General features: G+C 46.4%; 58 protein-coding genes, 1 tRNA gene and 1 other RNA gene (1 of these 60 running past the window's edge). 11 read left to right on the forward strand and 49 right to left on the reverse strand.

The genetic code is table 11. The features are described from left to right. Window positions 1–150: 150 nt before the first annotated feature. The 30 genes from HYR79_05080 to HYR79_05225 all read right to left on the reverse strand — a co-directional run bounded on the left by HYR79_05080 (window position 151) and on the right by HYR79_05225 (window position 30,948). On the reverse strand, window positions 151–1,059 hold the full coding sequence (locus HYR79_05080) for an LD-carboxypeptidase (protein MBI1821066.1): 909 nt from the start codon (window positions 1,057–1,059) through the stop codon (window positions 151–153). Then, window positions 1,056–2,168: a beta-lactamase family protein gene (locus HYR79_05085; GenBank protein ID MBI1821067.1), complete on the reverse strand. Its 1,113-nt coding sequence runs from the start codon at window positions 2,166–2,168 to the stop codon at window positions 1,056–1,058. Before HYR79_05085 ends, HYR79_05080 begins: the two co-directional genes overlap by 4 nt. A gap of 7 nt (window positions 2,169–2,175) precedes the next feature. Beyond that, a complete protein-coding gene (gene mpl / locus HYR79_05090) occupies window positions 2,176–3,603 on the reverse strand; it encodes a UDP-N-acetylmuramate:L-alanyl-gamma-D-glutamyl-meso-diaminopimelate ligase (GenBank protein MBI1821068.1) in 1,428 nt (475 codons plus the stop codon). After that, window positions 3,600–4,085: a hypothetical protein gene (locus tag HYR79_05095; GenBank protein MBI1821069.1), complete on the reverse strand. Its 486-nt coding sequence runs from the start codon at window positions 4,083–4,085 to the stop codon at window positions 3,600–3,602. The genes mpl and HYR79_05095 overlap by 4 nt, the downstream gene beginning before the upstream one ends. Then, window positions 4,046–4,717 carry a hypothetical protein gene (locus tag HYR79_05100; protein ID MBI1821070.1) on the reverse strand — a complete coding sequence of 224 codons (672 nt, stop codon included), beginning with the start codon at window positions 4,715–4,717 and terminating at the stop codon, window positions 4,046–4,048. Before HYR79_05100 ends, HYR79_05095 begins: the two co-directional genes overlap by 40 nt. Before the next feature lie 88 nt (window positions 4,718–4,805). Next, complete coding sequence (locus HYR79_05105) at window positions 4,806–5,279, reverse strand: DivIVA domain-containing protein (protein ID MBI1821071.1); 474 nt, start codon at window positions 5,277–5,279, stop codon at window positions 4,806–4,808. A 13-nt stretch (window positions 5,280–5,292) separates the two neighbouring features. After that, window positions 5,293–5,592: a YggT family protein gene (locus tag HYR79_05110; GenBank protein MBI1821072.1), complete on the reverse strand. Its 300-nt coding sequence runs from the start codon at window positions 5,590–5,592 to the stop codon at window positions 5,293–5,295. Between the two features lie 299 nt (window positions 5,593–5,891). Next, window positions 5,892–6,701, reverse strand: coding sequence for a pyrroline-5-carboxylate reductase (gene proC / locus HYR79_05115; GenBank protein ID MBI1821073.1), 810 nt, complete (start codon window positions 6,699–6,701; stop codon window positions 5,892–5,894). After that, a complete protein-coding gene (locus HYR79_05120) occupies window positions 6,698–7,390 on the reverse strand; it encodes a YggS family pyridoxal phosphate-dependent enzyme (protein ID MBI1821074.1) in 693 nt (230 codons plus the stop codon). Before HYR79_05120 ends, proC begins: the two co-directional genes overlap by 4 nt. Before the next feature lies 1 nt (window position 7,391). Continuing rightward, on the reverse strand, window positions 7,392–8,165 hold the full coding sequence (pgeF, locus tag HYR79_05125) for a peptidoglycan editing factor PgeF (protein MBI1821075.1): 774 nt from the start codon (window positions 8,163–8,165) through the stop codon (window positions 7,392–7,394). Next, entirely contained in the window at window positions 8,122–9,276 is a 1,155-nt protein-coding gene (ftsZ, locus tag HYR79_05130) for a cell division protein FtsZ (protein MBI1821076.1), read from the reverse strand. Before ftsZ ends, pgeF begins: the two co-directional genes overlap by 44 nt. 96 nt (window positions 9,277–9,372) lie before the next feature. After that, a complete protein-coding gene (ftsA, locus tag HYR79_05135) occupies window positions 9,373–10,593 on the reverse strand; it encodes a cell division protein FtsA (protein MBI1821077.1) in 1,221 nt (406 codons plus the stop codon). A gap of 212 nt (window positions 10,594–10,805) precedes the next feature. After that, window positions 10,806–11,636, reverse strand: coding sequence for an FtsQ-type POTRA domain-containing protein (locus HYR79_05140; protein ID MBI1821078.1), 831 nt, complete (start codon window positions 11,634–11,636; stop codon window positions 10,806–10,808). Then, window positions 11,617–12,540, reverse strand: a complete 924-nt coding sequence (locus HYR79_05145) for a D-alanine--D-alanine ligase (GenBank protein MBI1821079.1) — start codon at window positions 12,538–12,540, stop codon at window positions 11,617–11,619. The genes HYR79_05140 and HYR79_05145 overlap by 20 nt, the downstream gene beginning before the upstream one ends. Next, window positions 12,524–13,435: a UDP-N-acetylmuramate dehydrogenase gene (murB, locus tag HYR79_05150; protein ID MBI1821080.1), complete on the reverse strand. Its 912-nt coding sequence runs from the start codon at window positions 13,433–13,435 to the stop codon at window positions 12,524–12,526. Before murB ends, HYR79_05145 begins: the two co-directional genes overlap by 17 nt. Window positions 13,436–13,448: 13 nt before the next feature. Beyond that, window positions 13,449–14,816, reverse strand: coding sequence for a UDP-N-acetylmuramate--L-alanine ligase (locus HYR79_05155; GenBank protein ID MBI1821081.1), 1,368 nt, complete (start codon window positions 14,814–14,816; stop codon window positions 13,449–13,451). Beyond that, window positions 14,809–15,891 (reverse strand): undecaprenyldiphospho-muramoylpentapeptide beta-N-acetylglucosaminyltransferase, encoded by a 1,083-nt coding sequence (murG, locus tag HYR79_05160; GenBank protein ID MBI1821082.1) that lies wholly within the window; start codon window positions 15,889–15,891, stop codon window positions 14,809–14,811. The genes HYR79_05155 and murG overlap by 8 nt, the downstream gene beginning before the upstream one ends. 138 nt (window positions 15,892–16,029) lie before the next feature. Then, window positions 16,030–17,202, reverse strand: coding sequence for a putative lipid II flippase FtsW (ftsW, locus tag HYR79_05165; GenBank protein ID MBI1821083.1), 1,173 nt, complete (start codon window positions 17,200–17,202; stop codon window positions 16,030–16,032). Continuing rightward, on the reverse strand, window positions 17,203–18,558 hold the full coding sequence (gene murD, locus HYR79_05170) for a UDP-N-acetylmuramoyl-L-alanine--D-glutamate ligase (GenBank protein MBI1821084.1): 1,356 nt from the start codon (window positions 18,556–18,558) through the stop codon (window positions 17,203–17,205). It abuts the gene before it with no gap. Beyond that, complete coding sequence (locus HYR79_05175) at window positions 18,555–19,631, reverse strand: phospho-N-acetylmuramoyl-pentapeptide-transferase (protein MBI1821085.1); 1,077 nt, start codon at window positions 19,629–19,631, stop codon at window positions 18,555–18,557. The genes murD and HYR79_05175 overlap by 4 nt, the downstream gene beginning before the upstream one ends. A 1-nt stretch (window position 19,632) precedes the next feature. Further along, complete coding sequence (locus HYR79_05180) at window positions 19,633–21,009, reverse strand: UDP-N-acetylmuramoyl-tripeptide--D-alanyl-D-alanine ligase (GenBank protein ID MBI1821086.1); 1,377 nt, start codon at window positions 21,007–21,009, stop codon at window positions 19,633–19,635. A 3-nt stretch (window positions 21,010–21,012) separates the two neighbouring features. Then, window positions 21,013–22,518 carry a UDP-N-acetylmuramoyl-L-alanyl-D-glutamate--2,6-diaminopimelate ligase gene (locus HYR79_05185; GenBank protein ID MBI1821087.1) on the reverse strand — a complete coding sequence of 502 codons (1,506 nt, stop codon included), beginning with the start codon at window positions 22,516–22,518 and terminating at the stop codon, window positions 21,013–21,015. Window positions 22,519–22,563: 45 nt separating this feature from the next. Beyond that, window positions 22,564–24,243 (reverse strand): penicillin-binding protein 2, encoded by a 1,680-nt coding sequence (locus HYR79_05190; protein ID MBI1821088.1) that lies wholly within the window; start codon window positions 24,241–24,243, stop codon window positions 22,564–22,566. Window positions 24,244–24,305: 62 nt separating this feature from the next. After that, window positions 24,306–24,653, reverse strand: coding sequence for a cell division protein FtsL (locus HYR79_05195; protein ID MBI1821089.1), 348 nt, complete (start codon window positions 24,651–24,653; stop codon window positions 24,306–24,308). Next, window positions 24,650–25,552, reverse strand: a complete 903-nt coding sequence (gene rsmH, locus HYR79_05200; GenBank protein MBI1821090.1) for a 16S rRNA (cytosine(1402)-N(4))-methyltransferase RsmH — start codon at window positions 25,550–25,552, stop codon at window positions 24,650–24,652. The genes HYR79_05195 and rsmH overlap by 4 nt, the downstream gene beginning before the upstream one ends. Then, window positions 25,552–26,004, reverse strand: a complete 453-nt coding sequence (mraZ, locus tag HYR79_05205) for a division/cell wall cluster transcriptional repressor MraZ (protein ID MBI1821091.1) — start codon at window positions 26,002–26,004, stop codon at window positions 25,552–25,554. Before mraZ ends, rsmH begins: the two co-directional genes overlap by 1 nt. A gap of 169 nt (window positions 26,005–26,173) precedes the next feature. Further along, on the reverse strand, window positions 26,174–28,621 hold the full coding sequence (locus HYR79_05210; protein MBI1821092.1) for an adenosylcobalamin-dependent ribonucleoside-diphosphate reductase: 2,448 nt from the start codon (window positions 28,619–28,621) through the stop codon (window positions 26,174–26,176). A gap of 128 nt (window positions 28,622–28,749) precedes the next feature. Then, window positions 28,750–29,964: an ATP-binding protein gene (locus HYR79_05215; GenBank protein MBI1821093.1), complete on the reverse strand. Its 1,215-nt coding sequence runs from the start codon at window positions 29,962–29,964 to the stop codon at window positions 28,750–28,752. Window positions 29,965–30,072: 108 nt separating this feature from the next. After that, window positions 30,073–30,342 carry a methyltransferase domain-containing protein gene (locus tag HYR79_05220; protein ID MBI1821094.1) on the reverse strand — a complete coding sequence of 90 codons (270 nt, stop codon included), beginning with the start codon at window positions 30,340–30,342 and terminating at the stop codon, window positions 30,073–30,075. Between the two features lie 84 nt (window positions 30,343–30,426). Next, a complete protein-coding gene (locus HYR79_05225; GenBank protein ID MBI1821095.1) occupies window positions 30,427–30,948 on the reverse strand; it encodes a hypothetical protein in 522 nt (173 codons plus the stop codon). Window positions 30,949–31,183: 235 nt separating this feature from the next. Here HYR79_05225 and HYR79_05230 point away from each other — a divergent pair, with 235 nt between their 5' ends. The 10 genes from HYR79_05230 (at window position 31,184) to rnhC (ending at window position 40,673) form a co-directional block, all read left to right on the forward strand. Beyond that, window positions 31,184–32,884, forward strand: coding sequence for a ribonuclease J (locus HYR79_05230; protein MBI1821096.1), 1,701 nt, complete (start codon window positions 31,184–31,186; stop codon window positions 32,882–32,884). Between the two features lie 60 nt (window positions 32,885–32,944). Continuing rightward, window positions 32,945–35,143, forward strand: coding sequence for a DNA translocase FtsK (locus tag HYR79_05235; protein ID MBI1821097.1), 2,199 nt, complete (start codon window positions 32,945–32,947; stop codon window positions 35,141–35,143). Window positions 35,144–35,161: 18 nt separating this feature from the next. Then, a complete protein-coding gene (locus tag HYR79_05240; protein ID MBI1821098.1) occupies window positions 35,162–35,821 on the forward strand; it encodes an outer membrane lipoprotein carrier protein LolA in 660 nt (219 codons plus the stop codon). Window positions 35,822–35,833: 12 nt separating this feature from the next. Continuing rightward, a complete protein-coding gene (locus HYR79_05245) occupies window positions 35,834–36,826 on the forward strand; it encodes an ATP-binding cassette domain-containing protein (protein ID MBI1821099.1) in 993 nt (330 codons plus the stop codon). Beyond that, window positions 36,823–37,593: an ABC transporter permease gene (locus HYR79_05250; GenBank protein ID MBI1821100.1), complete on the forward strand. Its 771-nt coding sequence runs from the start codon at window positions 36,823–36,825 to the stop codon at window positions 37,591–37,593. The genes HYR79_05245 and HYR79_05250 overlap by 4 nt, the downstream gene beginning before the upstream one ends. Before the next feature lie 55 nt (window positions 37,594–37,648). Then, window positions 37,649–38,140, forward strand: a complete 492-nt coding sequence (locus HYR79_05255) for a YajQ family cyclic di-GMP-binding protein (GenBank protein ID MBI1821101.1) — start codon at window positions 37,649–37,651, stop codon at window positions 38,138–38,140. Window positions 38,141–38,190: 50 nt separating this feature from the next. Continuing rightward, a complete protein-coding gene (locus HYR79_05260) occupies window positions 38,191–38,889 on the forward strand; it encodes a response regulator transcription factor (protein MBI1821102.1) in 699 nt (232 codons plus the stop codon). A gap of 61 nt (window positions 38,890–38,950) precedes the next feature. Further along, on the forward strand, window positions 38,951–39,484 hold the full coding sequence (gene lepB, locus HYR79_05265; GenBank protein ID MBI1821103.1) for a signal peptidase I: 534 nt from the start codon (window positions 38,951–38,953) through the stop codon (window positions 39,482–39,484). Between the two features lie 137 nt (window positions 39,485–39,621). Then, an RNA gene (gene rnpB, locus HYR79_05270) (RNase P RNA component class A) lies at window positions 39,622–39,988 on the forward strand. A gap of 40 nt (window positions 39,989–40,028) precedes the next feature. Continuing rightward, entirely contained in the window at window positions 40,029–40,673 is a 645-nt protein-coding gene (gene rnhC, locus HYR79_05275; GenBank protein ID MBI1821104.1) for a ribonuclease HIII, read from the forward strand. Here rnhC and HYR79_05280 read toward each other — a convergent pair. The 19 genes from HYR79_05280 to rho all read right to left on the reverse strand — a co-directional run bounded on the left by HYR79_05280 (window position 40,652) and on the right by rho (window position 57,086). Continuing rightward, the gene (locus HYR79_05280) at window positions 40,652–41,377 is read right to left on the reverse strand and encodes a hypothetical protein (GenBank protein MBI1821105.1); all 726 of its coding nucleotides are present in this window, start codon (window positions 41,375–41,377) and stop codon (window positions 40,652–40,654) included. The genes rnhC and HYR79_05280 overlap by 22 nt on opposite strands. A 35-nt stretch (window positions 41,378–41,412) precedes the next feature. Beyond that, window positions 41,413–41,486 (reverse strand) — tRNA-Ile (locus HYR79_05285). A gap of 8 nt (window positions 41,487–41,494) precedes the next feature. Further along, complete coding sequence (gene rpoD, locus HYR79_05290; GenBank protein ID MBI1821106.1) at window positions 41,495–43,315, reverse strand: RNA polymerase sigma factor RpoD; 1,821 nt, start codon at window positions 43,313–43,315, stop codon at window positions 41,495–41,497. A gap of 8 nt (window positions 43,316–43,323) precedes the next feature. Then, on the reverse strand, window positions 43,324–45,093 hold the full coding sequence (locus HYR79_05295) for a DNA primase (protein MBI1821107.1): 1,770 nt from the start codon (window positions 45,091–45,093) through the stop codon (window positions 43,324–43,326). 38 nt (window positions 45,094–45,131) lie between these two features. Next, window positions 45,132–45,587: a GatB/YqeY domain-containing protein gene (locus HYR79_05300; GenBank protein ID MBI1821108.1), complete on the reverse strand. Its 456-nt coding sequence runs from the start codon at window positions 45,585–45,587 to the stop codon at window positions 45,132–45,134. A 9-nt stretch (window positions 45,588–45,596) separates the two neighbouring features. Beyond that, window positions 45,597–45,794, reverse strand: a complete 198-nt coding sequence (locus tag HYR79_05305) for a 30S ribosomal protein S21 (protein MBI1821109.1) — start codon at window positions 45,792–45,794, stop codon at window positions 45,597–45,599. 316 nt (window positions 45,795–46,110) lie between these two features. Further along, complete coding sequence (locus HYR79_05310) at window positions 46,111–46,458, reverse strand: histidine triad nucleotide-binding protein (protein MBI1821110.1); 348 nt, start codon at window positions 46,456–46,458, stop codon at window positions 46,111–46,113. A gap of 101 nt (window positions 46,459–46,559) precedes the next feature. Further along, on the reverse strand, window positions 46,560–47,234 hold the full coding sequence (locus HYR79_05315; protein ID MBI1821111.1) for a bifunctional phosphoribosyl-AMP cyclohydrolase/phosphoribosyl-ATP diphosphatase HisIE: 675 nt from the start codon (window positions 47,232–47,234) through the stop codon (window positions 46,560–46,562). Continuing rightward, window positions 47,231–47,995 carry an imidazole glycerol phosphate synthase subunit HisF gene (hisF, locus tag HYR79_05320; protein MBI1821112.1) on the reverse strand — a complete coding sequence of 255 codons (765 nt, stop codon included), beginning with the start codon at window positions 47,993–47,995 and terminating at the stop codon, window positions 47,231–47,233. Before hisF ends, HYR79_05315 begins: the two co-directional genes overlap by 4 nt. After that, window positions 47,989–48,717 carry a 1-(5-phosphoribosyl)-5-[(5-phosphoribosylamino)methylideneamino]imidazole-4-carboxamide isomerase gene (hisA, locus tag HYR79_05325; protein MBI1821113.1) on the reverse strand — a complete coding sequence of 243 codons (729 nt, stop codon included), beginning with the start codon at window positions 48,715–48,717 and terminating at the stop codon, window positions 47,989–47,991. The genes hisF and hisA overlap by 7 nt, the downstream gene beginning before the upstream one ends. Further along, on the reverse strand, window positions 48,714–49,322 hold the full coding sequence (hisH, locus tag HYR79_05330; GenBank protein MBI1821114.1) for an imidazole glycerol phosphate synthase subunit HisH: 609 nt from the start codon (window positions 49,320–49,322) through the stop codon (window positions 48,714–48,716). Before hisH ends, hisA begins: the two co-directional genes overlap by 4 nt. After that, the gene (gene hisB, locus HYR79_05335) at window positions 49,319–49,918 is read right to left on the reverse strand and encodes an imidazoleglycerol-phosphate dehydratase HisB (GenBank protein ID MBI1821115.1); all 600 of its coding nucleotides are present in this window, start codon (window positions 49,916–49,918) and stop codon (window positions 49,319–49,321) included. Before hisB ends, hisH begins: the two co-directional genes overlap by 4 nt. Next, a complete protein-coding gene (gene hisD / locus HYR79_05340; protein MBI1821116.1) occupies window positions 49,915–51,198 on the reverse strand; it encodes a histidinol dehydrogenase in 1,284 nt (427 codons plus the stop codon). Before hisD ends, hisB begins: the two co-directional genes overlap by 4 nt. A 250-nt stretch (window positions 51,199–51,448) precedes the next feature. Further along, window positions 51,449–52,087: an ATP phosphoribosyltransferase gene (locus HYR79_05345; GenBank protein ID MBI1821117.1), complete on the reverse strand. Its 639-nt coding sequence runs from the start codon at window positions 52,085–52,087 to the stop codon at window positions 51,449–51,451. Then, the gene (gene murA / locus HYR79_05350) at window positions 52,084–53,343 is read right to left on the reverse strand and encodes a UDP-N-acetylglucosamine 1-carboxyvinyltransferase (protein ID MBI1821118.1); all 1,260 of its coding nucleotides are present in this window, start codon (window positions 53,341–53,343) and stop codon (window positions 52,084–52,086) included. The genes HYR79_05345 and murA overlap by 4 nt, the downstream gene beginning before the upstream one ends. A gap of 37 nt (window positions 53,344–53,380) precedes the next feature. Then, window positions 53,381–54,322: a peptide chain release factor N(5)-glutamine methyltransferase gene (gene prmC / locus HYR79_05355; GenBank protein MBI1821119.1), complete on the reverse strand. Its 942-nt coding sequence runs from the start codon at window positions 54,320–54,322 to the stop codon at window positions 53,381–53,383. Continuing rightward, entirely contained in the window at window positions 54,289–55,356 is a 1,068-nt protein-coding gene (prfA, locus tag HYR79_05360) for a peptide chain release factor 1 (GenBank protein ID MBI1821120.1), read from the reverse strand. Before prfA ends, prmC begins: the two co-directional genes overlap by 34 nt. A 111-nt stretch (window positions 55,357–55,467) precedes the next feature. Beyond that, the gene (rpmE, locus tag HYR79_05365; GenBank protein ID MBI1821121.1) at window positions 55,468–55,668 is read right to left on the reverse strand and encodes a 50S ribosomal protein L31; all 201 of its coding nucleotides are present in this window, start codon (window positions 55,666–55,668) and stop codon (window positions 55,468–55,470) included. A 170-nt stretch (window positions 55,669–55,838) separates the two neighbouring features. Further along, a complete protein-coding gene (gene rho, locus HYR79_05370; GenBank protein ID MBI1821122.1) occupies window positions 55,839–57,086 on the reverse strand; it encodes a transcription termination factor Rho in 1,248 nt (415 codons plus the stop codon). A gap of 525 nt (window positions 57,087–57,611) precedes the next feature. Here rho and HYR79_05375 point away from each other — a divergent pair. Further along, a protein-coding gene (locus HYR79_05375; GenBank protein MBI1821123.1) for a hypothetical protein crosses the window boundary here: on the forward strand, window positions 57,612–57,671 show its 5' end (the start). Its footprint extends 480 nt past the window's final position; 60 of the gene's 540 nt are visible here — the first part of the coding sequence; the start codon lies at window positions 57,612–57,614; the stop codon falls past the right edge of the window.

Raw genomic sequence — 57,671 nt, forward strand, 5'->3', positions numbered from 1 at the left:
AGTCGGGAATGAGATGGACCGTCAAAGGCGCCAATGCGATTATCGCCCTGCGCTGCTGCCAAATCAGCGGCCGGTGGGAGGAGTTTTGGGGAAATCGGGCAACCGGGTGAGAAGTTTACCCATAAATTTGTCTCACACCCGAAAAATCCCCTAACCGACGGGGGATTCTAAAAAGGTTATCGTCCGTTCATTTCCATTTAAATGAACTTTTAAACCGAGCGGGAGGGTGATGTTTTCATTGCCGTGCCCAAAAGGAACCCCCCAAAGCGCCGGACACGCAACGTCTTCCAGACAGCTCAAAACCACCTCTTTTAAGGTGTAACCCGAATCGGGAGGCGGGTCGCAATTCAAAAGCGTCCCAAATAAAATTCCTTTTACCTTTTGAAATTTCCCGGCCATTTTAAGGTGTGTCAGCATCCGGTCAATCCGGTAAGGGGGTTCGTTGACCTCCTCGATAAAGAGAATTTTTCCTTCCGTATCGATCTCGTAAGGCGTTCCTATCGAACTACAAAGGAGCGACAGACACCCTCCGGTTAAGGCTCCTTCCCCTGTTCCCTCTTTTAAACTTTTCATCGTGGGATGAAAAAATTTTCCGATGGGGTCTCTGGAAGTCAGCATTCTTAAAAAAAAATGGTCAGAAAGGGGATTTTGGGTCCGGCTGAAATGGGAAACCATCGGACCATGAAAAACAGGAATTTCGAAGTTGGAGAGATGGAGAAGAAGGGTCGTGAGGTCGCTACACCCGATAAAAATTTTATCCGATCCTTTTAATTGTTTCATCTCTAAATGGGGAATTAATCTCACCGATCCATATCCCCCGCGGGCACAAAGGATTGCCCTGACATCCTGGGCAAACATCCATTGAAGGTCTTCAGCTCTTTGCCGGTCAGTTGCGGAAAAATAACGGAACGAATCGGCAAGATGTTTGCCCATGACGACCTCAAAACCGAGTTTTCGAATCCTCTCCAGCCCCTTTTCAAGAGCAGATGGATCCATTTTCCCCGCAGGAGCAACGATCCCGATGGCGTCCCCTTTTTTCAGGGCTTTCGGCTTTTTCATGGAAGACCTTTATGAATGACCGTCTGGTAGATCTGATCATGGAGGAGGGGTCTGAATTCCTTCAAGGCATTATTTTCTCGCGTGGGATGAACCCTGTTCGAAAGGAAAATAACCCCCAGATCGACAGCAGGATCAAACCAGAGGGAGGTTCCGGTAAAACCCAGATGACCAAAGGAGCGCCTTGAAAAATAGCGCCCGGCGCTTGAAGGGGCAGAAGGGAACATCCACCCCAGCCCCCAATCTCCGGTAAACCGCTCTCGTTCAACAAAAGCCTTCACCGTTGAAGCCTCCAGAATTCTTCCTTTACCCGCATAGCCGCGTCTCCATTCCCCAAAACAGCCATAGATCCCCCGGGCAGTCCCAAACAAACCCGCGTGTCCCGCTACCCCGCCCATCACAAAAGCGTTATCGTCATGAACTTCCCCCTGGATGACCTTTTTCCGATCCGCCGAATTTTCCGTGGCCACAAACGCTCTCCCCCCTTTTAACGGACCGGGCCGGTCGCGCGGAATAAAGCCGATATCCTGCAAGTTTAACGGGTCTGCTATCTTCTCCTGAAATAACTCGTCGAGATTTTTTCCGGTTTTTCTCTCAAGAATTTCTCCCAATAAAATAAATCCAGGATCACTATACACATTCCGGGTTCCCGGTGGATAGACTAAAGGTTCCTCATGGATGGCTCGATAAATGGAATTTTTAATTTTTGCCTGATCGGTTTTGGGATCAATGGAGGAATAATAAGGCCTCCAGTCGGGAAGGCCCGATGAATGATTTAATAAGGCTCTTAGAGTTGTTCCCGAAAGTTCTCTGGAAAGAGGTTTTTCCAACAATTGACCCACGGTTTGATCCAGGGAAAGAATTCCTTCCTGAATGAAAAGCGCGATGAGCTGGGTCGTCACAAGGGGCTTGGTTAATGAAGCCAGGTCAAAGAGGGTATTTTTTTTTACCGGCTCTGGAATCAGCCCTCCAAGATGAAAAGAAGTAAACCCCGCCTCTTTTTGGAATGAGATTTCACCTTGATAGAAAACCAGTAACGATGCTCCTGAACAAATTTTTTTTGAAACGGCCTGCTCAAGAAGGGATTCGATTTCGTGGAATGAGGTCTTCACCAAACCATTAGCGGTTTTGCAGGGCTTTTAAAAGTTTTCCGTGGATTCCGTCAAATCCCCCGCTCGACATGACACAGATTAAATCCCCCGATTGAATTTTAGGCACAATCCTGGAAACGATTTCATCGGCATTTTGATAAAGAAAGGCCTCTGTCCCCGACAGACCGATGTCCCGCACAAGCTGAGCGGGATCCAGCCGTTCTTGCGGGGGAATCTTTTCCAGGCCGATCGGGTGAGAGATAATGACCTTTGAAGCCAGGTTGAAGCTTTGACTGAATTCTTTTTGAAAAAAGTTCCTTCGGCTGGTCGCGGAACGAGGTTCGAAAATAACCCAGATCGCTCTCCCGGGATATCTCATCTTAATCCCGCTCAAGGTCTCTTTAATCGCCGTCGGATGATGCGCAAAATCGTCCATCACCAGGATATGATCGACTTCCCCTGCAATCTCCTGGCGCCGCTTGACGCCTTGAAATGTTTCTATTCCTTTTTGAATGTCTTCCCTGGTCAACTTTAAATGAAAACTCAAGCCAATCACTGCCAGACTATTTTTTAAATTGTAGTGTCCCATTAAAGGCGTCACAAAAGATCCAAATTGCGATCCCTGATAATAAACATCGAAGGAAAGCCCTTCTTTGGACGCCTCGATTTTGCGAGCGCTCCAATCGTATGTTCCATCCAGCCCGTAGGTTTCCAAACGACAGCGGCAATCGCCCAGGATTTCCTTGATATTCGAATCTTCTCCTGAAACCATCAGCATTCCTTCTGAGGGAATCAGCTGGATGAATTGATGAAAAGCCTGCTGAATATGACGAAGGTCTTTATAGATATCTCCATGATCAAACTCAATGCTGGTTAAAATGCTGTACATCGGCCGATAATGGAGAAATTTCGGACCTTTATCGAAGAAAGCGGAATCGTATTCATCTCCTTCAACCACAAAAAAAGGACCTTTTCCCAACTGATAATTTCCTTTGAAGTTTTTTACAAATCCTCCGATCATAAATCCGGGATTCAATCCCGCGGCTTCCAGGACCCATGCGATTAAAGAGGAGGTTGTCGTCTTTCCATGGGTTCCCGTTATGACCACAGTTTTTTTTCCCTGAAGAAAAAATTGGCTCAGCGCCTGAGGCAGTGAAAGATAAGGAAGCTGTTTTGAAAGAACCGCCTGAACCTCGGGATTTGATCTGGACACCGCATTTCCGATGATCACCAGATCCACATCGGGATCAATGTTTTTTTCTGAAAATCCATTCCGGCATTCGATCCCCTGATCCTTCAACACGGCGCTCATGGGCGGGTAAATATGCTCATCCGAGCCGGTCACCCGGTAGCCGGAGGCCTTTAACATCCCCGCGAGCGATCCCATTCCGGTCCCGCAGACGGCAACCATATGGATATGTTTTGCTTTTGAAACCTCCAGGGGCAGGGTCGTCATTCGGACCTCTTAAAGAAAACCGTGAATCCCTCTTTGGCAATATCCGATCCCTTGATCCGCCAGCGGCCATTATTGATGACAAGGGCGGCTATTGCAATCTCCGGCTTTTCAAGAGGCGCCATTCCCACAAACCAACTATACTTTCCGCGAGGGTCATTCCCTGTCAGGGACCCTGTTTTTCCGCCAATGGTAATATCTCGGAGGGCCGCAGACCGGTGGTAAGACCGGAAGGCCCTTCGCGAGGTTCCCATGATGACTGTTTTGCCCATCATCTCTCTTAAAAGGTCGGTGGTGTTTTTTGAAACAACCTGCCCGACGACTTCTTTCGTCGGCGCATACAGCTCATTTCCGTTCTTATCTACCACTTTTTCGATTAAATGAGGAACGAGAAAATCCCCGCCGTTTCCGATGGCAGACGCAATTAGAGCGCCATGTAAAGGACTCATCTCAATGTCGCCAAATCCTGCCGCGGTATAGGCCACCTGTTTCCTGCCTTCTGGAATATAAGCGTGGCTGATTTGAACTGGAATTTCAAAAAAATTGGGCGATTAAAACCAAAAGCATTGGCATAGGAAAGGAGGGTCGAATTGTCCAGCCAGCGGCTGGCCACTTTCGCAAAAGGAACGTTCGCTGATTTGGCAAGCGCATCCGATAAAGAGATGGTTTTAAAGTCTCTTTCCGGATCATCCTCCCAATTTGTTTTCCGCAGGCGATAGAGCCCGCCATGAAACGCAATCATCGTATCCGGATTGGCTTTTTTCTCCTCTAGAGCCGCGGCCGCGGTCACCAGTTTAAAAATCGAAGCCGCCGGATAGGTCGCTTTGACGGAAAGCCCCTTCAAGCCCGGGTTATAGCTGGAATGTTCGGCCAGAGCGAGAACCTTTCCGGAAGAAGGGTCGATGGCGACAAAAACGCCGTAAGGAACACGATAGTCTTTTAAGTACTTTTTCATCCTTTCCTGAAGAGTCGGATCAAGCGTGTAGATGACGGTTTTTCCATCAGCAAATTCAGTCTGATACTGGTGGTTAACCGGGTGGGAAAATTCAGGGGAAAAAGGAAGGGAAAAAGATTCCGACGGGACCTGAGGTTCGGCTTTTAAAACCACAGGGATCATGACACCGAAAATTCCGGTTAAAAAGAGGCTAACGATAAATTTCCTCTTACAAAAAATGAAAGTTTCTCTCATGTTTTTTTATGATACCCTAGGAAAGTTTTTCTGTTTCTTTTTCCGCTTGCTCTTCAACGGATAAGGACACTTCAAAGCTTTTGACCATCGATCTTAAGTGTTCAATAAAGAGAAGTTTTTGCCGTTTTAAATGAATTAAATCACTTCTTAACCGGGCGGCTTCTTCCTTCACGTTCTTGATAATTTGCTCCCCCTGAACTTCCGCCTCCCTGATCATCATCGTTGATTCTTTCAACGTATTGGCCTTTTGCATTTCCACGAGTCCCTGTGCGGAGATCAACGTTTGACTGAGAAGCACTTCTTTCTTTTTTAATTCGGTCAATTCAGCTTCAACATGAGCCATCTGCTCTTTTAAATAAAGGTTTTCTTTAATCAAAGCCTCATAGTCCTCGGTTAGAGTGCTAAGGAAAGTATCGACTTCTTCCCTATCATATCCCTTCCATCTGATTTTAAATCCCATTTGCTGAATATCAAGCGGTGTGATTTTCATGTGTCCTCACTTTTTAAGAAAATTGCCTCGCAAATTGATAAAGTGTTTTGACGAGGAAACTCTGTAAAAAATAAATAATTAAAATAACAATTAAAGGGGAAAGATCAATCCCGAAACCATAACTTCCCATCATTCTTCGAAAAGGGTAAAGGGCGGGTTCCGTGACCTTGTGTAAAAACTGTACGATCGGATTATAGGGATCGGGATTGACCCACGATACCAGGGCCCGGGCGATAATAATGTAGGTATAAATCGTTAAGGCATAGTCTAACAGGGTCGCAAATGAAGCTATAAAATTTCCCATCACAAACATAATTTGTTTTTGCTCCTCATGGCGAAAGACGAAACCTTAATGTTTTATTATACCCTATCCAGCCGATAAAAGTACCCGTTAAACACCCAAGACCAGCGATAGACTTCGCACCCACTTATTAATCATGTCATTGCGAGCACCGAAGGGTGCGTGGCAATCTTATCGTAAAGTCTTGAGATTGCTTCACTTTGTTCGCAATGACAGCTTTCTAACTCTGTTCTTGAATTCATCGAAGTCTCCATCCATGGCATACCAGGCACTTTCGTCAATGCCCACCCTTCACTGAAGGGTTACGGACCTCAGACACTTCCTAATTCGGCGGATCGTTTGGCCGCCGCCTCCATCGCAGAAATCACGATTTCTTTAAATCGTCCGCTTTCGAGCATGGCGAGTCCTGCAAGCGTCGTCCCCCCCGGTGAGGTCACTTTTTTAATCTGTTCCGCAGGGGTAAGGTCCAGCTTGATCAGCATTTTGACGGCCCCAAAAAGGGTTTGCGTTGCCATCTGGTAGGCCACGGGTTCAGACAGGCCCATTTTAACGCCGCCCTCGACTAAAGCTTCGACAAACGTAAAAACATAGGCCGGTCCGCTTCCCGACAGGGCTGTTACGGCATCCATTTTATCTTCGGTCACGACGATTGTTTTCCCGACCCGGTTAAAAATTCTTCTCACGAAAGCCTTTTCTTCGGACGACAGCCTCCCGCTGTAAACAAGAGCGGTCATCCCCTTTTTCAGGATGGCCGGGGTATTGGGCATCGCGCGAGCCACCTTCTGATCCCGTTTTAAAACCGTTTGAATTTTTTCAATCGACACCCCGGCGGCTACAGAGACCACAACCGCTTCGGGCAAAAGAAAATCCCTGATTTCATTTAACAGCGCGGTCATCATTTGAGGTTTGACGGCCAGGACCACGAACGCCTTCCCCTCGACGGCTTCCTTCAAATGGCGGGCCACCCGGACCTTGTATTTTCCCGCTTTTTTCATGGAAAGCGGGTCCGGGTCGAAAACAGAAATTTTCTCCGGCGAAGTAAAGGGAAGGGAAACGAGCGATTTTAAAAGGATCGATCCCATATTCCCCACGCCTAAAACCGAAAAACTCGCCTGACTCATGGCTCTCTTTCTCCAAAGAGGGCTCTGCCGATTCGGACATGGGTCGCTCCCTCTTCGATCGCGACCTCAAAATCATTCGACATCCCCATCGAATAGACCTCAAAAGACCGCTCCAATCGCCCTGCCATTCGTTTACCCAGGGTTTTGAGAGATTTAAAAAAAAGCCTGGATCCTTCAGGATTTAAGGAGAAAGGAGGAATCGTCATTAAACCCATTACTTTAAGCCATTTTAGCTGACTCATTCTTTCCATAGCAAGTAAAGCCTCTTCCGGTGAAAACCCTTCTTTGGAAATTTCTCCGGACAAATTAACCTCCATTAAAATACTTTGAAGAACCCTTTTTTTTTCAGCCTGACGTGAAATTTCTTCAGCCAGACCCACGGAGTCGACCGAGTGAATTAACGAAAATCGTCCCACGGCAAACCTAGCTTTATTCCGCTGAAGTTTTCCGATAAAATGCCACTCCAGGGAATACCCCTTTTTCTCCAATTCTTCCATTTTCGGAAGAGCTTCTTGAATCTTATTTTCCCCCGCGATTTTTATTCCTTCCTCAACCGCCTCGATGACTCGATCCACCCCCACCGTTTTGGTGACGGCAATAAGTTGAACGTCTTCCGGGGATCTTCCAATTTTTAAACAGGTTTGGGTGATTCGCTTGCGGACAAGGTCTAAACGGGCTCGTATCGACATGTTATTTCAACCGGATTCCGCTGATGATTCTACCCGCCCGGGCGCCGTCTCTCCGATAGGAGGGAAGTCTACGGGCTGAGCAAAAGGTGCAAACATCGCTGGTTTCGATGTTATTTTCTAAAACCCCCTCCTCCATCAGCTGTCTTCTATTCAACGCCTGCAAATCGAGCGTTTGTCGTCCCTTTTCTCTTCGGATTAAATCGGGCCATTGGGGAAACTTTTCGTGAAATTTTTCCGCGACATCGTTTTGAATTTCAAAACAACAGACATGGATCGAAGGGCCGCATACCACCCGCAGATGAGCGGGGTCTCCCTGATAAACCTCAGCGATCTTTTTAACCATGTCCCGGCTGATATTGAGGAAACTTCCCCTCCAGCCCGCATGGACCGCGCCAACCACTTTTTTCTCCGGGTCAAAGAACAACAGGGGAAGGCAATCGGCCGAATAAATGGTTAAGACGAGGTTTGGCCGCGAGGTTAACATGCCGTCAAACTCGAATCGGCTGAAGTTTGAACCGGAAAGATCGTTGACATGTTCGGACCGGACATCTAAAACCGCCCGGCCATGGACCTGTTTGACCTGACATGCCGGGGCCGTTATTTTTTCAAAAAAGGAAGCCTCGGGCGAAAAAAAACAATCCACTTCTGCCGTTTCAAAAACGCGGGGAATCGATCTCATAAGAGCCTTTTGGGACTCCTCTAAATTAAAAAGCTTGCCGTTTTTCATCGGATCAGCGCGGTTTGTTCCGTAAAAATGCCGGGATTTCCCACTCATCTTCCTCAATTTGAACCTCCACTTTCGGAACTTGAGGCAACCGGTTCCGGACAAATGTTGGGGAATCCATCTCCTTGCCGGCCTCCGCTTGAGCGCCTTCGAACTTTCTATAAATCTCTTTCTCTTTAACCGGTCCGTTTTCGGGATGACCTTTCTTTTCGAAGCCGGTCGCAATAACGGTCACCACAATTTCTTCAGAAAGGGCTTCATTGATCACCGCGCCAAAAATAATATTCGCGTCAGGGTCCGCGCCTCTTTGAATAATCGAGGAGGCCTCTTCGACTTCGTGAAGTGAAAGATCGTATCCCCCCGTAATATTAATCAGAATTCCCTGGGCTCCTTCAATCGACCCTTCATCTAAAAGGGGGCTCGCTACGGCTCTTTGCGCGGCCTCTACGGCACGGTTTGGCCCCGTTCCTTTTCCCATTCCCATAACCGCGCGGCCGTTATAAGACATGATGGTTCGGACGTCCGCAAAATCCACGTTAATCAAGCCCGGGGTGGTAATTAAATCGGCAATTCCATGAACCGCCTGATGAAGAACGTCATCAGCAATTTTAAAAGCAGATATCAAAGGAGTGGTTTTATCGACCAGGCCTAAAATTTTCTGATTGGGAATCACGATCAAGGTGTCGGAATTTAACTTGAGTTCATGAATTCCCTCCTCGGCCCGCTGGGCCCGTTTGGACCCTTCAAATAAAAACGGCCGGGTGACGACCGCGACGGTTAAAGCGCCCAGTTCTTTGGCAATATGGGCGATGATGGGCGCGGCCCCCGTTCCGGTCCCTCCTCCCATTCCAGCGGTCACAAAAACCATATCCGCGCCCTGAAGGAATTCCTTGATTTTTTCGGAATCTTCTAAAGCGGCTTCCCTCCCCATATGAGGGTTAGCTCCGGCGCCCAGCCCTTTGGTCGCCTTGCTTCCAATCTGCAATTTTTGCGGAGATAAAGAAAGTCCCATCGCCTGGACATCTGTGTTTACGGCAATAAACTCAACCCCGTCCAAATGGCTTGCGATCATCGTATTCACCGCGTTGCATCCTCCCCCCCCCACGCCGATGACCTTAATTTTTGCAGCCTTAGGTTCGTGTTCCTCTTCGAATAAAAACATAACGTCCCCCCCCCGCACAGAGCCGGCTCGCTGGCGCCCGTTCCTTCTTTTAAGGCAAGCGCGCTTCCACAGCCAGGCTCATTTTGTGATTAATGTTTAAAAAATTTCTTTAAACCATTCCTTCATTTTTAAAATTAGATTTCCGTTTTGAGGCGCGTGTTGTTCCGGCCTTTCGCGGGTGCGGACTGCGTATAAAATCAACCCGACGCCGGTCGCATACATCGGACTCCTTACCACATCCGCCACTCCTCCTACATGAATCGGATAACCCACGCGGACCGGAAGATCGAGGACCCGTTCCGCCACTTCGACCATTCCCTCCATAAGAGCGCTCCCGCCCGTAATAACCACACCGGACGCGGATATTTCATTCTTGCCGTTTTTTTTGATTTCCTGGGAAACCAATTGAAAGATTTCAACCGAACGCGATTCAATGATTTCGGAAAGATAATTCCGGGACAAAATTCTCGGCGCCCGCCCTCCCACGCTGGGGACTTCAATCGTTTCCTCATGATTGTCCTGTTTTTTAAGAGCGTAGCCGTACCTGATTTTTATTTTTTCGGCCTCGGCGAGCGGGGTTCTCAATCCGACGGCGATATCGTTGGTCAGATGATTTCCACCGATCGGGATCACGGCCGTATGCCAAATGCTTCCATTTTTAAAAATAGCAACGTCCGTTGTTCCTCCTCCGATATCGATCAACGTAACTCCCAATTCTTTTTCTTCGGGGAACAAAACCGATTCACTGGAGGCCATGGGTTGTAAAATTAATTCAATGGTCTCCAGCCCGGCCCGTTGTATGCTTTTAACGATATTTTGCGAGGAGGCGACAGCCCCGGTAATAATATGGACCGCGGCTTCCAGGCGGACGCCGGACATTCCCAAAGGGTCTTTAATTCCATCTTGATCATCTACCGTAAACGTTTGGGGGAGGATATGGAGTATTTCCCGATCCTGCGGGATCGCGACGGCCTTTGCGGCTCCAATGACCCTTTTAATGTCGGACTGAAGGACCTCTTCCTCCTTAACCGCGATGACACCCTTGCTGTTGAATCCTTTAATATGGCTTCCGGCAATTCCCGCGTAAACCGAATTGATCTGAACACCCGCCATCAGTTCGGCCTCTTCCACAGCCTTCCGGATTGATTCTACGGTACTCTCTATATTGACAATCACCCCTTTTCGAATGCCATTTGAAGGATGGGTTCCAATCCCGATGATGTTCACTTTTTGATGATCAACCACATCTGCGACAATCGCACAGGTCTTGGTCGTTCCAATATCTAAACCCACTACAATTTTTTCAATCTTGCTCATAAGGAACCCTCAAAACTTGTAAGGTGACCCTAAAACAGAGATAGAAAGTTGTCATTGCGAGCGAAGCGAAGCAATCTCGCCATCTTGAGCCGAGATCGCCACGCACCCTACGGGTGCTCGCGATGACAGGAAAAACAAGGAGTTTCAAATCCTATCTCTGTTCTTGGGGGTGACAGCGCATTTGCTTTTTTTTGGATTCTTTTTCATTTCAACTATGTCTTTTCTTTTTGAGGCCTGACAATGACTTTTCCTGCGAAACGCAGATCAATATTTTCGATCGGGATATTTTTGGCCAGAATATCACTCTTGACCGAGAGAAAGCGAAACCACTGCTGGGGAACGTAGGGATACCGGAATAAAAAGGTCGTGCCCCCGATGGTTGCGGCCAGGTCATTATCCGACGTTATTTCTATGGCGGATAAATCTTCTTTGGCCACGAGAAAATGGGGTTTCGCCGTCATTTGAAGAAACTCCAGAGCCCGTTTGACCAAACCCACTTCCTTTTCCTTCCGATGAATCCATTTTTCAATCTGTACGCCTCTTATTTCAGGAATATTCTTGAGCGGCCTTTCCGCTTTCCCGATATAAAACCCCTCTTCATCCGACAGGTAAGTACCCTCTCCTGCACGAAGATACCCCACAGGGTGTTTTTCTGTGACCTGGACCTCGATGAGATCCGGCAGATGTTTTTTTAATCTTACTTTTCGGATCCAGGGCTCATTTTCCAAATCCTTCCGAACCTCATTGAGGTTAATCTTAAACAACGATTGATGCCGAATCCCCAGCAAATGGGCCATGACCTGATCTTCATTCAAATAAATCAAACCCGTGACCTGGATTTCCTGAACCTTAAAGAACGCAAGAGAATTTATCCAGAAGGTAGCCGCCTCCCCCCCGGCACCGATTGCTCCCGCCGACAATAAAACCAAAAAAACCTTCCCGATGACCGGAAAAAGACTCCGCGTCTTTTTTTTCCGATTGGGCTGAAGCCGTTTATCATTTTTCCCCGGGTACTGACCCCGTCTATTTTTCCTTAATAGCACAGGACAAAATCCTTTCCACCAGCCGGTCAAACGGAATCCCCACCCCTCGCGCAATCTCGGGGAGGAGGCTGGTTTCGGTCATGCCCGGAAGCGTGTTGACCTCCAGTAAATAGGGCTGATTATTTTGATCCAGCAGAAAATCAACCCTGCTATAACCCCTGCAATTCAAAGCACGATGCCCGGCCAGCCCCATCTCCATGATTTTTTGGTAGAGATCGGACGGTAAAGGCGCGGGAAAAAGATGCTCGGACATACCCGGAACATACTTCGCGGTGTAATCATAAAATTTTCTCTTCGTTTTAATTTCAATAATCCCCAGAGCCCGGTCTTCCAGGATTCCGACCTGAACCTCTCTGCCGGAAATGTAGGGTTCAACCAGAATCACTTCGCCATACCGGAACGCTTCTTCGACCGCGGATTTTAAAAGATCAGAGGTTTCTACAATCGAAATACCGACACTGGATCCCTCCTGACCCGGTTTGACCACCCAGGGAAGGCCAAACGGAACGGCCTGTGTTGAAAAGTCCCCTTTTTGATCTTTTCTTAGTAAATAAAAACCTGGGACAGGGAGGCTGTGTTGCATGAAAATCTTTCGGGAAGCCGCTTTATCCATTCCCAACGCGCTCGCGAGAACGCCTGATCCCGTATAGGGAATTTTCAAGGTCTCCAGCAATCCCTGAATGCACCCATCTTCTCCGAATTTGCCATGCAACCCGTTGAAAACGATTTCGATTGATTCTTCTTCTAAAAGACGGCAAATCGACCGCCCCATCTGAATGGGCACAGCCTTGTAATGGTTCCTTGTGAGAGCGTTTAAAATCGCGGTACCCGTTTTAATCGAAACTTCAGACTCCGCAGAATCTCCCCCCATTAAAACACCTATTTTCTTATGAGTGAGCGGCATTTTTACCTACAATTTTAGCCTCAAGCTCAAGAACGACCCCTTTTTTGGCTTCCACTTCTTTGCCCGCTTTCTTGATCAAACGAATAATATCATTGGAACTCGCCGAACCCCTGTTAATAATGAAGTTACCATGTTTTTGAGAGATTTGCGCCCCGCCGATCTGGAATCCTTTTAAACCCACCTCTTCGATCAGTTTCCCTGCGAATGAACCCTTTGGATTTTTAAAAATCGACCCCACATTGGGATAGGAAAGCGGCTGGGTTTCTCTTCTCTTCTTGAGAAGAAGGGCGATCTTCTCCTGTACCTCATGTTTGGGAGCCTGATCAAGTTTAAAAACACCTCCCAGCAAAACCCCTCTCGGAAATTTTGAGGTTCGATACCCGAACGAGGCCTCTTTTTTATCCATTTCCATAAGGCCGCCCTGAAAAGTCAGTATACGAATCGACTCCACAACGTCGGAAAATTCCCTGCCTGAAATGCCGGCGTTCATTTTAAGGGCTCCCCCGACGCTCCCGGGAATGGAACAGATAAACTCAAACCCTGTCAATGAGGCGTCCAGCGTATATTTCAACAAGCGGGGAAGAAAAACGCCGCTTTCGGCATAGAGCGTCTTTGAGTCCAGTTTTTCAATCCGGTTAAAGTGACTCAGCTTGATGACGATCCCCTGAACTCCTCCGTCCTGAATAATTAAATTCGATCCGGCCCCGATAATAAAAAACGGAATTTTAAACGTTCGGATCTTTTCAAACAGGTGCGTCAGATCTTCAAAATCAAAGGGGAAAACTACGGCGTCCGCATTCCCACCCACCTTTAAGGAGGTATACTTGCTCAAGGGTTCACGGTAGAGAATTTTCCCCTTGAAATTTTTCAAAGCCGATTCAATTGTTTTTATCAACGATTCTTTCATATCAGGACAGGCATTGATAAATCTCCTGGCCGGCCTTCCAGATATCCCCGGCGCCCAGGATGATGACCAGGTCATTTTCTTTTAATTTTGGTAAAATTCTTTTCACCCATTCTCCCTTCCGGGGGAGATATTCCACTTCTGGATGCCCCGTTTTTTTTAATAGATGAAAAAGATTTTCGCTGGAGACTCCTGGAATCGGTTTTTCCCCCGCGCCGTAAATTTCCGTTAGAAAGAGGAGATCGGCGTGATCAAAAGCTTGACCAAAATCTTCCAACAGATCGCGGGTCCTTGTAAATCGATGAGGTTGAAAAAGAACAACCACTCTCCGGTTCCATCCCTGTTTAGCCGCAGCAAGGGTCGCCCGGATTTCGGTCGGATGATGACCATAATCATCCACCACCATGATTCCCTTTCGTTCTCCCAGCAGGTGGAACCGGCGGTCGACGCCGCTGAATTCCTGAAGCGCCTTCCGGATCAACGACACTTCGATTTCGAGTTCAATCCCGACGGCTATTGACGCCAACGCGTTTTGAATATTATGAAGCCCCGGAACTTTTAAGCAAAACGTCCCCAATCCCCTGCCAAAACCAACGACCTCGAAAGAGGAGCGCCACTCCCGCATTTCGATCGTTTCCGCCCGGATATCGGCCATTTCTTTTACCCCGTACGAGACATGCCTTTTTTGGAGGAGGGGAATCATCGTTTGAAGAGGCTTTTCATCCAGGCAAATGATGGAACATCCGTAAAAGGGCACCTTATTCATAAATTCAAGAAAAACTTTTTTAATCTCCTCTAAATCATGGTAATACTCGAGATGTTCCCGATCGATATTCGTCACCACCGTCATCGTAGGGGAAAGTTTCAAGAAAGACCCGTCGCTTTCATCGGCCTCCGCCACCAAAAAGTCTCCCTGCCCTAACTTGGCGTGGCTTCCAAAAAGGTTCAGTTTTCCTCCGATCACCGCGGTGGGGTCAAGCCCCCCCATCGCCAGCACGGAGGCTATCATCGAAGTCGTTGTGGTCTTCCCGTGCGATCCCGCAACCGCAATTCCGTATTTCAAGCGCATGAGTTCTGCCAGCATTTCAGCCCTTGGAATGACCGGAATTTTCAACCGGCGCGCGGTTTCTATTTCACAATTTCCGGACCCGATGGCGGACGAAACAACCACAACCTGGGCCCCCTGAATATGGGACGGATCATGTCCGACAAATACCTTTCCCCCCGCCTTTTCAAGGCGTTTTGTGGTTTCGGTCACCGAAAGATCGGACCCGGTTACCCGATAACCGAGGTTCATCAATACCTCGGCAATTCCGCTCATGCCGGCCCCCCCTATTCCGACGAAATGAAGATGCTTGATTTTTCTAAACATGTCCCAAACCCAACTGGAGGCATCGGTCGATAATGGCTTCAGCCGCGTCTTTTTTCCCAAGCGCCGCTGCTTTTTCAGCCATTAGATTCATCTGGTTCGGGGTTAAGAAAATCCCCTCAATTTTTTTTGCCAGCAGCCGGCCGTCCAGGTCTGCCTGGTCAATAACTTCAGCCGCACCCATTTTTTTAAAAAAATAGGCGTTTTTTTCCTGATGGCGGTGGGCCGCAAACGGGAAAGGGATTAAAATCGCCGGTTTCCCGCATGCGGTCAGTTCGGCAAGGGTTGTCGCCCCGGCTCTACAAATGACAAGATCGGAAGTTTCATAAGCCTGTGCCATATTAAAAATAAAAGGTTCCACCCTGGCAGATATTTTTTTGGCTTCGTATTGCTCCTTCACCCATTGAAAATCTTTGGGTCCCGTTTGATGAATCCATTGGATGGAGAGGCGGGGATCTTTCTTTAAAATGTCCAGCGCGTCGACAACGGCTTGATTAATAGCATGTGCCCCCTGGCTTCCCCCAAACACCAGGAGCGTCAACTCCCCTGATTCTTTTCCGGCACGAATATTGATAATTTCCTTTCGGACGGGGTTCCCGGAGAAGAAAAACTTTTTCCTGGGGAAATAGGCTTTTGATCCTTCAAAAGAACCAAAAACCTGATGGACCCAATGGCCCAATATTTTATTCGTTAAACCGGGAATGACATTCTGTTCCAAAATGATCCGTTTTATCTTTAAAAAGGCCGCAACCAGCAGAACGGGACCCGAAGCATATCCGCCGACGCCGATCACCAAATTGGGTCTAAACGCCTTCAAAAGGCGGTAACTTTGTCCAAGACTTTTAGGAAAACGGATCAAGGTTTTTAACAAAGTCATCCTGTTTTTCCCGATCCATCCTTCGACTTCAATGGTTTTAAGGGTAAACCCTTCTCCGGGCAAAACCCGCGATTCAATCCCTTTTTCCGTCCCGATAAATAAAATCTGAACCCCCTTGAAATAGTTTTGAAAAGCTTTAGCCAGCGCAATGCCCGGATATAAGTGGCCCCCTGTGCCTCCACCGGCAATGACAATTTTCATCTCTTTATCCTGATCCGTCGATAAGGCACCATCTGCTGCGTTCTCGAATCTCGGCTTCCTCAACGTACATGATGCGTACGCCTCCGTCGCCTCGACTCTGCGGCCTTGCATCTGGAACCTTCTCAACGGCCAGATATTTCAACATCTCATCTCCTTACGTTGAAATTGCTCAGACTTTCCTGAAGGTTTTCTTGTCGCTCTCCTCCCATTTTTTCGAGAGATATTCATGAGAATCCCGATTGAAATAAGATTGACCCATAAAGAAGAACCGCCGTAACTGATCAATGGAAGGGGCAGGCCTTTTGTCGGGAAAAGCCCGGTCACGACGCAAATATTAACAAACATCTGTAAAAAAATGAAGAAGGTAATTCCCGACGCGAGGTAAAAACTAAAAGAATCTTCCGTTCTTGATAAAATCCGTATTCCTCTGAAAATCAATAGTGAAAATAAAAAAAGAACGCCCAGAGTCCCGATCAGGCCGAACTCTTCGCCAATCACTGAGAAGATAAAATCCGTATACGGCTCCGGCAAATAAAAGAGTTTCTGTTTACTCCCTCCAAGTCCTGTTCCGAAAGGACCTCCTCCCGCAAAAGCCAAAAAAGACTGCACCACTTGAAACCCTTCTCCTCCCTGCTCTTTCCAGGGGTCGAAAAAGGCCAGAAGCCTGTGCCGCCTGAAACCCACATGCAGGTAATGATAGATAAAGGGAAGCGAAAGTAAAAATAATATAAAAAGATGTTTGATTCTCGCGCCCCCCTGATAAATCAAAAGAAAGAAAACAGTCCCGATGATTACCGCAGAACCAAAATCAGGCTCTGCCAGAATGAGTTTCAAAAAGACCCCGAGAATCAATAGACAGGGGAGTATCCCTCTGCCGAACTCTCTAATTTTTCCCTTTTTCTTCGCGAGGTAGGACGCCATAAAAATAATCAATGAAAGATTGGCAAACTCTGACGGCTGGAAAGAGATCAGTCCCAGCTTAATCCAGCGCCTCGAGCCATTGACCTGATTCCCGATCGAAGGGATGAGCGCCGCAAACAGACTTAAGGCTGAAAGGATTAAAAGAGGCCAAACGGCCTTTTCCAAAAGTTTGATCTCGATTCGAGAGAAAAACCAGGTCAGAAAAATTCCAATCAGAGCGTAAACCAGCTGTTTTTTGACAAAAAATCCAGAATCGCCATATTTGGCCTCTGAAATAACAGCGCTTGCGCTGTAAATCATCACCAGGCCGATGGAGACCAAAAGCAACGAAACGCTCCATAAATAAAAATCAAATGGCCCTTCCTTTTTGGAAAAAATAAACCCTTTCAATTAAACCAGTTCCTTTACCAATTTTTTAAATAGTTCTCCCCGTTCCTCGTAATCTCTAAACATGTCATAACTGGAACAGGCCGGAGAGAGTAAAACCGTGTCCCCTTTTCGACCCAGCGCAGAGGCCTTTTGGACCGCTTCCTGAAGCGTTTCCGTTTCAAGAATATCGACTGTTTCTTTCAACTCTTCCCGCATCCGGTTTCTTGCTTCGCCGATCAAGATCAAGGTTTTGACTTTCTGGCGGATCAGAGGAATAAGAGATGAAAATCCACCCCCTTTCTCCTTCCCTCCGGCAATCAGAATGACAGGAGCCTGAACCGTTTCAAGAGATTTCATCACCGCGCCGACATTTGTTCCTTTCGAGTCATTAATGTAGGTCACGCCATGAACTTCCCGGACCTTTTCAAGGCGATGTTTCAGGCCTTTAAATTCCGTTAAAACCTGTTGAAGGTTTTGAGGAGAAACCCCGGCTAAAAAGGCCATCCCGGCTGCCACAGCGATGTTTTCATTGTTGTGGCTCCCTTTAAGAGGAATAGACGCCACATCGCATATTTGTTTTCGGCTCATGCCATTCCTGTAATACAGGAAACTCTCTTCCCGGAAAATCCCCTCTGGAATCGATTCTTTCAAGCTAAACCAAACCACTTTGGATTTCACCTTATTGGGGAATTTCCGGATGACCGGGTCGTCCCAATTCAGCAGAGCGTAATCCTCTCTCCCCTGGTTAGCAAAAATATTGAATTTTGCCTTCGTATATTCCTCCATCCCGGTATAGCGTTCTCCATGGTCCGGCGTAATATTTAAGAGAGCGGCCATTTTAGGATGAAAGGTTTGAATGGTTTCCAATTGAAAACTCGACGCTTCCAGGACAATTGCCTCCCATCCTCCCTTTGGCGGGTCAAGAACCGCTTCCGAAGCCGGCAGACCTAAATTCCCGCCTACAAAAGTTTGTTTTCCTTCTTTTTTAAAAAATTCGCCCAGCAGGGTCGTGGAAGTGCTTTTCCCGTTCGTTCCGGTTATTGCATAGATCAGTCGAGGATTTAAAAACCAGGAAGCCAACTCTAATTCTCCAATAACCGGGATCCCTTTTTTTCTCGCCCCCCCCCAAAGGGGATTTTCGGCAGGGATGCCCGGGCTGACTACGATTAAATCAGCGGACAAAAAATCTTCAGCCTTATGCCGGCCCAGCTTAAACGCAACGGGAAGGGACTTAAATTCCGCCAGGTCCAGCCTGAGGGACTCATCCGAATCGGTCGCGGCTACATGAGCTCCTTTCTTTAGGAGAAGACGGACCGCCGATAGACCGCTTTTACCCAAACCGACCACCGTGACATCCTTGTTTTTTAAAGAAATCATCTTAATTTCAAAGTACTTAAACTAAGCAACGCCAGAATAATGGCAATGATCCAAAAACGGACGACGACCTTGGATTCATGCCAACCTTTTAACTCAAAATGGTGATGGATCGGCGACATCAAAAATACCCTTCTTCCTCTTGTTTTATAGGAAATGACCTGTGTGATGACCGATAAAGCTTCAATGACGAAAATGCCTCCGACCAGAAGGAGAAGCAACTCATGTTTTGAAACAATCGCCACGGTTCCAAGCGCGCCTCCGATCGGGAGGGAACCCACATCCCCCATAAAAACCGAGGCCGGGTAAGCGTTAAACCATAAAAAACCAAGGCTTGCTCCGATAATGGCGCCGCAAAAAACCGATAGTTCCCCTGAACCTTCTATATAAGGAATCAGTAAATATTCCGCAAATTTATGATTTCCCGAGACATAAGCGACGATTAAATAGGCAACAGACGTTACGATAATCGGCCCAATGGCCAGGCCGTCCAGACCATCCGTAAGATTTACGGCATTCGATGCGCCGACGATTATAAAAATAATAAATGGGACATAGAACCAGCCCAGGTCTGGCAAAAAATGTTTGAAAAACGGAAAATTGAGTTTCGTCGAATACGCCGGGGAGTAAAATAAAATGATTGCGATGATGGAGGCGATCAAGAGTTGAAGACCAAATTTATATCGGGGAAGCAACCCATCCGATTTTTTCCGAACGACTTTTAAATAATCGTCCCAGAACCCGACCATTCCAAACCCAACGATAGCTAAAATGACCAGCCAAATATACCGATTCTTTAAATCGGCCCACAAAAGAGTGGCCAGGATAATTGCAATTAAGATCAGGATTCCACCCATCGTAGGCGTTCCCGACTTTACCTGGTGAGATTGAGGGCCTATTGCCCTGATCTGCTGTCCAATCTTCCATCCTTGAAGCATTTTAATTAAATACGGACCGAGTAGAAAACTGATGATCAGAGCGGTTAAAGTGGCATAAATGGCCCGAAAGGTAATATATCGAAAAACATTGAGAAAGGCGTAGTGCGTGTGGAGAGGATATAGGAGCGAATAAAGCATGTTATTCCTTCTTTAATAAGTCGAGAACTTTTTCCATCTTCATTCCTCGAGAGCCTTTAATCAATAACAGTGAACGATCCGCGGAAAGCTTTCTAATTTCCTCCGCTATTTTTTCGTGGGTTGAACAGACCTTGATGGATTCTTCAGGCATGCCGTTTTCGACGGCCCCTTTAAAAACCTGGCAAGCTTCAGGTCCGTATAAATAAAGACGTCCGATTTTTAACCGGCCAAGGGTTTTCCCTAACTTAAAATGGGCGTCTTCAGAACTCCTTCCAAGTTCCAGCATGTCCCCTAAAACCGCCACAGTTCTTCGATTTTCCTCTTTTCCCAGATCAACCAGCATCCTGACGGCTGCTTCCATTGACGAAGGATTGGCGTTATAAGCGTCCAACAACACCTTGATTTGGTTATTTAAATCGACGATTTCTGATCTTAATGGGACGGGTTGAAACGAATTTAAACCCTGGATAATGTCCGACGACGCGCATCCCAGCGTCGAAGCGGCCGCGGCGGCTCCCATCGCATTATAAACATTGTGCGTGCCCGGAACGGCCAGGTGAATGACACTTTCATCTTTCTCGTGCTTTAACGTGAAGATCGTCCCTTGCCGGTCGGGTTGAATGTGAACTCCCCGAAAATCAGCTTCTTCTGCCAGTCCAAAACTAACCCTTCTCCCTTTTTGCCTCTCCTTAAGTTGGGAATAAAACGGGGTGTCCGTGTTGATCACGGCAACCCCTTCGAGCAAAAAATCGAGCAATTCCCCTTTGGCCTGGGCAACCCCTTCGGGACTCCCAAGCCCCTCAAGGTGGGCCTCTCCAATATTGGTTATTAAACCCATGGTGGGCCGGCCAATTTCACACAGACGACGCAGTTCTCCAGGGTGGTTAATTCCCATTTCTAATAAAATCATCTGATGTTTAGCGGTCATTTTTAAGAGGGTTAACGGAACCCCGATGTGGTTATTCAAATTTCCTTCAGATTTTAACACGGAGTGTTTCAGCGCCAAAATGGCGTATAGCATCTCCCTGGTGGTCGTTTTTCCATTACTTCCGGTCACGGCGATAACAGGCCCTTTAAAACTTTTCCGGACGTAAGCGGCCAATTCCTGCAGAGCGGTTAAAGGGTCATCAACCTCAATACAGATCCCTTTAGAGCCGGCGCGGGAGCTTTTTTCTTTCAAATACCCAACAGCTCCGGCCTGACAGGCTTGATCGATAAAATCATGTCCATCAAAAGCCGGTCCCTTAAGGGGGATAAAAAGAGACCCGGGTTCAATCTTCCGGCTATCGGTAGAAACCCGTCCGATCCTCACATCCGCCTTCCCATGAATTAGTTTTCCGCGGGTCGCTTCGAGAATCTCATGTACGGTTAAGTCCATGTCCTAACACCCAAACCGGTGTTGCAGCGCGTCCCGGGCCACCAACCGGTCATCAAATTCAAATTTCACCTTCCCGACCCATTGATAATCTTCGTGGCCTTTTCCCGCAATCAGAATGGAATCGCCCGGTTTTGCCCCGGTAATTGCTGCCTGGATCGCTTCTTTCCGATTGACCATTATCCGGTACTCCCCTCTCTTCTCCCCTTTTAACGAGAGGAGCCCCGCTTCAATTTCTCTTAAAATTTGCATCGGGTCTTCACCTCGAGGGTTATCGGAGGTTAAAAAAATAGAATCTGCCCATTGGCCTGCGACTCTCCCCATTTTAGGACGTTTCCCTTTATCCCGGTCTCCGCCGCACCCAAAAACCAGGATCATTCTTCCGGTTTTTATTTCCTGCAGCGTCGTTAACACCTTTAATAGAGCATCTTCTGTGTGAGCATAATCGACCAGCACTGTAATCGGATAATCGCCGGAAACTTTTTCAAGCCGGCCCGGCACGGCTATGGTTTTTCCCAGAGTCGTTTCAATGATGTTAAGGGGGATCGAATGGCGGATTCCTACGCCCACGGCGGCAAGAAGATTATAAACATTATAGGTCCCAAGCATGGAGGTGTGGATATGAAGCTCCCCGGCGGGCGTCTTCACCAGAAACGATGTTCCGGAAGAGGTCCTTTGAATATTAACGGCCTGAAGGTCCGCGCCTTCGCCAAAGCCATAAGTCCAAATCTCGGCTGACGTCAGTGTGATTAACTGTTTTCCCCAGGGGTCATCGATATTGACCAGCCCGAGCGGTTTTTTATTTTGAAAAACCGAATATCGAAGATCACGAAACAATCTCGACTTGGCCTGAAAATAACTTTCCATCGTGTGGTGATATTCCAGGTGATCCTGCGTCAGATTCGTAAAAACCGCCGTATCAAAAAAGGTCCCCCAAATCCTCTCTTGCGCCAGCGCATGGGAGGAAACTTCCATCACGACATTTTTTATTCCCCGGGATTTCATCTGATGTAATAAAAACTGAAGGTCCGAAGATTCAGGAGTGGTATGACTCGATTTCTGTTTTTCTTTTCCAATCCAGTTTCCAACCGTTCCAATGAGGCCGGTCGGTCCCAGGTATTCCATCAAACTTCGAATGAGAAAGGAAGTGGTGGTTTTCCCATTCGTTCCTGTCACGCCCACGATCCCCAGTTGCTTCGAAGGATGGTGATAAAATTGAGACGCTATTTGAGCGAAAGACTTTCTGGAATCTTCAACTTGAATCCGGGTTGAGCGATCTTTTAATTCGCCGTTGGAAGAATTCCACTCTTCACAAAGAACAGCCGTTGCTCCGTTTTTAAGCGCTTCCCCGATAAATAAATGCCCGTCGGTTTTAACTCCCGACATCGCGGCAAACAAATAACCGGGTTTCACTTCTGCAGACGAATAGGTAATCCCTCGAATATCCACCTCGACAGGCCCCTCAATCCGTTCAACGGGTATTTCAGATAAAAGGCGCTTCAATTTCATCATGAAATTTTAACATTTTCTCATCTTTTCCAATAGTTTAAAAAACCTTTATGAATCTTTCTGAACGACCAGGACTCTTTTCGTGTCAAATGGAGGAATGCCAAGATAATTCAACGTCTGAGCGGCAATATTTTTGAAAACGGGGGCCGCAACACTCCCTCCCCATGTGACCCCTTTTGGGTGATGAATGACCACCAGAATGACCAATTGGGGGTCTTGCGCAGGAACAAAACCACCGAACGAACCTACAAAGTTATCCATCGAGTAAGTGCGGGTCGTTGAATTAACCGTTTGCGCGGTTCCCGTTTTTCCCGCCGCGAGATAACCCGGTAATGCCGCCTTTTCACCTGTTCCCCCGGGAAGAACCACCGTTTGCAGAATCCGGGTCACTTCTCTGGCCGTCTGTTCGGAGATGACCCGTTTCGGGATTTCAACTTCCTCAAGATCTCCCTTTCCCGCTTCCCGGAGGGCTGTCTTGACAACATGAGGTTTGATGTAATAACCCCCATTGGCAATCGTGCTAAAGGCCGTTACCATTTGTAGCGGCGTTACCGAAATACCCTGGCCGATGGCAATGGAGGCCACCGTTCTTTTCGGTAAATGGCTCGATGCGTTGACAATGCCTGAGGTTTCTCCAATTAAATCGATACCGGTTTTCGACCCAAAACCAAACGCTTGAATGTACTGTTTCAGTTTTTTCTCTCCAAGGCGGAGAGCGACTTTAGCGGTTCCAATGTTACTGGATTTCTGAATAACCTGGGTAAAAGTCAGCATCCCCTCTTTGGCGTGATCATGAATCGGTTTTCCATCAATGTCAAAAGATCCGTTTTCGCAATAAATCGCCTCTGATGGAGAAACCACTTTTTCTTCGAGGGCGGCCGACGCGGTCACGATTTTAAAAGTCGACCCGGGCTCATAAGAATCGGTAATCCCCCGGTTTCTCCAGTCTGACGGCGAGTACGCACTAACTGAATTCGGGTTAAAATCAGGGCGAACCACCCAGGCCAGGATATCCCCCGTTTTGGGTTGCATGACAATGACTGTCCCGCTATCGGCGCGGGTTTCCTGCATCATGGCATCCAGTTCTTTTTCACTAATGTACTGAATCACTTCGTCAATCGTTAAAGTGAGGTCTTCTCCTTTTTTCGGGAACCGGTAGTCTAATCTCTTTGGGAAAATATCCTCTCCCCGGGCGTCTCGCTCGAGCGTAACGGACACCTTCTTTCCCTGCAAAACCGCTTCGTATTGCTTTTCAATCCCTTCCAGTCCCTTATTTTCCGCGCCCACAAACCCCAGGATATGCCCCATGAGATGTTTTTTCGGGTAAAACCTTTCGGATTCCATCATGATCCCTATTCCGTCGAAGCCCAGATTATCAATCGCAGTAGAAACTTCAGGGGTGATTTTTCGTTTAATCCAGACAAAGGACTTTTCTTCCGTCAGTTTCTTGACGAGAAAGGACTTCGGCTGATCAACAATCAAAGACAATTCCCCGGCGACTGTCGAAGGATTTTTAATGGCAGAAGGAATGGCATACAGGGAAGGAACTTCCAGGTTGGCGGCCAGAATTCTTCCATTTCGATCGAGAACTTTTCCCCGTTCCCCTTCTATGACCACGGTTTTCTGGTGCTGGCGGGTTGCCTTTTTAGAGAGATTTTGTGTGATAAAAAGCTGTAAATAAATCAGCCTGGAGGTTAAAAGCCCGATCCCGAAAAGAAAAAAAAACACGATCAAACCCGTTCTGAAGAAGTAAGGTCGAGGAGGCGTCCTTTCTTTTAGGCGATCCTTTTTCATTTAAAAATACTTTTTTCGATTTCTCTTTCGGCTAACTCGACAGAAGGCCTTTTCTTATTTTGATCCAGTTCCGTCACCATGATTTTTTGGCCGGTCGAGGAAGGGGACATCCCCAGGCGGGTCACGGCGATCTGTTCAATCCGTTCCAGGGAAGCAAGGCTCGCAGTTTCAATTTGGAGTTCGGTATGAATTCGCTCAAGCGCTTTTTTTTCTTTTTGCATCTGGCTCATTTCGTAACCCAGCTTTACCACATGAATCTGATAAGCCAGGTAGCCTAACACGCCTCCAAAGACGAGAACGCCACACCTAACATAGACAAAGATCAGGGACTTTCTGTTTCTCATACTCTCCTTTCGATAACTCTAAGCTTTGCACTGCGTGAAGCTGGATTTTCCCGGACCTCGTCAAGAGACGGGCAAATCGGTTTTTTAGTCCATTGGAACTCGGGATCTTTTTTTGTCTTTTGAACCAGGCTCAGAAAGGTTCGTTTTACAATCCGGTCTTCCAGGGAATGAAATGAAATGATCGCCAACCGGCCTCCGATCGTCAGATATTGAAAGATATTTTTTATGAAATCGGAAAGCGCCTCCAACTCCCGGTTTACGACAATCCGAAGCGCCTGGAAAGTGCGGGTGGCTGGATGAATTCTTCCATACCGGTAGACCGGAGGAACGTTTTTTTTAATAAGTTCAGCCAATTGCACGGTGGTCAAGATCGGGTTTTTTTCACGTTCATTCACAATGGCCTTTGAAATACGATTCGAATAGCGCTCTTCCCCATAGGTCCTGATCAGTTCATTCATTTGTTTTTCGGACAAATTTTGAATTAAATCAGAGGCTTTAAGCGAACTGGATTGATCCATTCTCATATCGAGGGGACCGCTTTCCCGAAAACTGAACCCACGCTCCGGCTGACCGATCTGCATCGAAGAGACGCCCAGATCCGCAATGACGCCATGAACAACGCCTTTTATTTCCAGATCGATCACGGTCTGAAAATCCTTAAAATCGGCATGAAACAGATGATATCTCCCCCGAAACCTCTGACTCAGCCGTTCTTCGGCCAATGTAAGGGCCGTCCGGTCTTTATCCAATCCCCACAAAAAACCATCAGGGGAGGATTTTTCAAGGATTGCCTCGCTGTGTCCTCCAGCTCCTACCGTGCAGTCGAGGTATCTTTTCCCGGGCCCCACATTTAAATAAGAAACCACTTCATTGACTAAGACCGGAATATGGGTGAGCATTAAAATCCCAATTTAATTAACAATTGCTTCATTCGGTTTTGAGTTTCCGGGCTTGCGTTAACTGTTTCCTGGGATCTCCACGTCTCACGATTCCAGATTTCAAACTTATGAAAGTGCCCCAAGAAGACAATTTCCCGATCAAGGTTGGCATAACGCCTTAAGTCACCTGACAAAAGGATTCTTCCCTGCTTGTCGATGGGACATTCCTCCGCGGTCGAAAAAATAAACCGGGCAAACCGCTGAATATCTTCTTCAACCCGGGGAAGATTTTGGATTTTTTCAGCCACTTTTAGCCATTCGGCCTCCGGATAAACCGAAAGACAGTGATCCAGATCTCTGGCAATGATTAAAGTGGTCTCCTTTTTCTTGCTCACCAGTTTTTCTTTGAATTTCGCGGGAATATTAACTCTTCCCTTATCGTCTATGTTGTATTCAAACTGGCCGATAAACATCCCACTTTACCCCACTTTTACCCACAAAGCGGAGTATACACCCAGAATAGGTAAAGTCAAGAATAAAATGACAAAAAAATGATGACAAGAAATAGAATTCAGAAAGTCACAATTTTAAGGAGGAAAACAGCCGGGGTTAGAAAAGAAAAAGGTCGGGAAAACGCAGAAATTACACGCAGGCGCTATGTCCGCAAATCATACACTTGCCACCGAGGCACCCTTCTTCAAAAATCAGGAAGCCTTCACAACCGCCAACCGGACAGGAAAGTTTTTGCTGACCTTCTTTCCCCCCGATTAACCGGTAAATCTGGTCGATTCCGCGCCTCAGGGCCCCCAATTCGGTTGAAACATGCCCGTGCCGGGCATTTGCACGGTCAAACCACTTCATCAATCGGTCAAAGGAGACCCCTTCCCTTAAACAAAGGGAGGTTAACATAAAACAAAGGTCAAAAATTTCCCGATGTTTTGTTTGAGGAGCCGGAAGGAAGAAAAGCTCTACCGGCTTTCCGTCCTTTAAATAGAGATGGATATAAACCGTCCCGGACTCTGTTTTGACCGTTGTCTTATAGCCTTCGAGAATCGAAGGTGAGCTTGAACCTGTTAAGAGGGCTTCCAGACCTTCCCGGTAGGCGGTCCACAAAGGGGCCGGGTGAGAACATTGAGAATTGGCCATTTCCAGGTCTTTAATCATTTCTTTTACCGAAAAACCCCTTCGAAGCATATGGGAGGTCAACCGGCTGGTATAAACAAGGATCGCTTCAGTTGCCGGGGAACAGAACACCTCAACCGGCTTTCCATTCAACAAGGAGGCATGAACATAAAAGGGGTCCTCCCCTTCGACCTCCACCCGGATTCTCCGCGACGGCAATACATCGGGCAACTCTCCTTTGGCCCGGCCTATGTTCATGACCTGCTCCTCCCGGCTCCCGTCCCGATAAACGGTAATCCCCTTACAATTTAAATCATAGGCCAGTAAAAAGGCATTTTTAACATCTTCCACGGTCGAGCGGCCCGGAAGGTTTATCGTTTTAGAAACAGCGCTGTCGGTATTTTCCTGAAAAGCCGCTTGCATCCGGACATGCCATTCCGGCCCGACATCATGGGAGGTGACAAAAACGTCCTGCCATTTTTCCGGAATTTCACGAACCCCTTTGGCAGATCCATAATTGGCAACAATCTTGTCAATCAAACGGTCGCTCCAGAATCCCTCATTTTTAGCCACTTCGATAAAATAATCCTGCACGTAAGGAAGATGTTCCCCTTCCATCACATTTTTAAACCAGACCAGGCTGAATTCGGGCTCACATCCTCCCGAGGTATCGGCAATCATGCTAATCGTCCCGGTGGGAGCGACGGTCGTCACATAGGCATTGCGAACCACAAGGCCAGAACCTTCGTGGCGGGACCCTTTCCAGTTGGGATAAACACCCCGGTTTGAAGCCAGGCAGCAGGACGCGTCATATCCGATTTTTTGAATAAACTTCATCACTTCTCTTCCTGTTTCGATTCCTTTTTCGGTATTGTAACCAATCCCGATCTTGTAAAGCACACGGGCAAACCCCATCACCCCGACGCCGATTTTCCGGTTTGCTTTGGTTAGAGTTTCAATGGCGGGAATAGGATATTTGTTCATATCGATGACATTATCCAGGAAATGAACCGCCGTTCGAATCGAACGTTCGAGATGGCTCCAGTCGATTTCAAAACGGCCCTCTATCTTTTTTAAATGCCCCTCCAGATTCAAGCTGCCGAGGTTACACGATTCGTTCGGCAGAAGCGGCTGTTCTCCGCAGGGATTCGTTGCTTCAATTTTACCGATGTGAGGGGTAGGATTAGTCCTGTTGGCAATATCAATGAAAAAAATACCCGGTTCTCCCGTTCGATAAGCATGACGGGCGATTTCGTCGAGCACCTTTCCGGCGTCTAACTGCCCGACTTTTTTTCCCGAACGGGGATTGATTAAACCGTACGACTTCTTTTTACGTATGGCTTCCATAAACCGGTCGGTGATCGCAACGCTGATATTAAAATTGGTGATTTCTTTAAGGTCATCCTTGCACCGGATAAAATCGAGAATATCGGGATGGTCCACCTGAAGGATCCCCATATTGGCCCCGCGCCGCGTCCCTCCCTGCTTGATCTCTTCCGTCGAAGCGTTAAACACCTTCATAAAAGAAATCGGGCCGGAGGCTACCCCTCCCGTCGACTTGACAAAATCATTTTTCGGACGAAGTTTGGAAAAAGAAAAACCGGTTCCCCCACCGCTTTTATGGATTAAGGCCGCCTGCTTGAGCGTTTCAAAAATACCTTCAAGGGAATCTTCAACCGGAAGGACAAAACAGGCGGAAAGCTGTTGAAGGTCCCGGCCGGCATTCATCAGGGTGGGAGAATTAGGCAAAAACTCCAGGTTGGCCATGATCCGGTAAAAGGCTTCTTCGGCGTTTTCGGCATTTCCAGAAGGATAGTTCAACTCTGCCTGGGCGATATTTTTGGCAACTCGGCGAAAAAGTTGATCGGGTGTTTCAATGACCTTCCCCGCTCCGTCGCGGGCCAGATACCGTTTTTCTAAAACCCGCATGGCATTTGGCGAAATAGGCTGTGGATCATAAACAGACATCCTTAAATCTCCCTGGTATAAGTATAGTCCAATTACCGGTCTTTTTCCTCAGTAAAAGGAAGCGATCATCATCACTTATTTCAATGGCTCTTTCAAGAAACTCCAGGATTCTCTCGGAGAGATTATTTTCAGGAAAGGAGTATCTCCAGCGGAATGGCCCATAGCTTATTTCCAAGGTCTACCGCTGTCGTGCCATTATACGCAAGTATTCCTCCAATGCACTGGGGCGTTGAGGCCATAAAAGATTTTAGACCGGCCAGGTCGTTTTTCTCCCAACGTCCCGATCCTTTAACTTCAATGGCAAGACATCTATTCCCTTCTTCAACAATAAAGTCCACCTCATGCCGCCCCTGGATATTCCAGAAAAAAAGATTTGCCCGCGGCCAGGTGGAATCTAGAATTCCCGCAATATTTTGCGCGACGTACGTTTCGATCAGGGACCCTTTAAGAGGATCTTCCGACAGGTCTTGAATTCCCGCGAGGAAACAGGCCAATCCTGAATCTCCCAGATAAAATTTAGGAGACTTGATCAGCCTGCTGGCCCGGTTTTTAAGATAGGGGGGAAGGCGGTAAAAAACACACGACACTTCCATAATGGAAAGATAGTTGCTGACCGTTGCCGTGGTCAGGCGAGCGTCTCTTCCCAATTCGCTCAGGCTCAAGATACCGCTGGTTCTCAGGGCGGCCAGATGAAGGAGCTCTCTGAATGAAAGAATATTCCCGATTCGGCTTAAATCGCGGATGTCACGTTCCAGATAGGTCTGTTCATATCCTTTGAACCAGTTGAATTTATCCTGGAGCTTTCCAATAGAAACAGACGGCATGCCGCCTTTGACGATATCGGAAAGAGAAACAGGAGTGACTTCGTTTAATCCTGCGAGACTCCGGTTTTGAAAAAAACGTTTTAGAAACGGGGTTGAGGAAGTTCTGGAATGAATTTCACGCCGTGTAAAGGGGTGAATATTAAAGTAAATCGCCCTGCCGGCGAGACTCTCGGAAATATTTTTCATTAAAAGAAAATTCGCGGAACCGGAAAGGATAAACTGGCCAGGTTTTCTTTTTCGATCCACCGCCCGTTTAATGGCGACGAACAGTTCAGGACAACGCTGGGCTTCATCAATCGTAAGCGGCTCGCCGGTATTAATAAATAGGTCAGGGTCTTCTTTCGCGGCGGCCAGTTGCGCGAAGTCATCTAACGTGACATATTTTCTCCCCCGAAACTCTGTTTGTTGCTGAAGAAACGTGCTCTTTCCCGTTTGCCTCATTCCTGTAATTACCACGACAGGCATATCATGAAGCGCCCGGCTAATCGATTGAAGGATATCTCTTGGGAAATATGTCATAATTGAATACAGTATAGTGTCATTATGACATAAAGTAAAGTAAAATAATGAAATTCAGACAGTCTCTACTTCTCCCAGGAGTCAAGTAAGATTTATCCTTGATATTTATTATTGAGGTTTTACGGCTATTCCATTTACTTGAACTCCTTGAGATTGGCCGGATGATACCGCTTTTTGAACGGCATTGGAGGAGATATCGACACCCTCTACCTCGTACTCTTGTTTCGCCAAATAAACAGCGTTTCTTCCCTCTCCCATGCCTAGATCCAGGGCCCGACCCAAGAACAGAGTTAGAAAGCTGTCATTGCGAACAAAGTGAAGCAATCTCAAGACTTTACGATAAGATTGCCACGCACCCTTCGGTGCTCGCAATGACATGATTAATAAGTGGGTGCGAAGTCTATCGCTGGTCTTGCGCTCCAAAATACTCTTTAATGTCTTTGACGACCAACCTCATCGGATTTAATCTTCCCCTTTTTGGCCGACAAAATGATCCGCCTTATTTTTAAACAGGATATTGAATGTCGTCAGGGAACCGTAAATTCGGGTAATATACTGCTGAAGTTGAACTTTTTCACTATCTAATAGATTTTTATGCGCGTTGATTTGCTGTTCCATCACCCTGAGCCGGTCCCGAATCATCACAAACTTGTGGAAAAAAGCCTCCAGAGGAATTTTCTTCGGCTCCAAATCCGGATTTGAAGATTTGATAATCAATTCTCCCCCCTGCCACCGGTCCATCAGTTCCACCTGGGGCAATTCCTCCCGACGAATTTCATCCATCGCCAGTTTCACCATTTCATAGGCCGCCGATTCGCTTTCGGTGAGGATTTGAAGCTGTTCCCTGGCAATCGAGGTGTGTTTGTCATTCCGGGGAAAATAAATCATGCATCGCTGGTTGTCGCCGTAACCTGACGTCTCTTCCACCCGGCCAGCGCCAAACCGTTCGTGCCTCACCAAATCCCCTTTAATTAGATCTCCCATTTGATTCTCCTTTTTCGTTTACAGTCCCTGATCCGTTGATAAGAGCCCATCTGCTGCGTTCTCGTCGCTCGGCAATCCTCATGGACTGTTGTGTGCATTCCGGTTGTCTCGTTCCTGCGGCCTTGCACCTGGAACTCTTCTCAACGGCCAGGCATAATGCACTCCAAAATAGCCTATTCCAGGGACTTTTCGCAACATTGAAATAAGAACCTTGCCATGATACTATCAAACCCCTATGGAACAGCCGATTTTAAACTCCGCGCCTCCCGCTGAACTCAACGGTAAAAAAGCCCTCTCCATTATTCCCCTGGGGGGCCTCGGGGAAATTGGAATGAATATGATGGTCTATGAATATGATGAGGATCTCATTGTCGTGGATGCCGGCATTATGTTCCCCGATCAGGAGATGCTGGGCATAGACGTCGTTATTCCTGATTTTTCGTATTTAAAGGCCAATGCCGCTAAAATCCGGGGGATTGTGATTACTCACGGGCATGAAGACCATATCGGCGCCCTTCCCTATCTGTTGTCCGTTTTAAGCGCCCCGGTCTATGCCACCCCGTTAACCATCGGGCTCATCTCCGCAAAACTCAAGGAAAAAAATTTAACCGGTGTCGAATTAAATCCTGTCAAACCGCGGGGAATCGTTACCCTGGGGGTTTTTAAAATTGAGTTTATCCGGGTCACCCATAGTATCGTTGACGGCGTGGCCCTGGGGATAGCCACACCCGTTGGGAGAGTTATTCATACCGGTGACTTTAAAATCGACCAGAGCCCGGTGGATGGCGAACGAACGGATATTCAGAAGCTGGGGGAATATGGCGATTTAGGGACGTTAGCGCTTTTGTCCGATTCCACCAATGCAGAACGTCCAGGATATACCCTGTCGGAAAAGGTCGTCGGAAAAGCTTTTGAAGAGATATTTTGCCTGACAAAATCCAGAATTATTATTGCCACATTCTCTTCTAACATTCACCGGATCCAGCAGGCGGTTAACGCTGCCGTCATTTCCGGACGAAAAGTCTTTATTTCGGGAAAAAGCATGGTGAAGAATACGCAGATCGCGTCGGAATTGGGTTACCTGAAAATACCGGCTGACACCTGGATGAAGTTAGACAACCTTCACAATTTTCCTGACGATCAAATTGTCCTCCTCACCACCGGAAGTCAGGGGGAGCCCCTTTCCTCCCTTTTTAGAATGGCGATTGATGAACATAAGCAATTTCATATCAAAGAAGGGGACACCGTTCTCCTTTCTTCCCGGGTCATTCCGGGAAACGAAAGAGCCATCGGCCGAATCATTAACCATCTTTTCCGCCGGGGCGCCCAGGTCGTTTACGAACGCGTTTCTGACATTCATGTTTCAGGTCATGCCAGTCAAGAGGAACTGAAAATGATGATTAACCTGGTCAGGCCCAAGTTTTTTATGCCGATTCACGGAGAATACCGCCAACTTCTTCATCACGCCAGGATTGCTGAAAGCCTCGAAATTAAAAAGGAAAATATTGTCCTGATGGAAGACGGCGATGTCGTTCAACTGCGGGAAGATCAATGGGAAAAAACGGCCAAGGTTCCGACAGGAAGGGTTTTTGTCGACGGAAAAGGTGTGGGAGACGTCGCTGACTTTGTTCTTCGGGACCGGAAACATATTGGCCAGGACGGAATTATTGTTTTAATGATTAGCCTTAATAAAGGAACAGGCGATCTGGTCTCGGGACCTGAAATTATCTCAAAAGGTTTTGTATCGGAAGAAGAAGCCTATGGTCTTTTTGCCGAATTAAAATTAATGGTTTCCAAAATGCTGGAAGAACTGAACCCGGAAGTCAAATCGGAATGGATCGCTGTCGAGGGAATGGTAAAAAAAATGGCAGGAAAGTATATTTTCAAGCAGATGGAAAGAAGACCCATGATAATCCCCATTATCCTGGAAATGTAAAATCTATAACCCTGAGCCGTTGATAAGGGACGCCTCCTTCTCAACGTTCATGACTTAAAGATTGGCCCTGAATTGATGAAGAAGAAAAGAAAAAACGAAATTAAAGGGGTTGTTTATTTCACCTTCACGTTATTCATTCTGACCAGCCTTGTCTCATACAATCCCCAGGATCCTTCCTTCACGACCTCGGACGGCTTTTCCCCTTCGAACTTAATGGGTGTAACGGGAGCCTATGTGTCGGACGGATTCCTTTCGCTTTTTGGCGTTTCTTCGTACCTGCTCCCTTTGTACCTCTTCATGTTTGGATGGAAAAAATTTAAAAACCTGGAAGAAGAACCCTTCTTTAATAAATGGAACTCCGCGGGAACAACCGGTCTTTTCTTCTCTCTCCCCGCCGTTTTGAATCTGTTGATTCCCAGGTGGCCCTCTTTTTCGGGTGAATGGATTATGGTTCGCGAAACGGGGGGACTGCTCGGAAAAATGGAAACGGCCCTTTTTATCCGGTATTTCGGAGCGCTCGGCAGTTATTTGATCTCCTTTTCTCTTTTCCTTCTATCGGTGATGTTTTTAACCCATTTTTCTCCCTGGACTTTTGGATCTCGACTCGCCGGAAATTGCTCCGCTTTTTTTAGCCGCGTTCGGAAATTTTTAGCCCTTTCTTTTAAAAGAACAAAAACCTTAAAGGAAAACGCGCGGCAGGCCGGAAAAAGCCTGTTACCCAGATCAAAACCTAAAATTATTGAAACGACGCCGGCCCGTTCTTTTCCAGAGAAAGAAGAGGCAAAACAGGAACCCCTCCCTTTTTTACCCGCAAAAGGAGATTACCAGCTCCCTCCACTAACGCTTTTAGATGATCTGCCGGCGGTTCAGGAAAAAATGACTCAGGAAGAGTTGGTCTTAAACGCACAACTTTTGGAGAAAAAGCTCCTCGATTTCGGAATTGAAGGAAAAGTGGCCGCTGTTCATCCCGGACCGGTCATAACGCTTTATGAATTCGAACCTGCCCCGGGAATTAAGGTCAATAAAATCACCAATCTGTCGGATGATCTGGCTCTGGCCATGAAGGCCATGAGCGTCAGAATTGTCGCGCCGATTCCCGGGAAATCGGCGGTCGGGATTGAAATCCCCAACCGCGTCCGTGAAACGGTGTCTCTAAAACATTTGATTACGCCGAATATCACTTCTTCTATAAAACTTCCTTTGTACCTTGGAAAAGACATCTCCGGCCAGCCGGTCACGGCCGATTTCACGGAGATGCCGCACCTCCTGGTGGCCGGCGCCACCGGCTCGGGGAAAAGCGTCGCTTTAAATGCCATGGTGCTTAGCCTGTTGTTTTCCACCCGTCCAGGCGATTTGAAGATGATGATGGTTGACCCAAAAATGCTGGAACTTACCACCTATAACGATATTCCCCATTTAATTAAACCTGTCATTACGCAGCCCCGCGAGGCCGCGAAAGGATTGCAGGAAGTCGTCATGGAAATGCAAAGAAGGTATCGGATTCTGGCGGAAGCCGGAGTGCGTAATATCGAGGGTTATCGGAGGCTCAAACCCGCCCAGAAAAAAAGGCCGCCAAAACCCGATGGAACCGACGGATCTCTTCCGGAAATCATGCCGTACCTGGTCGTTATCATCGATGAACTGGCCGATTTGATGATGACCTCTCAGCGGGAAGTCGAAGATTCCATCGGCCGGCTGGCTCAAATGGGAAGAGCCTCGGGAATCCATTTGCTTCTGGCCACGCAGAGACCTTCCGTGGATGTTTTAACGGGTGTGATCAAAGCCAACTTTCCGGCCCGTATTTCTTTCCAGGTTTCCTCTAAAACCGATTCGAGAACGATCCTGGACGCAAATGGCGCCGAACAGCTCCTTGGGAAAGGGGACATGCTTTTTCTGGTGCCTGGAACCGGCAGAATTACGAGGATTCATGGCCCGTACGTCAGCGAGGAAGAAATTAAAAAGGTGGTTTCTTTTATCAAGGCTCAGGAAAAACCGGATTATGAAGCATTTAAACTTCCTTCGGTCGCCGAACAGGATAAGATTAACGGGATCGAAGAAAGGGACGACCTTTATGAAAAGGCCAGGGAACTTGTCATCACAACGGGCCAGGCTTCTGCGTCCCTGATCCAAAGAAGGTTGAGAGTCGGGTATCCACGAGCGGCCAGGATGATTGAAATGATGGAGGAAGATGGTATTGTCAGCCCGATTAAAGGCGGAAAACAGCGGGAAGTTTTAATTAAAAAAGATTCGGATGAATAGACGCATAAAGGACAAAAAATGATTCAGGGACTGTTACTCATCTTTCTGGCACTTTTTCCATTTCAAGCTGTTGGCGAACCCCTTCCTCTCGACGTGTTAATCTCAAAGATTCAGAGCGCTTATGAAAACCTGAAAGATCTCCAGGCCTCCTTTGAACAGGAAACGGTGATCCAGGATTTTAAGACGCCGGTTAAATATACGGGAGACCTTTTTTTAAAAAAAAGAGATAAAATGAAACTGGTTTATCGTCATCCGAAAAAAGAGGAACTCTTTATCAACGGGAACCAGCTTATCACCTACCTGCCGGATCAACATCAGGCCATTAAGGGAATTTTTTCAAAGGACCAGGAGTCCAAACTTCCAGTTCGGCTGCTATCGGGAGAAGCCATTTTGGGTAAAGAGTTTAACATTACCCGCCAGGAAGCGAAACATTCAACCGGGTACGAGCTCCTCCTCATCCCGAGGCAAAAAGATGAAAACCTGGAAAAGATTGAAGTTAAAATCGACCCTTCCACTTACCTGATTCAAAAACTTCGTTTGGTTCAGACCAACCAAAATTCATCTTCGTTTTCCTTTTCAAAGGCTCAGGTTAATCCGGGGCTTAAAGACCCGCTGTTTACTTTTACTCCTCCGGAAGGGACAGAAATTATCCAGGCGTTTCCGCCCTTGAACAAGTAAAGCCACTCTTTGATGAATATGATTACGGTGAAACATTTGAGAAAAGAGTACCGGTTAAAAAACCGGGTCGTCCTCGCGGTCAAGGACCTCTCTTTCACGGTGCAAGCCGGCGAAGTGTTTGGCTTCCTGGGACCCAACGGCGCGGGGAAAACCTCAACCATCAACATGCTCTGCACTTTACTCAAACCTTCCGGCGGAGAAATTTTTTTAAACCAATTTAACGTGGTTGAATTTCCTCACGCGGTCCGGAAATCAATTGGCGTTGTTTTTCAGGACCCGAGCCTGGACGAAAAACTCACCGCCTGGGAAAACCTGGACTTTCATGCGCGGTTATACAATATCCCGAAAAAACTAAAAATAGAGCGAATGGCGATGCTGCTGAAACTCACTGGCCTTGAAGAGAGGAAAAATGATCTCATCAACACTTTTTCAGGGGGGATGAAGCGGCGTCTGGAAATTGCCCGGGGCCTCCTCCACTTCCCCAGAGTTCTTTTTTTAGACGAACCGACGCTGGGGCTGGACCCTCAAAGCCGGGCTCATATCTGGGGCTACATCCACGAGCTCAAGGAAAGGGAAAATCTGACCATTTTTTTAACAACCCATTACATGGATGAGGCGGAACATTGCGGCCGGATTGCCATTATGGATCATGGAGAGATGATCGCCCTCGAAACGCCTCACGATTTAAAGAAGAAAACCTCAGGTGACCACGTCCTTTTTAAAACCGCCGATGCAGAAAAGGCAAAGAAATTTATCGAAGAAAAATACCAGCTTGAGGTGACGGAAGAAGACGGATCCCTTTTATTTGAAATCGGAATGGGGGAAGAATTTCTTCCCCGCTTTATAAAAGAGGCCCCCTTTGAAATTACCTCTATTAATGTCCGGCGTCCAACCCTGGATGACGTTTTTTTAAATTTAACCGGCCACAGCATCCGTCCGGAAGATGCTGACCGAAGAACCCTCATGAGGGCCAGACACCGCATCAAAGGGCGGCGCTTGGAATGAACCAAAATTTAAACGGGATTTATATCATTTGGCTGAGAGATGTCCGGAAATTTTTCCGCGACAAGCCAAGAATGATCGGCGCCACCGTTCAACCCGCGTTATATCTGCTCATCCTGGGGACGGGTCTAAGCCGGGGTTTTGGCTCTTTGAATACAGGCTTTGGCAAACCCGGTCAGGACTACCAGCACTTTATTTATCCCGGCGTCATCGCGATGACGCTTCTCTTTACCTCAGTCTTTTCGGCCATCTCCATCGTCTGGGATCGGGAAGTCGGTTTTTTAAAAGAAGTCATGGTAGCGCCAATTTCAAGATGGGCTGTCACCGTTGGGAAAACTTTGGGGGGCAGCACAGTCTCCATGTTCCAGGGTTGTCTCATGCTTGTTTTCGCCCCCTTGATCCGGCTTCATCTTCCGTGGATGACGATTTTAGAGCTCGTTCCGGCCATGTTTTTTGTCTCATTTATCCTCACCTCCATGGGAATCGCGATTGCCACCAGGATGAAAAGCATGCAGGGCTTTACTTTAATTACCAATTTTATAATGCTTCCCATGTTCTTTTTAAGCGGGGCCATGTTTCCGATCCAAAATCTACCTCCCTGGATGGACCTCCTTACCACGATAGACCCTCTCACTTATGGCGTTGAAATCTTAAGAGACCTCATGATCGGCGAAAGCTTTCATCCGCTTTTTTTTAATATAAAAATACTGGCATTCTTTGGGCTGATCATGTTAACATCAGGTATCAAAGGTTTTTCCAAAACAGAATAAAACGTAACAAAATACAAGAATAATTGTTTTCACAGGCAGGTATAGGAATAAAACTATGGCAGATCAGAATTCATTTGATATTGTCTCCAAGGTGGACCTCCAGGAATTAAAAAATGCCATCGACCAGGCGATGAAAGAGATCCGTCAACGGTTCGATTTTAAAGACAGCATCAGTGATATCACCCTTGAAAAAGAGGAGATGACCATCACCTCCGACGATGCTTATAGACTAAAAAGCGTTATCGATATTTTCCAGTCAAAATTGATTAAACGGAATATCTCGCTAAAGGCGATGGTTTACGGAAAACTCGAAGAGGCCCTTGGAAAAACAGTGCGGCAAAAAGTTACCCTGCAACAGGGGATTCCCGTTGAGGCGGCAAAAGAGATGATCAAAGAAATTAAAAATTCCAAACTTAAAGTCCAATCCCAAATTCAGGCGGATCAAGTTCGGGTTTCAGCGAAAAGCAGGGATGATTTGCAAAGTGTTATCGCTCTCTTAAAGAAAAAGGACTTTGGAATTGATATGCAATTTACCAACTTCAGGTAAATCTTATTTATAAAATTAACAACGAAACCTTTTAAAAAGGAAGACTTCAAATGTCACAAAATATTTTAATTATTGAAGATGAAACTTTAGTATCCGACCTCATTATCACGATTTTGGTGAAGGAAGGGTATTATCCGATTCTGGCAAAAACGGGGGCTGAAGCTTTAAAAAAAATCTCACAGGTCGTTCCCGATTTAATTTTACTGGATATCGGTCTCCCCGATATGGAGGGCCTTGAAATCCCAAAATTTATCCGAAAATCCAAAAAAACGGCTGATCTTCCGATTATCATTATCACAGGCAGAAATACCTTAAAAGACCGCCTTTCCGGGTTTGAACATGGCGCGGATGATTACCTTGCAAAACCCTTTGAACCCCAGGAATTGGTCGCCAGGATCCGGGCCGTCCTTAAAAGAATCCCGGTTAAATCCAAGCAGCCGCAGACCCAAACAACCTATGGAGAAAAGTTATTCATGGATTCTGAGAAACACGAGGTCTGGCATGACGGGAAAGAGGTCTGGTTGACACCCAAGGAGTTCTCCCTTCTTGAATTTTTCATTAAACACATGGGCAAAGTTCAGTCTCGTCAGACCATTTTAAAAGAAATTTGGGGACATGTTTCTGACGATCCTACCCGAACGGTAGATGTTCATGTCCGAAGGCTCCGGGCGAAAATTCCCATTCTCGAAAATGATTTGATTACGATTAAACCCATGGGTTATAAACTCAGAGAGCCCGTTTTATCCTGAAACTTTAGAATCGCTGAACAAAAAGAATCCTTACTCATACTGCGAAGGTTTAACCCAAACTATGGGAAAAAATCGTTTTGTCAAAAAGTTTCTGGAATATGGACAAAGTTTACTTATTGCTTTTGTCCTTTCTATGGTGATTAAGGTGACCGTCGTAGAAGCTTTTGTTGTCCCGACCGGGTCCATGGAACCAACCATCGCTATTGGGGACCGGTTTTTCAGCAACAAATTTATCTATCATTTCAGGTTGCCAAAAGAAGGTGAAATTGTCATTTTTACACCGCCAAGCCAGGCTACGGATAACCCGTCGATCCCTTTCGTGAAGCGTGTCATCGGGATCGAAGGAGACTCGATTGAAATTAAAGATGAAAAGGTTTACGTCAACAACAGGCCGATTGACGAAAGTTATATCAAAGAACATCCCCGCTACCACATGGCACTGATTCAGGTTCCCAAGGATTATCTGTTTGTCCTGGGAGATAACCGGAATAACAGCCACGATAGCCATATTTGGGGATTGGTTCCTATGCAAAATGTAAAAGCCAAAGCCATGTTTCGTTTTTGGCCGTTTAATCGCATCGGATTCGTCTCTTAAATTGAGAAAATGATTGAAAAACCTGACCTGTTGAGAAGAGGTCAGTTAAGAGATTAAGATAGCCCAGATGATCGCTCTCCCTTTTAAAGGTCAGATTAAGCTTTGCTTGATCTGACCGCGGGGTGTGGGGGCATTGGAAGCATTGCTTGCTGACAGGCCCCCACTTCTCATAGGGGAGAGAGGAAAGTCCGAACTCCACAGGGCATGGCGCTGGATAACATCCAGTCCTGGCAACAGGAAGGAAAGTGCAACAGAAAAAAAACCGCCTTTTTGAAAAAAGAGGTAAGGGTGAAAAGGCGAGTTAAGAGCTCACCGGCAGCCAGGTGACTGGCTGGCTTTGAAAACCCCGCCTGGAGCAAGACCAAATAGGGAAGCATGGGATGACCCGTCTAAAGCTTCCGGGTTAGGTCGCACGAGAAAACAGGTAACTGTTTTCCTAGAGAAATGATCATCGCCTGGGTCGCGTAACCGGGAACAGAATTCGGCTTATGGGCTATCTTAATTACTTTTTTCTTCTTTTCCTCTCCATTAAAAGTCACCTATTATGAAACAAAAAGAAACCTGGATTGGAACAGACGAATCAGGAAAAGGGGATTATTTCGGTCCACTCGTCATTGCCGGGGTCTGCCTCAATAAAAGTATCGGGGAAGACCTGGCCGCTTCAGGGGTTAAAGACAGTAAAAAAATGGCAGATAAAAAAATAATAGCGATGGCCCCTCTCATTCGTCAACGCGCGCTATCGGCGGAAGTGGTGGTCATTGGACCGGAAAAGTACAACGAACTTTATCAAAAAATGAAAAATCTCAACTCACTTTTGGCCTGGGGACATGCGAGGGTTATTGAAAATATTCTTTCCAAAGTCGACTGCCATTACGCTTTAACCGATCAATTTGGAGATAAAATAGTGGTTGAAAGGGCGCTCATGTCGCGGGGAAAACAGGTGACACTCGAACAACGGCCCCGGGCCGAAGAGGACATTGCCGTTGCGGCGGCCTCTGTGCTTGCCCGAGCGGAATTCCTGTCAAGATTAGAATCCTTATCCAGAAAGGAAGAAACGCTCCTTCCTCGAGGGGCGTCTGAACAGGTGATCTTGACGGCTAAGGGCTTTTTTAAAAAAAAAGGAATTGAGGGGCTGGGACGGGTCGCAAAACTCCATTTTAAAACAACTCAGGCTGTTTTAGGAAAGTAGATCTCCTGCCAATAAAGAATCCTGTAACAATGAGAACAGGTCAGCATCTTATCGTTTCTTTTAACTTCCGCAATAAGTTGAGGGGGAAGGTTCATGTGACAGCCCGGACAGGTGGTTCCATTTAATGCCAAAATAGCCGTTCCTTTTTTACTCGCCAGCAAGTGTTCGTACTGGGCCAGGATTTTTTTATTCGCCTGGCCTGAAACTTTTTTTCTCTCCTCTTCGAACTGGCTTTTTTCCTCCAACAGCCTGGAGATTTCTTTTTCAATTTCTTTAACCGTTTCCAGAAATTTTGTTTCCTGCTCTTTGAATTCGGCTTCGTGAAGAGCAGCTTCGTTTTTTAAAACTTCCATTTTATCCATCAAAAAAAGCACAACGTCTTCAAGAGCGCCAAGCCCTTTTTTCAAAGCATCGATTTCATTTAAATGAGCTTGATATTCTTTATTGTTTTTGATTTCTTTAAGATGGGATTGTGTTTTTTGGATCCCTTGTTCCTGAATCTCGGTTTCCTTCTCCTTTTCTTTTTTTTCTTTGGCGGTTTTTTCTAATTGGATTTGTATTTCGCGGAGTTTAATTTTGAGGGATTCAAGATTTTGTCCTTCTATTTCTATCTTTTTTTTATACTGCTGTTCTTTCTCATTAAACTTGGACAAGTGGGTATCAATTCTCTGCAGTTGAATTAATAGGCCCATTTCTTCATTCACCGGATAAGCTCCTTTCAACAAAAATTAAAAATTGATGGGCCCACCTGGACTCGAACCAGGGACCAACCGGTTATGAGCCGGTAGCTCTAACCAACTGAGCTATGGGCCCGGAAACATTCACAGGTTCTCCACAAAACTTTTGAGTCTTTTGCTTCTACTCGGATGCCGAAGTTTTCTCAGGGCTTTGGCTTCGATTTGACGGATCCTTTCCCGCGTCACTTCAAAGTCCTGCCCGACCTCCTCCAGCGTGTGATCGGTGCTTTCCCCTATCCCAAAACGTTTTCGTAAAACTTTTTCCTCCCTGGGGGTTAAGGTTTGCAAAACGTTATTGATCTGCCTTTGAAGGTCATAACGAATGGCTGCATCCAAAGGCGAAACGACTTTTTTATCTTCGATAAAATCGCCAAGATGGCTGTCTTCTTCTTCTCCGATCGGCGTTTCCAGAGAGATCGGCTCTTTCGCTATTTTGAGGATCTTCCGAACCTTATCAAGGGGAAGCTCCATTTTCTCGGCAATCTCTTCGGCAGCGGGTTCTCTCCCGAGCTCCTGAACAAGATGTCGGGACGTGCGAATAAGTTTGTTAATCGTTTCAATCATATGGACCGGTATTCGAATCGTCCGGGCCTGGTCCGCAATCGCACGGGTAATAGCCTGCCGGATCCACCATGTGGCGTATGTGCTGAATTTATACCCTCTTTGATATTCGAATTTATCCACCGCTTTCATCAAGCCGATGTTCCCTTCCTGAATTAAATCCAGGAATTGAAGACCCCGATTGGTATATTTCTTGGCGATGCTGACCACCAGTCTCAAGTTGGCCTCTACCAGTTCACTCTTGGCCAATTTGACCCGATGTTCACCTAAATCCAGCGTATGAACGCTCTCTCGTAACTCCTCCCCTGAAACGGAGGATTGTTCTTCGATCTTTTTAATATTTTTCTTCGCATTCCGGTATTGTTTTTCGAGTTCCTCAAGAGAACTTTGGCTTAAACCTGTTTTCTTTTCGATCGCTTTTAAATTTCGCTTGTCCTTGTGCGTTTTTTTAAAGAGTTCAACGACTTCGCTTTCATGATGACACCCCAAACGCCTCCTGGAAGAAGAAATTTCCCGGTCGGACTGGTAGATCCCTCTAACCAGACTTCTCATCTCCCCGACAATTTTTTCAATCAGCTTGGCGTGAAAGTTAATGGTCGCGACCTTGTCGACAATCTTGAGACGAAGGTCTTTGATTTGACCTTTAATTTTTTTTCTCTGCGGAGAAGACTCGCCGACTCGCCTTAATTTTCCATAAAGTTCAAGAAGGGATCTATAGTGTGGTTTTAGCTGCCCGATTTGAGCAATGGCTTTTTCTTTAAGTTCTTCATAATCCTGGTCGGAGACCTCTTCATTTTCCTCAAAATCCTCCTCGGTTGTCACGGTAACGACTTCCAAAATGCTGATTTCATTTTGCCGGAGTTTTTCAGAAAGCGAAAAGATTTCTTTTAAAACGAAAGGCATGCCAAAGACGATGGACGCGACTTCTTTTTTACCGACCTCGATTCTCTTGGCAATTTCAATCTCTTTTTCACGGGTCAAAAGCGGAACGCTTCCAATCTCTCTCAGATAAAGGCGGACAGGATCATCCGTTCGGCTCAAGACTCCCGGAGTTAAATCGATCTCTTTTTCATCTTCGACTTCGACGAATTCTTCCTCAAATTCCTCCAGCTCTTCCACGTCATCTTCTGCTTCCGCGCCCACGCTCTGGAGTCTGCCTTCTTCGGCCGAGTCAACAACCTCGATGTCCATTTCACCAAACATCACCATGATATTATCAAGCTGTTCGGAAGAAAGGATATCCGCCGGAAGAGCATTGTTCAACTCTTCATAGGTCAGAAACCCTTTTTCTTTTCCAAGTGAAATTAAATGTTTTACTTCTTCTAATTTCTCTTCTTTAGACATAAACTCTCCTAAAGTTTTACCTTCTCATTCAAGCCGGCGCGGATTTTCAGCAGGTGTCTGGAAATTTCCGAAACCTTCTCGTGATCCTTCTCTCTTTCCGCCAAAGGAATTTCCTTTTCAAGCTCGATACGTTGCCGCATCATTCTTTTATGAATCAATCTGTCCAGGGATTCTTCCAGAGCCTGAATGGGATAATCATAATCAGGTTCTTTAACGGAAAGAGCCGTCATTAAATCATATAACTTTTCCTCTCCGGAAAATTTCTCAAGAAAATTCCGGAAATTCAATTTCTCCTCAGAGGAATGGTTCTCATACAAAACCTGCATGATTTCTTTAGCCCTAACGTCATTGAAATCAGCTGGGCTCACATAATGAAAAATTCTGTCCGGGGCGATTTTTTCAGCCAAAAGAAAACGAATCACATATTCCTCTTCCAAAGGAAGCGTTGGCGCTTTTTTAACAGGCAAATCTTTTTTCTGCGGATGAAGGCTCTTTTTATTCTGTTGTTTTTTAAATTCTTCCCTCAGGTCCTTTTCCGATACCTCAAGCTGATTTGAAACTTTCATCAGGTAATAGGATTTTTCCACACTGTTGGAAATCCTGCTGACGAGCGGAAGAATTTCTTCGATGACCGCTAATTTTCCTTCGATCTCCGAACCGCTGTTTTTCTGAATCGACGCGTTCAATACAAAATCAAATAGCGGAACGGCTTTTTCAAGACACCGTTCAAAGGGTTCTTTTCCATATTGATCGACAAATAAATCGGGGTCCAGACCTCCCGGAAGCACAACGACAAAAGCTTTGATCCCGGTTTCCAGGAATAGGTCGATGGTTCTTAACGCCGCCTTGATACCCGCCTGATCAGGGTCAAAGATCAGGTAAACTTTCCGAACCTTGCGCCGTATCAGTTGGAGGTGATAATGGGTTAAAGCCGTGCCGCAAGTGGCGACGACATTCTTAATTCCGCTTTGAAAGGGCCGGATCGCGTCAAAATAACCTTCGACGATAATGAGCGAATCTATCTCATTTTTAGTTTTATCCAGCCCATACAACACTTTCCCTTTTTGATAAACCGGCGTTTCGGGCGAATTCAGGTACTTGGGAAGCGCCTGATCCAATACCCGCCCTCCAAAACCAATGCATTTCCCCTGAAGATTGGAAACCGGGAATATCAAACGCCCCCTGAAACGGTCATGATACCCTCCCCCTGAATTATTTTGGGTGATGAGACCCGCTTTTTCCATTTGGAGCAACGTGAACCCTTTTTTTTCTAAGAATTGGCTGCAATGATTCCATCCTGGCAGAGAATATCCGAGTGAAAAATCCCTGATGGAATCGTAAACGATTCCACGTTTTTTAAGGTATTCACGAGCCAACTCGGCGCCAGGATCTTTTAACAACACCTGATGAAAATAATCTTTAGCCGACTCATTGACCTGAATCAGTTCCTGATTTAAAGAGGGGTTTTCGTCCCGTCCCACAGGCACAGGGACTCCAGCCGTTTTTCCCAACTCCTTTACCGCGTCCGGAAAACTCATCCCTTCTTTCAACATCAGAAATTTAAAAACATTACCTCCGCTCCCGCAGCCAAAACAATGGAAAATCTGCTTGGACGGACTCACAGTAAAGGACGGACTTTTCTCTGAATGAAAGGGACAAAGACCTTGAAAATTCTGCCCGGATTTTTTTAAACTGACATACCCTGAAATCAACTGAACAATGTCAATCGATTCCTGAATTCGGAAAATGATCTCTTCGGAAATTGACTGCGATTTCAATGAAACTCGCTTCTTGATAAAAAAAATGATTCTGTTTTCTAAGAGGCCAAAAGCTCTTTCACCATCCGGCTGGCGGCGGCGCTGTCCGCCCTCCCTAGAATTTTTGGTATCAGGATTTTCATCACCTTGCCCATATCTTTGATTCCCGTTGCACCTGCTTCAGAAATAGCCTTTAAAATCAAGGCTTTAACCTCTTCTTCGGTGTAAGGCTTCGGGAGGAAAGACTGCAGGATTTCGATTTCGGCTTTTTCTTTCGCAACCAAATCATCTCTTTTACCTGCTGAAAACTGCTCAATCGAATCATTCCTCTGCTTGACGGCGGAAACGATGACTTCCATCACTTCAGCGTCACCCAGCTCCGTTCCCTTTCCCCGGTCAATTTCCTTGTTTTTAATTGCGGAGCGGACCATGCGAATCACGGAAAGCTTTAAGGCGTCCCCGCTTTTCATGGACGCTTTCATTTCTTCGGTTAATCTATTTTTCAAATCAGACATCAAAGCGTTCTACCGAGCGAATAATTGAGATTTTTTAATTGATTTTTTCCGGGCGGCAATAGCTTTTTTCTTTCTTTTGATACTGGGCTTTTCATAGTGTTCCCGCTTTTTGATTTCAAAGAAAATTCCGGATTTTTCACACTGTTTTTTAAATCTTCGGAACGCATTTTCAAAGGTCTCATTCTCCTTTACTTTTACAACCGGCATTCACCTTTCCCCTCCCTTCTTTCAAATTTCATAAAGAAAAAGTAAACTTTAAGTATAGCAAGTCAAAAACCTCGATGTCAACCCCCTATCATCCCCCAGGAACAGAGATAGGATTTGCAACTCCTTGTTTTGCCTGTCATCGCGAGCGCCCGCAGGGTGCGTGGCGATCTCGGTTCACGATGGCGAGATTGCTTCGCTTCGCTCGCAATGACAACTTTCTATCTCTGTTCTTGGAGACGTTTTGACCCGTGACGGAAACTCCCTCCCATGGCCTGAAAAAACGGCTATTTAAAGAAACCGGGGATGGGCAAGCCTATCACCCCGGAGGCCAGGTCATAAACCGTCCGGCCAACAAATGAAAATGAAGATGATTAACGGTTTGTCCGCCATCGTTTCCCGTGTTAACCACCAGACGAAATCCCTTTTGATCCAACCCTTTTTCTTTCACGATTTTTTGAACGACTGAATAGAGATGAACGATTAGCGGTCCATCTTCTTTTTCCTGGAAATCAAGGAGACTTTCCTTATGAACTTTTGGAATGATCAAAATATGAACCGGCGCCTGGGGATTCACGTCATAAAAAGCCAGGGCTTTCTCGTCCTCATAAACAATCCGCGAAGGAATTTCTTTTTTGATGATTTTACAAAACAAGCATTTATCCATAAGAAACTCCAGTTGCTTCACTTATTCATATTCAGGGGCCTTCGAGAAATTTACTCTCAATGCCCCCGAACCCCGCGTTCCCACTGGCATAGCCAGTTGCTTCACTTTTTTAACCCCGGTTTGCCTTCTCTTTTTTCTAATTCCCGGTAAATTTCATCAACAGAAATGCCATGGTAACCCAACAACACCAGGGTGTGAAACCATAAATCTGCGATTTCCCATATAATTTCCGCCATCGTCCGGTTCTTTGAACTCAAAATGACTTCTCCGGATTCTTCGGCAATTTTCTTTAAAATTGCATCCTGTCCCTTAGAAAATAGCGAAGAAACATAGGAGTTGGGTGACGGATTTTGTTTTCTTTGAGCAATGACCCGGGAAATTTTGTTTAAAATATCCGGGAAATCATTTTGGCCGGCAGATTGATCCTCTTCCTTTTCCTTTAGTTCCCCTTCGGCCCAACTCCGATAGAAACAGGAAAAATGGCCGGTATGGCAGGCGCCGTTTTTTTGATCAACCTTAATCAAAAGAGTGTCTTCATCACAATCCAGCAAAATCTCCTTGACTGTTTGGATATTTCCCGAAGTTTCCCCTTTTTTCCATAGCGCCTTCCGGGAACGGCTCCAAAAAACGGTTTCCCCTGTTTCAAGGGTTTGGCCCAGGGACGCTTCATTCATATAAGCCACCATTAAGACCTGGCCCGTCTGATATTCCTGGATCACCGCCGGAATGAGTCCATCGGCGTCAAATTTTATCTTTTTTAGGATCGTGTCATTCATACCGGCCGGACCGGGACGCCCCTCTCTTTCAAATACTGTTTGGCATCCTTAATGCGATATTGGCGATCATGAAAAATAGACGCCGCCAGAACAGCGTCCGCTTTCCCGATGGTCAGTCCTTCGTAGAGATGCTCAAGGCTCCCGACTCCTCCGGAAGCAATCACCGGAATTTGCACAGCTTCGGCGACGCTGCGGGTTAATTCCAGATCATATCCTTCCCGGGTTCCGTCCCTATCCATGCTGGTCAGCAAAATTTCTCCGGCGCCCATGGACTCCATTTGTTTTGCCCACTGGAGAACATCCAGCGCCGTCTCCCGCCGGCCGCCATGAGTATAAACGCTCCATCCTTTGCCGGAAAGAGCCTTTTTTGCGTCAATTGCCACAACGATACATTGTGTTCCAAAACGTTTTGCGGCCTCCCGTATAAGTTCCGGCTTCTCTACCGCGGAAGTATTAATAGACACCTTATCGGCTCCGGCCAGAAGGGACTGCCGGATATCCTCCAACGACCGGATTCCTCCCCCTACCGTTAAAGGCATAAACACTTCTGCCGCGGTTTCCTCCACCATTTTAAAAAAGGTCCCCCGCCCTTCATGAGAGGCGGTAATATCCAGAAAGCAAATAGCATCCGCTCCTTCCTCATTATAAAACTTAGAGGCCTCAACCGGGCTTCCTGCATCTCTTAAGTTTTCAAATCCAACCCCTTTGACAACTCTTCCGTCTTTGACGTCGAGACAGGGAATAATTCTTTTGGTTAACACGGCACGCTTTTAGTGAGGGCTATGGCCTTTTCCAGGGAAATGTCCCCTGTATAAAGCGCTTTCCCAATGATAACACCTTCGATGTTGTCCATTTTTAAAATGAATTGTATGTCCTGGAGAGTCGACACGCCGCCGGATACCACTAACGGCACCTGAATGGCCTTTGCCATCTCTTCGGTTCTGGCAAAATTAGGACCACTCATCATTCCATCTTTTTCAATATCGGTATAAACGATGGCCGCAATTTCATGTTCGCTCAGTCGTTTGGCATAATCGATTGCTGATTCCCCGGTCACATCCGTCCAGCCGGTAATCGCTATTTTCCCATTTTTGGCGTCGATCCCTGCGACAATTTTCCCGGGATAAGTCTTCGCCGCCGTTTTTAAAAGGTCAAAGTTTTTGATGACCGACGTTCCCAGAATCAGCCGTGAAACGCCTATCGCCAAATATTTTTCAATGGTTTCCAAATCGCGTATCCCGCCCCCAACCTGGATCGGCGTAGGAACCGCCTTCAAAATTCGCTGAATCGTTTCAAAATTAGCGGGTGATCCCGTTAATGCGCCATCCAAATCTACCACATGAATAAATTCGGCCCCCAAAAGAAACCATTTTCTGGCAATCGATTCAGGTTCATCGGAAAAAACCTCCTTTTGATCAAATTTTCCCTGCCTTAAACGAACACATTGACCTTCCTTAATGTCGATGGCGGGAAAAATTTTCATTTCAACCCTCCAAAGTTCTGAAGAAATCTTAATCCCACGGTTTGACTTTTCTCAGGATGGAACTGGCATGCAAAAATGTTATCTCTCCAAATGGAGGAGGTAAACCGGATTCCGTAATCCGTCCAGGAAGCGGTATCGGCCTCTTTCTCCGGAACGCCATAGTAAGAATGGTCAAAATAAAAATAAGCTCCGTCTGGTATCTCTTTAAATAATGGACATTCTGTCTGTCGAACACACACTTGATTCCATCCAATATGGGGAACTTTCAGAGGGGTTGCCGGAAATCGTTTTACAGTTCCAGGAACAACATTCAATCCAGGATGGATTCCAAACTCTTCACCTTTCGCGAAAAGAACCTGAAATCCGACACAAATTCCTAAAAAAGGCTTGCCTCCCTCGATACTCTTGAGAAGGGGCGCCGTTAAACCGCTGGAACCCAGTTTTTCCATGCAATCCGCAAAAGCTCCCACTCCCGGAAGCACGAGATGACTGGCGTTGAAGAGATCCTCGGCGCGGGTAGTGACCATGGCGTCCAATCCCACTTTGGCAAAAGCTTTTTGAACGCTCCTGAGATTGCCCGATCCGTAGTCAATAATTGCAATCATAGGCTCCCTTTGGTCGACAAAACTCCTTTAATCCGGGGATCAACTTGAAGGGCCTGGTCGAGCGCTTTTCCAAGCGCTTTAAACACGGCTTCAATGACATGATGAGGGTTCTTCCCGTAAGGAACCAGAATGTGAAGCGTTAACCCGCTTTTCTGGACAAGGGCTTCAAAAAAGTGCTCGATCAAATCAATATCAAATGTTTTAATCTTCTTTTTCTGCAAATTGACCTGATAAACCAGATAAGGGCGGCCGCTCAGGTCGAGAATCACCTGAGCCAGCGCTTCATCCATCGGCACAAAGGCCACACCGTACCGCTTGATTCCCTTCTTATCCCCGATCGCTTCGGCAAGGGCGCGTCCGAGAGAGATGCCGATATCCTCAACGAGGTGATGATCGTCAATTTCAATATCTCCCTTACTTTTAAGGTGGAGGTCAAAAAAACCATGTTTTGCCCACAGGGTTAACATATGGTCTAGAAATGGAAGACTGGAATTGACCTCGCTCTTCCCTGTCCCATCAAGGTTTAACTTGATTCGAACTTCTGTTTCCGCGGTCTTTCTTTCAACGGAAGATTCTCTTGTGGGAGCGCGTTTCATTTCCTTCTAATCTCCATTGAGTGTGCGTGTCCGGTCAACCCCTCTGCATTAGCCAATCGGATGACATGATCAGAAACCCTGGCCAGGGCCTCCCTGGAATACGAAATAATGCTCGTCTTTTTGATAAAATCGTCAACACAAAGGGGTGAGAAAAATCGCGCGGTCCCGCCCGTAGGAAGAACATGGTTCGGGCCGGCCAGATAATCTCCGACGGCCTCCGGAGTAAAATGTCCAAGAAACAACGCCCCGGCATGCTTGATTTTTTTGATATAAACTTCCGGATTTTCGACCTCGAGTTCGAGGTGTTCAGGAGCCAAAAGATTAGCTATTTCAATGGCTTTATCCAAATTCTCAGTCACGAAAATAATCCCGTTGTTCCGCATGGACTCCCCGGCAATTTTCTTCCGCGCCATGGTTTTTAACTTCAATTCCATTTCTTTTTTTATTTCCCGGGCTAAATTCATTGAGGGAGTTAAACAAATGGGATACGCCTTTTCATCATGTTCGGCCTGGGCCAAAAGATCGGAAGCCACATAGGCTGGATTTGCGGACTCATCCGCAATAACCAGGACCTCGCTCGGCCCTGCGATCATGTCAATATCGACCCATCCGTAAACTAATCGTTTGGCGGTGGCTACAAAAATATTGCCAGGACCTACAATTTTATCAACTCTTTTAATGGTCCGGGTTCCAAAGGCCATTGCGCCAATCGCCTGGGCCCCGCCGATAGGGTAAATTTCCTTAATCCCTAGGATGTCCGCCGCCACAAGAATATAGGGGTTAATTTCCCCATTCAACGAGGGAAAACAAACCACCAACGAAGGAACGCCGGCCACCAGAGCAGGAATCGCATTCATCAAAAGAGAAGAGGGGTAAGCCGCTTTTCCTCCGGGCACATACAGGCCGGCTCGATCCATCGGCTGAACCAGTTGTCCGAGCGTAACATTGCCCTCTTTATAACTCCAACTTTCTGTTTTCTGACGCTGGTGAAAAGAAATAATCCGGTCGGCGGCAAACTTTAAACTTTCCACAACCCTGGGATCAGCTATTTGATAGGCCTGTTTGATCTGTTCCCGGGAAATTCCAAAATCTTTCTTCTTCAAATTCAGATGATCGAATTTTTTCGTGTATTTTAAAACCGCGGCATCGCCGTTTTTCTTAATATCCTTCAGGATCGATCTGACCGTTTTTTCAACCGGCTCTTCAGATAATTCAAACCGGTTTAATAATTTATTCAGCCGGGCTTTATAAGCGGTTTGTTGATAAGAAACAATCTTCATTTTTTTGCTCCCACAAAACAGGGGCAGGCTCCCGTACCTGCCCTGGGCAACCACGGGGAGTTGCCCCTACAAGAAACATGTCACAATTATTTTTTCGTTTGTATTATAGCAAACGTAATAAGTAATGTGTCATTGCGAGGAGCGGAGCGACGAAGCAATCTATTGAAACCATTAGAGATTGCTTCACTTCGTTCGCAATGACAACGTAACAGCACTAAATGCGTTTGTATTAGTAAAATAAAGTCCCTCTTCAAGAAATAACAGACTTGATTTGATCGATCAATTCGAAAACTCGTTGATACTTTAACTTTAAACTGGCCCTGTTTACAATCAACCGGGCGGTCGAAGAGGCGATTTCTTCCACTATTTTAAGGTGATGGGCTTTTAACGTCGCTCCGGTAGAAACCAGATCGACGATCTGATCCGCCAATCCGAGCATAGGAGCCAGTTCAATTGATCCTCCGAGCTTAATCATTTCCACGGAAATCCCTTTTTGACTGAAGAATTTTTCAGTAATGCCGGGATATTTCGTGGCAATCGTCAATTTGGAGCTGTTTTTTTTACGGGTTAACTCGGCCCCAATCGGTTCTGCCAGAATAATCCGGCAAAAACCAAACTTTAAATCTAACGGTTCGAAGATTTCTTTTTCATCTTCCAGCAGAATGTTTTTGCCGCTGATCCCGATATCCGCCGCGCCATATTCAACATAGGTAGGCGTATCCGCCGCTCTCACAAGAAGTAACCTGATTTTTTGATTCGGGAGATCAAAAAGGAGTCTTCTTCCGTTCAATAATAACTGCGGGTGTGAGATACCGACCTTATTAAGTAAAATAATAGAGTCGTTTAAAAGCCGCCCCTTCGATAAAGCAATCGTTAACCAATCTTTCATGATGCTTCCTTGATTCTCGCGATTTTAGCCCCAAGCGGGACAAGCTTTTCCTCCATTTTTTCGTACCCCCGGTCCAAATGGTAAATTCTGGAAATACAGGTTTCGCCTTCAGCCGCCAATCCGGCTAAAATCAGAGAAGCGCTGGCCCTCAGATCCGAAGCCATGACCTGGGCGCCGCTTAAACGGCTGAGCCCGCGAACCACAACCTGGTTACCGGTAATCCGCAAATCCGCTCCCATCCTTTTTAATTCGGCGACATGATTAAACCGGTTTTCAAAAATCATCTCGGTAATGATTGAGAACCCTCGGGCAATGGTCATTAAGGCCATCATCTGGGCCTGCAAATCTGTCGGAAAGCCTGGATAGGGGGTTGTTTTGAAATCCACCGATTCAATTCCGGTTTTGGCTCTCACTCTAATTCCATCCTGATCTTCATCAACCTGGATTCCCGCCTCCTGGAGTTTAATCTGGACGGCTTTGAGATCGCGGGCACGGCCTTTTCTAATGAAAATATCTCCTCCCGTTATGGCGCCGGCGATCATGAATGTTCCGGCCTCAATCCGGTCGGGCATGATGGTATAATGAGCCCCTTGAAGATTTTGGACCCCATGAATCGTAATGGTTTCCGAACCCGCGCCGTGAATCGACGCGCCCCGCAAAGAAAGAAAATTGGCCAGATCAACAATTTCAGGTTCACAGGCGGCATTTTCCAGAATGGTTGTCCCCTCAGCCCGGGTCGCCGCCATCATGATGTTTTCGGTCCCTGTAACCGTCGGCGCGTCAAAAACAATCTTGGCCCCTTTCAGTTTTTTTACCCTGGCTTTGATGTACCCCTGTTCAATTTTAACCTCGGTTCCCATCTTTTCCAGGGCAGAGAGGGTTAAATTTACCGGCCTGGCGCCGATGGCACAGCCTCCGGGAAGCGAAACGGACGCTTCACCGCACTGGGCTAATAAAGGCCCCAGAACCAGAATAGAGGCGCGCATGGTCTTGACCATTTCGTAAGGAGCGTCCTGATGTTCAATATTTTTAAACTCGATAAAACATTGGTTATCCCGTTCTTCGATCCGGCCGCCCAGCCAGCGCAACAGTTTTTTGATCGTGGAAATATCTCCCATTCTGGGAACGTTCGAAAAGACATTGACCCCTTCTCCCAATAAGGAAGACGCCAGGATCGGTAACGCAGCGTTTTTAGCCCCGCTAATCGTTACTTCCCCTTTAAGCGGAACACCCCCTGTGATCACCATTTGATCCATAAAGCCGTTTAGCCCCTGTAAAAATGAAAAGAACGATTTAAACCGGATCGTAGATCATCGTCATCACCCGATCAATGTCTTGCTCATCTCTGGTTACGTTAATAACTTTCAAAAAAGGGAACTTTTTTAAAAGATTTAGAATCGCCGCCTTTTGGTTGTATCCGATTTCCAAAATTAAAAAACCACCGCATTTTAACCACAACCCCGCTTCACTAAAAATTCTTTCATAAACCTTTATTCCGCCCTCCCCTCCATCCAAAGCAACGCGGGGCTCAAACAATCTAACCGACGGTTCAATTTTATCCAGGTGCATATTCAAATAGGGCGGGTTGGAAACAATCATTTCAAACGAGTTCCTTAATTGAGCCGGTAAGGGTGAAAACAGATCCCCGGTTCTAAAATGGAGGGAGCGGGGGACGATACCCAGCGATTGCGCATTTTCCCTCGCATACGCGATCGCTTCCTCCGAAAAATCCAGGCCAAATCCTTGAACGGCCTCTTTACTTTCCAGTAAGAGAGAAATTCCGATACACCCGCTTCCTGTTCCCAGGTCAATAAACGGGCCGATTTTTAAATAACGGAGGGCTTCCCGCACCAACAATTCAGTTTCCTGGCGGGGAATTAAAACCCCCTGGCCGACCTTAAAAGAGCGTTTTAAAAATTCCTGTTCCCCGGTCAGATATTGAAGGGGTTCGCCATTTCCCCTTCTTTCCAGAAGCGCATGAAACGCTTCCACGAGAGACGGGTCGGCAGAACCGGCATTCAGGTACAAATCAAGCCGGCGGCATTTCAATAAAGAGCCCAATAACCGCTCGGCCTGGAGACGAGGATTATCACCGATGCCCAGGGATTGAAGATATTTCCCTCCGCTCCTCACGAGCGCGATAAACGTCTTGGGGGGAGAGGCATCTTCTAAAAGTTTATTCTCAGCGGCCAGGTTTCCGTTCATGCCGTTCTTAACTTCTCCGCGTTGTCCCATGCCGAAAGCGCATTAATCATTTCATCGATATCCCCTTCCAAAACCGACTCCAATCGATGCAGGGTCAGACCCACCCGGTGATCTGTTATCCGATTTTGCGGAAAGTTATAGGTCCTGATTTTCTCGCTCCGCTCGCCTGTGCCAACCTGGCTTTTTCGGTTTTGCGCGATTTCGTTCTCCAGTTTTTCCTTTTCCATCTCCAGCAAACGGGAACGCAAAATTCTCATCCCTTTAATCCGGTTTTTGAGCTGGGATCGTTCATCCTGACAACTCACAACGACCCCTGTCGGGATATGGGTAAGTCGAACGGCAGAATAGGTGGTATTCACACTTTGTCCCCCGGGTCCGGAGGAACAAAAAGTATCGACCCGAAGATCTTTTTCATTAATCTTGATGTCAACCTCCTCAGCCTCCGGCAAAACGGCCACGGTCACCGTCGAAGTATGAATCCGCCCTCCCGCTTCAGTCGAGGGCACCCTTTGAACCCGATGGACACCGCTCTCGAATTTGAGCTTGCTGTAAACTCTTTTCCCTTCAATGGAAGCGACAATTTCCTTTATCCCTCCGATTCCGGTGAGATTGGAATTTAGAATCTCCAGTTTCCACTTTTGCGACTCCGCATATTTCGAATACATTCTGAACAAATTGGCGGCAAAAAGGGCTGCTTCTTCCCCTCCCGTCCCCGCGCGGATTTCAAGAAAGACGTTTTTCTCGTCGCGGGGGTCTTTGGGAACCATGAGACGTTTGATCTCTTCTTCAAGCCTTTCTTTTTCCTGATTCAAACTCTTGATTTCATTTAGCGTCATTTCTTTGAACTCCGCATCAAGCCCGGGATCGTTTAAAATGAGTTCCGCCTCTTCTTTCTGTTTTTGAATCTCTTTATACTGGTTAAAGTGAGACACAAGGGGCGATATTTCTTTTTGTTCCTTGCCGTATTTTTGAGACTCCTGCGGGTTTGCCAATACCTTGGGGTTACCTAAAAGCTTACGCAATTCGTCATAACGCTGACTTAAGTTTTCTAGTTTTTGCAGGATAACCGTTTCCGAAGTCGCCATAAACCCCTTTATCTATTAATGACATAAAAAAAAACCCAACCTCAGCTATTCTGGCAGGGTCGGGTTTTAAAATAAAGCAATAAAAATGAATTATTTTTTTGCGTATTTCTTTTTAAATCGTTCGACTCGACCCTCGGCATCAACAATTTTTTGAAGACCTGTAAAGAAGGGATGGCATGAGGAACAAATATCAAGATGAATTTCTTTTGCCGTTGACTTGGATTTAACCACCGCCCCGCAAGCACAAATAATCTGCGTTTCCTGATATGCTGGATGAATCTCCGTTTTCATAACTGACCTTTCTTTCTATTATAATGGGGGACCCGTGCGGCTAAAATAAGATTGTCCTCCGATGCCCCCATGCCCCTCGCTTGAACAGGCAAAGCCTGTTCTTCGCTCTATCTTATGGGGTGAACTGTAAAAATGGAATAATATCACAAAATAATCTAGACTTTCAATTCCTATTTATGCATCGATTCCAGAAATTCCTTGTTCGTTTTTGTCCCTTTAATTTTATCCATCAAAAACTCCATGCTTTCAATAGATCCCAGCGGACTTAACACCTTTCTTAAGATCCACATTTTATTCAAATCTTCTTTATCAACAAGAAGCTCTTCCTTGCGGGTTCCGGATAAATTAATGTCGATCGCCGGGAAAATACGTTTATCGGCAAGTTTCCGTTCCAGGTGAAGCTCCATGTTGCCCGTTCCTTTGAATTCTTCAAAGATGACGTCATCCATCCGGCTTCCCGTATCGATCAATGCGGTCGCAATAATCGTCAGACTCCCGCCGTTTTCAATATTCCGGGCGGATCCAAAAAAACGTTTGGGCCGCTGGAGCGCGTTGGCATCCAAACCTCCGGATAAAACCTTTCCGCTGGGGGGGACAACCTGATTAAACGCACGAGCCAGGCGCGTAATACTATCCAAAAGGATCACTACGTTTCGTTTATGCTCAACTAACCTTTTTGCTTTTTCAAGAACCATTTCGGCAACCTGGACATGCCTCTGGGCCGGTTCGTCAAAGGTGGAACTCACCACCTCCCCTTTAACCTGCCGCTGCATGTCGGTCACCTCTTCCGGCCGTTCGTCAATGAGTAGAACGATCAAGGTCACGTCCTTATGATTCTTCGTGATGGACTTGGCAATCGCCTGAAGCAGCATCGTCTTTCCGGTTCTGGGAGGAGCCACAATCAAACCTCTCTGCCCCATCCCGATCGGCGTGATTAAATCGATGATTCGGGTTGAATAATCATCGACGCTGGATTCAAGCTTAATCCGTTCCATCGGATAAATCGGAGTCAGGTTGTCAAAAAGGATTTTATCCCTGGCGACCTCAGGATCCTCAAAATTGATCGTTTCGACTTTTAAAAGGGCAAAATAGCGTTCCCCTTCCTTCGGAGGACGGACATTTCCAGAAACAATGTCGCCAGTTCTTAAATTAAACCGGCGGATCTGTGAAGGTGAAACATAGATGTCATCGGGACCCGGAAGATAGTTATAATCGGGAGACCGTAAAAATCCAAACCCGTCAGGAAGGGTTTCGAGAACGCCCTCGCCAAAGATTGTTCCGTTTTTTTCAGATTGAGCCTGAAGGATCGCAAAGATCAATTCCTGCTTTCTCAAATTACTTGCTCCCTCAATTTTGAGCTCCTTGGCGACATCATTGAGTTCTGCAATTGCTTTTTCTTTTAATTCAGCCAGATTCATATAAAAATCTCCCTTAAAGTTTGGCTACTAGACCGGTCTTTCTTTCCTTTTCTGCTTAAAATATCAGGATAAAACGAAAAACCGCCCGCTTGTAAAAAATGGTTAACAAAAGTTTTATGATCAATAGAAATGGAACAACCGGTATTTACAGGGTTGAAAAATGAGCATTTTTGGGCTAATTGGATTTGCACTCGCCGCAAAACAGACTTTAAATTGCCAATTAAACAAGATGGTTGTACAAAATTAAGTTTCTTTGTAGTAACATGATTTCTTTTTAGAGAAGCCGCTTACGGGGATTAATCCGGTGAATACCTTAAATTACTGGAACTGGTTAGAAGAAAATAAAACGAGGCTGTGAGTCATTCGATCAAATTCTTATTGTTATTATAGCCAAGAGTTCTATTCTTGTCAACTTTTTTAATCCTGTTTCTTAAGAAACAGGATGATTTGATTTTTCAGTGAAATTGGAGTAATCTTTTTTCGGTATTTTAAAACCTCATCTCATGAAAGGTAGGAAGATTTGATATGAAGAACTTTTTTAAAATCCTGTCCGCGGTTTTGGTTTTATTGTTTTCCCTTGCTTCT

The organism is Nitrospirota bacterium, assembly GCA_016178585.1.
Classification (GTDB): Bacteria; Nitrospirota; Nitrospiria; order JACQBW01; family JACQBW01; genus JACOTA01.

What these genes read in the sequence shown, in the direction of transcription:
- HYR79_05080 (MBI1821066.1), bottom strand. Translation starts at nt 1,059, where the DNA reads ATGAAAAAGCCGAAAGCCCTGAAAAAAGGGGACGCCATCGGGATCGTT.
- mpl (MBI1821068.1), bottom strand. Translation starts at nt 3,603, where the DNA reads ATGACGACCCTGCCCCTGGAGGTTTCAAAAGCAAAACATATCCATATG.
- HYR79_05100 (MBI1821070.1), bottom strand. Translation starts at nt 4,717, where the DNA reads ATGATCCCTGTGGTTTTAAAAGCCGAACCTCAGGTCCCGTCGGAATCT.
- HYR79_05105 (MBI1821071.1), bottom strand. Translation starts at nt 5,279, where the DNA reads ATGAAAATCACACCGCTTGATATTCAGCAAATGGGATTTAAAATCAGA.
- HYR79_05110 (MBI1821072.1), bottom strand. Translation starts at nt 5,592, where the DNA reads ATGTTTGTGATGGGAAATTTTATAGCTTCATTTGCGACCCTGTTAGAC.
- proC (MBI1821073.1), bottom strand. Translation starts at nt 6,701, where the DNA reads ATGAGTCAGGCGAGTTTTTCGGTTTTAGGCGTGGGGAATATGGGATCG.
- HYR79_05120 (MBI1821074.1), bottom strand. Translation starts at nt 7,390, where the DNA reads ATGTCGATACGAGCCCGTTTAGACCTTGTCCGCAAGCGAATCACCCAA.
- pgeF (MBI1821075.1), bottom strand. Translation starts at nt 8,165, where the DNA reads ATGAGTGGGAAATCCCGGCATTTTTACGGAACAAACCGCGCTGATCCG.
- ftsZ (MBI1821076.1), bottom strand. Translation starts at nt 9,276, where the DNA reads ATGTTTTTATTCGAAGAGGAACACGAACCTAAGGCTGCAAAAATTAAG.
- ftsA (MBI1821077.1), bottom strand. Translation starts at nt 10,593, where the DNA reads ATGAGCAAGATTGAAAAAATTGTAGTGGGTTTAGATATTGGAACGACC.
- HYR79_05145 (MBI1821079.1), bottom strand. Translation starts at nt 12,540, where the DNA reads ATGCCGCTCACTCATAAGAAAATAGGTGTTTTAATGGGGGGAGATTCT.
- HYR79_05155 (MBI1821081.1), bottom strand. Translation starts at nt 14,816, where the DNA reads ATGTTTAGAAAAATCAAGCATCTTCATTTCGTCGGAATAGGGGGGGCC.
- murG (MBI1821082.1), bottom strand. Translation starts at nt 15,891, where the DNA reads ATGAAAATTGTCATTGCCGGTGGAGGCACAGGGGGCCACTTATATCCG.
- murD (MBI1821084.1), bottom strand. Translation starts at nt 18,558, where the DNA reads ATGATTTCTTTAAAAAACAAGGATGTCACGGTGGTCGGTTTGGGTAAA.
- HYR79_05175 (MBI1821085.1), bottom strand. Translation starts at nt 19,631, where the DNA reads ATGCTTTATTCGCTCCTATATCCTCTCCACACGCACTACGCCTTTCTC.
- HYR79_05180 (MBI1821086.1), bottom strand. Translation starts at nt 21,009, where the DNA reads ATGGACTTAACCGTACATGAGATTCTCGAAGCGACCCGCGGAAAACTA.
- HYR79_05185 (MBI1821087.1), bottom strand. Translation starts at nt 22,518, where the DNA reads ATGATGAAATTGAAGCGCCTTTTATCTGAAATACCCGTTGAACGGATT.
- HYR79_05195 (MBI1821089.1), bottom strand. Translation starts at nt 24,653, where the DNA reads ATGAGAAACAGAAAGTCCCTGATCTTTGTCTATGTTAGGTGTGGCGTT.
- rsmH (MBI1821090.1), bottom strand. Translation starts at nt 25,552, where the DNA reads ATGCTCACCCATATTCCGGTCTTAGTCAATGAAGTGGTTTCTTATTTA.
- mraZ (MBI1821091.1), bottom strand. Translation starts at nt 26,004, where the DNA reads ATGTTTATCGGCCAGTTTGAATACAACATAGACGATAAGGGAAGAGTT.
- HYR79_05210 (MBI1821092.1), bottom strand. Translation starts at nt 28,621, where the DNA reads ATGTCTGTTTATGATCCACAGCCTATTTCGCCAAATGCCATGCGGGTT.
- HYR79_05215 (MBI1821093.1), bottom strand. Translation starts at nt 29,964, where the DNA reads ATGACATATTTCCCAAGAGATATCCTTCAATCGATTAGCCGGGCGCTT.
- HYR79_05220 (MBI1821094.1), bottom strand. Translation starts at nt 30,342, where the DNA reads ATGTCATTGCGAGCACCGAAGGGTGCGTGGCAATCTTATCGTAAAGTC.
- HYR79_05225 (MBI1821095.1), bottom strand. Translation starts at nt 30,948, where the DNA reads ATGGGAGATCTAATTAAAGGGGATTTGGTGAGGCACGAACGGTTTGGC.
- HYR79_05230 (MBI1821096.1), top strand. Translation starts at nt 31,184, where the DNA reads ATGGAACAGCCGATTTTAAACTCCGCGCCTCCCGCTGAACTCAACGGT.
- HYR79_05240 (MBI1821098.1), top strand. Translation starts at nt 35,162, where the DNA reads ATGATTCAGGGACTGTTACTCATCTTTCTGGCACTTTTTCCATTTCAA.
- HYR79_05245 (MBI1821099.1), top strand. Translation starts at nt 35,834, where the DNA reads ATGAATATGATTACGGTGAAACATTTGAGAAAAGAGTACCGGTTAAAA.
- HYR79_05250 (MBI1821100.1), top strand. Translation starts at nt 36,823, where the DNA reads ATGAACCAAAATTTAAACGGGATTTATATCATTTGGCTGAGAGATGTC.
- HYR79_05255 (MBI1821101.1), top strand. Translation starts at nt 37,649, where the DNA reads ATGGCAGATCAGAATTCATTTGATATTGTCTCCAAGGTGGACCTCCAG.
- HYR79_05260 (MBI1821102.1), top strand. Translation starts at nt 38,191, where the DNA reads ATGTCACAAAATATTTTAATTATTGAAGATGAAACTTTAGTATCCGAC.
- lepB (MBI1821103.1), top strand. Translation starts at nt 38,951, where the DNA reads ATGGGAAAAAATCGTTTTGTCAAAAAGTTTCTGGAATATGGACAAAGT.
- rnhC (MBI1821104.1), top strand. Translation starts at nt 40,029, where the DNA reads ATGAAACAAAAAGAAACCTGGATTGGAACAGACGAATCAGGAAAAGGG.
- rpoD (MBI1821106.1), bottom strand. Translation starts at nt 43,315, where the DNA reads ATGTCTAAAGAAGAGAAATTAGAAGAAGTAAAACATTTAATTTCACTT.
- HYR79_05300 (MBI1821108.1), bottom strand. Translation starts at nt 45,587, where the DNA reads ATGTCTGATTTGAAAAATAGATTAACCGAAGAAATGAAAGCGTCCATG.
- HYR79_05305 (MBI1821109.1), bottom strand. Translation starts at nt 45,794, where the DNA reads ATGCCGGTTGTAAAAGTAAAGGAGAATGAGACCTTTGAAAATGCGTTC.
- HYR79_05310 (MBI1821110.1), bottom strand. Translation starts at nt 46,458, where the DNA reads ATGGATAAATGCTTGTTTTGTAAAATCATCAAAAAAGAAATTCCTTCG.
- HYR79_05315 (MBI1821111.1), bottom strand. Translation starts at nt 47,234, where the DNA reads ATGAATGACACGATCCTAAAAAAGATAAAATTTGACGCCGATGGACTC.
- hisA (MBI1821113.1), bottom strand. Translation starts at nt 48,717, where the DNA reads ATGAAAATTTTTCCCGCCATCGACATTAAGGAAGGTCAATGTGTTCGT.
- hisH (MBI1821114.1), bottom strand. Translation starts at nt 49,322, where the DNA reads ATGATTGCAATTATTGACTACGGATCGGGCAATCTCAGGAGCGTTCAA.
- hisB (MBI1821115.1), bottom strand. Translation starts at nt 49,918, where the DNA reads ATGAAACGCGCTCCCACAAGAGAATCTTCCGTTGAAAGAAAGACCGCG.
- hisD (MBI1821116.1), bottom strand. Translation starts at nt 51,198, where the DNA reads ATGAAGATTGTTTCTTATCAACAAACCGCTTATAAAGCCCGGCTGAAT.
- HYR79_05345 (MBI1821117.1), bottom strand. Translation starts at nt 52,087, where the DNA reads ATGAAAGATTGGTTAACGATTGCTTTATCGAAGGGGCGGCTTTTAAAC.
- murA (MBI1821118.1), bottom strand. Translation starts at nt 53,343, where the DNA reads ATGGATCAAATGGTGATCACAGGGGGTGTTCCGCTTAAAGGGGAAGTA.
- prmC (MBI1821119.1), bottom strand. Translation starts at nt 54,322, where the DNA reads ATGGGACAACGCGGAGAAGTTAAGAACGGCATGAACGGAAACCTGGCC.
- rpmE (MBI1821121.1), bottom strand. Translation starts at nt 55,668, where the DNA reads ATGAAAACGGAGATTCATCCAGCATATCAGGAAACGCAGATTATTTGT.
- rho (MBI1821122.1), bottom strand. Translation starts at nt 57,086, where the DNA reads ATGAATCTGGCTGAATTAAAAGAAAAAGCAATTGCAGAACTCAATGAT.